Origin of the sequence: Amycolatopsis sp. A133 (assembly GCF_031082405.1) — a bacterium.
GTDB lineage: Bacteria > Actinomycetota > Actinomycetes > Mycobacteriales > Pseudonocardiaceae > Amycolatopsis.
In genome coordinates, this window is record NZ_JAVHJU010000049.1 from 53,103 (window position 1) to 102,097 (window position 48,995).

At 73.0% G+C, this 48,995-nt stretch carries 50 protein-coding genes and 2 pseudogenes (1 of these 52 only partly in view); 24 read left to right on the forward strand and 28 right to left on the reverse strand.

Going from position 1 to position 48,995, the window contains the following annotated elements:
* Window positions 1–288, reverse strand: partial view of an APC family permease gene (locus Q5425_RS29695; protein ID WP_308675640.1) — the 5' portion only. It extends 1,092 nt beyond the left edge of the window; only the first 288 of its 1,380 coding nucleotides appear in the window; it begins with the start codon at window positions 286–288; its stop codon lies off the left edge, out of view.
* Window positions 289–468: 180 nt separating this feature from the next.
* Here Q5425_RS29695 and Q5425_RS29700 point away from each other — a divergent pair, with 180 nt between their 5' ends.
* From Q5425_RS29700 to Q5425_RS29720, 5 genes are all read left to right on the forward strand, one after another.
* The gene (locus Q5425_RS29700; protein ID WP_308675688.1) at window positions 469–951 is read left to right on the forward strand and encodes an Lrp/AsnC family transcriptional regulator; all 483 of its coding nucleotides are present in this window, start codon (window positions 469–471) and stop codon (window positions 949–951) included.
* A gap of 117 nt (window positions 952–1,068) precedes the next feature.
* Window positions 1,069–2,460 carry an aspartate aminotransferase family protein gene (locus Q5425_RS29705; protein ID WP_308675641.1) on the forward strand — a complete coding sequence of 464 codons (1,392 nt, stop codon included), beginning with the start codon at window positions 1,069–1,071 and terminating at the stop codon, window positions 2,458–2,460.
* Between the two features lie 253 nt (window positions 2,461–2,713).
* Window positions 2,714–3,922 (forward strand): cytochrome P450, encoded by a 1,209-nt coding sequence (locus tag Q5425_RS29710; RefSeq protein ID WP_308675642.1) that lies wholly within the window; start codon window positions 2,714–2,716, stop codon window positions 3,920–3,922.
* A gap of 31 nt (window positions 3,923–3,953) precedes the next feature.
* A complete protein-coding gene (locus Q5425_RS29715) occupies window positions 3,954–4,343 on the forward strand; it encodes a hypothetical protein (protein WP_308675643.1) in 390 nt (129 codons plus the stop codon).
* A 3-nt stretch (window positions 4,344–4,346) separates the two neighbouring features.
* Window positions 4,347–4,979 carry a response regulator transcription factor gene (locus tag Q5425_RS29720; RefSeq protein ID WP_308675644.1) on the forward strand — a complete coding sequence of 211 codons (633 nt, stop codon included), beginning with the start codon at window positions 4,347–4,349 and terminating at the stop codon, window positions 4,977–4,979.
* Window positions 4,980–5,028: 49 nt separating this feature from the next.
* Here the strand turns inward: Q5425_RS29720 and Q5425_RS29725 are convergent, their stop codons facing one another.
* The 7 genes from Q5425_RS29725 to Q5425_RS29755 all read right to left on the reverse strand — a co-directional run bounded on the left by Q5425_RS29725 (window position 5,029) and on the right by Q5425_RS29755 (window position 12,795).
* Entirely contained in the window at window positions 5,029–6,198 is a 1,170-nt protein-coding gene (locus Q5425_RS29725) for a S8 family serine peptidase (RefSeq protein WP_308675645.1), read from the reverse strand.
* A gap of 4 nt (window positions 6,199–6,202) precedes the next feature.
* A complete protein-coding gene (locus tag Q5425_RS29730) occupies window positions 6,203–8,344 on the reverse strand; it encodes a hypothetical protein (RefSeq protein ID WP_308675646.1) in 2,142 nt (713 codons plus the stop codon).
* A 112-nt stretch (window positions 8,345–8,456) separates the two neighbouring features.
* Window positions 8,457–9,182: a FadR/GntR family transcriptional regulator gene (locus tag Q5425_RS29735; protein ID WP_308675647.1), complete on the reverse strand. Its 726-nt coding sequence runs from the start codon at window positions 9,180–9,182 to the stop codon at window positions 8,457–8,459.
* 296 nt (window positions 9,183–9,478) lie between these two features.
* Complete coding sequence (locus Q5425_RS29740) at window positions 9,479–9,823, reverse strand: hypothetical protein (protein ID WP_308675648.1); 345 nt, start codon at window positions 9,821–9,823, stop codon at window positions 9,479–9,481.
* 15 nt (window positions 9,824–9,838) lie between these two features.
* Complete coding sequence (locus Q5425_RS29745) at window positions 9,839–11,200, reverse strand: protein kinase domain-containing protein (protein WP_308675649.1); 1,362 nt, start codon at window positions 11,198–11,200, stop codon at window positions 9,839–9,841.
* Between the two features lie 100 nt (window positions 11,201–11,300).
* Window positions 11,301–11,762, reverse strand: coding sequence for an HNH endonuclease (locus tag Q5425_RS29750; RefSeq protein ID WP_308675650.1), 462 nt, complete (start codon window positions 11,760–11,762; stop codon window positions 11,301–11,303).
* Window positions 11,763–11,856: 94 nt separating this feature from the next.
* On the reverse strand, window positions 11,857–12,795 hold the full coding sequence (locus Q5425_RS29755; protein ID WP_308675651.1) for a ferulic acid esterase: 939 nt from the start codon (window positions 12,793–12,795) through the stop codon (window positions 11,857–11,859).
* 157 nt (window positions 12,796–12,952) lie between these two features.
* Here Q5425_RS29755 and htpG point away from each other — a divergent pair, with 157 nt between their 5' ends.
* Entirely contained in the window at window positions 12,953–14,848 is a 1,896-nt protein-coding gene (gene htpG, locus Q5425_RS29760) for a molecular chaperone HtpG (protein ID WP_308675652.1), read from the forward strand.
* A gap of 75 nt (window positions 14,849–14,923) precedes the next feature.
* Here htpG and Q5425_RS29765 read toward each other — a convergent pair whose 3' ends face one another.
* The gene (locus Q5425_RS29765; RefSeq protein WP_308675653.1) at window positions 14,924–16,363 is read right to left on the reverse strand and encodes a glycoside hydrolase family 76 protein; all 1,440 of its coding nucleotides are present in this window, start codon (window positions 16,361–16,363) and stop codon (window positions 14,924–14,926) included.
* Window positions 16,364–16,493: 130 nt separating this feature from the next.
* Here Q5425_RS29765 and Q5425_RS29770 point away from each other — a divergent pair, with 130 nt between their 5' ends.
* From Q5425_RS29770 to Q5425_RS29780, 3 genes are all read left to right on the forward strand, one after another.
* The gene (locus Q5425_RS29770) at window positions 16,494–16,832 is read left to right on the forward strand and encodes a hypothetical protein (RefSeq protein ID WP_308675654.1); all 339 of its coding nucleotides are present in this window, start codon (window positions 16,494–16,496) and stop codon (window positions 16,830–16,832) included.
* A gap of 7 nt (window positions 16,833–16,839) precedes the next feature.
* A complete protein-coding gene (locus Q5425_RS29775; protein ID WP_308675655.1) occupies window positions 16,840–17,490 on the forward strand; it encodes a phosphoribosyltransferase family protein in 651 nt (216 codons plus the stop codon).
* Between the two features lie 120 nt (window positions 17,491–17,610).
* Window positions 17,611–18,033 (forward strand): DUF6292 family protein, encoded by a 423-nt coding sequence (locus Q5425_RS29780; protein WP_308675656.1) that lies wholly within the window; start codon window positions 17,611–17,613, stop codon window positions 18,031–18,033.
* A 13-nt stretch (window positions 18,034–18,046) separates the two neighbouring features.
* Here the strand turns inward: Q5425_RS29780 and Q5425_RS29785 are convergent, their stop codons facing one another.
* The 5 genes from Q5425_RS29785 to Q5425_RS29805 all read right to left on the reverse strand — a co-directional run bounded on the left by Q5425_RS29785 (window position 18,047) and on the right by Q5425_RS29805 (window position 20,474).
* On the reverse strand, window positions 18,047–18,409 hold the full coding sequence (locus Q5425_RS29785; protein WP_308675657.1) for a VOC family protein: 363 nt from the start codon (window positions 18,407–18,409) through the stop codon (window positions 18,047–18,049).
* The gene (locus tag Q5425_RS29790) at window positions 18,406–18,837 is read right to left on the reverse strand and encodes a hypothetical protein (protein WP_308675658.1); all 432 of its coding nucleotides are present in this window, start codon (window positions 18,835–18,837) and stop codon (window positions 18,406–18,408) included. Before Q5425_RS29790 ends, Q5425_RS29785 begins: the two co-directional genes overlap by 4 nt.
* Window positions 18,834–18,989: a hypothetical protein gene (locus Q5425_RS29795; RefSeq protein WP_308675659.1), complete on the reverse strand. Its 156-nt coding sequence runs from the start codon at window positions 18,987–18,989 to the stop codon at window positions 18,834–18,836. The genes Q5425_RS29790 and Q5425_RS29795 overlap by 4 nt, the downstream gene beginning before the upstream one ends.
* Window positions 18,990–19,051: 62 nt before the next feature.
* A complete protein-coding gene (locus Q5425_RS29800; RefSeq protein WP_308675660.1) occupies window positions 19,052–19,495 on the reverse strand; it encodes a DUF4383 domain-containing protein in 444 nt (147 codons plus the stop codon).
* Window positions 19,496–19,649: 154 nt separating this feature from the next.
* The gene (locus Q5425_RS29805; protein WP_308675661.1) at window positions 19,650–20,474 is read right to left on the reverse strand and encodes an SDR family oxidoreductase; all 825 of its coding nucleotides are present in this window, start codon (window positions 20,472–20,474) and stop codon (window positions 19,650–19,652) included.
* Between the two features lie 257 nt (window positions 20,475–20,731).
* Between Q5425_RS29805 and Q5425_RS29810 the strand changes: the two are divergent.
* Together Q5425_RS29810 and Q5425_RS29815 are read left to right on the forward strand one after the other, a co-directional pair.
* Window positions 20,732–20,830: pseudogene (locus tag Q5425_RS29810) on the forward strand (hypothetical protein); the annotation flags it as partial.
* 210 nt (window positions 20,831–21,040) lie between these two features.
* Window positions 21,041–21,229 carry a DUF2795 domain-containing protein gene (locus tag Q5425_RS29815; protein ID WP_308675662.1) on the forward strand — a complete coding sequence of 63 codons (189 nt, stop codon included), beginning with the start codon at window positions 21,041–21,043 and terminating at the stop codon, window positions 21,227–21,229.
* A gap of 38 nt (window positions 21,230–21,267) precedes the next feature.
* Here Q5425_RS29815 and Q5425_RS29820 read toward each other — a convergent pair whose 3' ends face one another.
* Both Q5425_RS29820 and Q5425_RS29825 read right to left on the reverse strand, forming a co-directional pair.
* Window positions 21,268–22,380 (reverse strand): glycosyltransferase family 9 protein, encoded by a 1,113-nt coding sequence (locus Q5425_RS29820; RefSeq protein WP_308675663.1) that lies wholly within the window; start codon window positions 22,378–22,380, stop codon window positions 21,268–21,270.
* Window positions 22,377–23,855: an HAD-IIIA family hydrolase gene (locus Q5425_RS29825; protein ID WP_308675664.1), complete on the reverse strand. Its 1,479-nt coding sequence runs from the start codon at window positions 23,853–23,855 to the stop codon at window positions 22,377–22,379. The genes Q5425_RS29820 and Q5425_RS29825 overlap by 4 nt, the downstream gene beginning before the upstream one ends.
* Window positions 23,856–23,945: 90 nt before the next feature.
* Here Q5425_RS29825 and Q5425_RS29830 point away from each other — a divergent pair, with 90 nt between their 5' ends.
* Together Q5425_RS29830 and Q5425_RS29835 are read left to right on the forward strand one after the other, a co-directional pair.
* Entirely contained in the window at window positions 23,946–25,295 is a 1,350-nt protein-coding gene (locus Q5425_RS29830) for an aldehyde dehydrogenase family protein (protein WP_308675665.1), read from the forward strand.
* A gap of 347 nt (window positions 25,296–25,642) precedes the next feature.
* Window positions 25,643–26,770 (forward strand): FUSC family protein, encoded by a 1,128-nt coding sequence (locus tag Q5425_RS29835; protein WP_308675689.1) that lies wholly within the window; start codon window positions 25,643–25,645, stop codon window positions 26,768–26,770.
* Between the two features lie 30 nt (window positions 26,771–26,800).
* Here Q5425_RS29835 and Q5425_RS29840 read toward each other — a convergent pair whose 3' ends face one another.
* From Q5425_RS29840 to Q5425_RS29880, 9 genes are all read right to left on the reverse strand, one after another.
* A complete protein-coding gene (locus Q5425_RS29840; RefSeq protein ID WP_308675666.1) occupies window positions 26,801–26,980 on the reverse strand; it encodes a hypothetical protein in 180 nt (59 codons plus the stop codon).
* A gap of 94 nt (window positions 26,981–27,074) precedes the next feature.
* A complete protein-coding gene (locus Q5425_RS29845; RefSeq protein ID WP_308675667.1) occupies window positions 27,075–27,680 on the reverse strand; it encodes an NAD(P)H-dependent oxidoreductase in 606 nt (201 codons plus the stop codon).
* Window positions 27,677–28,987 carry a UDP-glucose/GDP-mannose dehydrogenase family protein gene (locus tag Q5425_RS29850; RefSeq protein ID WP_308675668.1) on the reverse strand — a complete coding sequence of 437 codons (1,311 nt, stop codon included), beginning with the start codon at window positions 28,985–28,987 and terminating at the stop codon, window positions 27,677–27,679. Before Q5425_RS29850 ends, Q5425_RS29845 begins: the two co-directional genes overlap by 4 nt.
* Window positions 28,980–29,930, reverse strand: a complete 951-nt coding sequence (locus Q5425_RS29855) for a glycosyltransferase family 9 protein (RefSeq protein WP_308675669.1) — start codon at window positions 29,928–29,930, stop codon at window positions 28,980–28,982. The genes Q5425_RS29850 and Q5425_RS29855 overlap by 8 nt, the downstream gene beginning before the upstream one ends.
* A complete protein-coding gene (locus tag Q5425_RS29860) occupies window positions 29,921–30,607 on the reverse strand; it encodes an SDR family oxidoreductase (RefSeq protein ID WP_308675670.1) in 687 nt (228 codons plus the stop codon). Before Q5425_RS29860 ends, Q5425_RS29855 begins: the two co-directional genes overlap by 10 nt.
* 25 nt (window positions 30,608–30,632) lie before the next feature.
* Window positions 30,633–32,000 (reverse strand): PfkB family carbohydrate kinase, encoded by a 1,368-nt coding sequence (locus Q5425_RS29865; protein WP_308675671.1) that lies wholly within the window; start codon window positions 31,998–32,000, stop codon window positions 30,633–30,635.
* On the reverse strand, window positions 31,997–32,557 hold the full coding sequence (locus Q5425_RS29870; protein WP_308675690.1) for an SIS domain-containing protein: 561 nt from the start codon (window positions 32,555–32,557) through the stop codon (window positions 31,997–31,999). Before Q5425_RS29870 ends, Q5425_RS29865 begins: the two co-directional genes overlap by 4 nt.
* Window positions 32,557–34,230 carry a carbamoyltransferase C-terminal domain-containing protein gene (locus Q5425_RS29875; RefSeq protein ID WP_308675672.1) on the reverse strand — a complete coding sequence of 558 codons (1,674 nt, stop codon included), beginning with the start codon at window positions 34,228–34,230 and terminating at the stop codon, window positions 32,557–32,559. The genes Q5425_RS29870 and Q5425_RS29875 overlap by 1 nt, the downstream gene beginning before the upstream one ends.
* Window positions 34,231–34,342: 112 nt before the next feature.
* Window positions 34,343–35,308 (reverse strand): SDR family oxidoreductase, encoded by a 966-nt coding sequence (locus tag Q5425_RS29880; protein WP_308675673.1) that lies wholly within the window; start codon window positions 35,306–35,308, stop codon window positions 34,343–34,345.
* A gap of 71 nt (window positions 35,309–35,379) precedes the next feature.
* Between Q5425_RS29880 and Q5425_RS29885 the strand changes: the two genes are divergently transcribed.
* From Q5425_RS29885 to Q5425_RS29895, 3 genes are read left to right on the forward strand one after another with little or no spacing between them, the layout of a single operon-like run.
* Entirely contained in the window at window positions 35,380–36,237 is an 858-nt protein-coding gene (locus Q5425_RS29885; RefSeq protein WP_308675674.1) for a polysaccharide pyruvyl transferase family protein, read from the forward strand.
* Entirely contained in the window at window positions 36,234–37,100 is an 867-nt protein-coding gene (locus Q5425_RS29890) for a glycosyltransferase (protein WP_308675675.1), read from the forward strand. The genes Q5425_RS29885 and Q5425_RS29890 overlap by 4 nt, the downstream gene beginning before the upstream one ends.
* A complete protein-coding gene (locus Q5425_RS29895; RefSeq protein ID WP_308675676.1) occupies window positions 37,079–37,969 on the forward strand; it encodes a glycosyltransferase in 891 nt (296 codons plus the stop codon). Before Q5425_RS29890 ends, Q5425_RS29895 begins: the two co-directional genes overlap by 22 nt.
* A 58-nt stretch (window positions 37,970–38,027) precedes the next feature.
* On the opposite strand, the gene Q5425_RS29900 is transcribed toward Q5425_RS29895, so the two are convergent.
* Together Q5425_RS29900 and Q5425_RS29905 are read right to left on the reverse strand one after the other, a co-directional pair.
* Window positions 38,028–39,236 (reverse strand): glycosyltransferase family 1 protein, encoded by a 1,209-nt coding sequence (locus tag Q5425_RS29900; protein ID WP_308675677.1) that lies wholly within the window; start codon window positions 39,234–39,236, stop codon window positions 38,028–38,030.
* 23 nt (window positions 39,237–39,259) lie between these two features.
* Window positions 39,260–40,201: a glycosyltransferase gene (locus Q5425_RS29905; RefSeq protein ID WP_308675678.1), complete on the reverse strand. Its 942-nt coding sequence runs from the start codon at window positions 40,199–40,201 to the stop codon at window positions 39,260–39,262.
* Window positions 40,202–40,292: 91 nt separating this feature from the next.
* Here Q5425_RS29905 and Q5425_RS29910 point away from each other — a divergent pair, with 91 nt between their 5' ends.
* The 6 genes and pseudogenes from Q5425_RS29910 to Q5425_RS29935 all read left to right on the forward strand — a co-directional run bounded on the left by Q5425_RS29910 (window position 40,293) and on the right by Q5425_RS29935 (window position 46,819).
* On the forward strand, window positions 40,293–40,907 hold the full coding sequence (locus tag Q5425_RS29910; RefSeq protein ID WP_308675679.1) for a DUF47 family protein: 615 nt from the start codon (window positions 40,293–40,295) through the stop codon (window positions 40,905–40,907).
* Window positions 40,908–41,903 carry an inorganic phosphate transporter gene (locus tag Q5425_RS29915; protein ID WP_308675680.1) on the forward strand — a complete coding sequence of 332 codons (996 nt, stop codon included), beginning with the start codon at window positions 40,908–40,910 and terminating at the stop codon, window positions 41,901–41,903.
* Between the two features lie 74 nt (window positions 41,904–41,977).
* Window positions 41,978–43,162: a zinc-dependent alcohol dehydrogenase gene (locus Q5425_RS29920; RefSeq protein WP_308675681.1), complete on the forward strand. Its 1,185-nt coding sequence runs from the start codon at window positions 41,978–41,980 to the stop codon at window positions 43,160–43,162.
* A gap of 80 nt (window positions 43,163–43,242) precedes the next feature.
* A pseudogene (locus tag Q5425_RS29925) lies at window positions 43,243–44,101 on the forward strand (CocE/NonD family hydrolase C-terminal non-catalytic domain-containing protein).
* A 34-nt stretch (window positions 44,102–44,135) separates the two neighbouring features.
* On the forward strand, window positions 44,136–45,209 hold the full coding sequence (locus Q5425_RS29930; RefSeq protein ID WP_308675682.1) for an NAD-dependent epimerase/dehydratase family protein: 1,074 nt from the start codon (window positions 44,136–44,138) through the stop codon (window positions 45,207–45,209).
* A 17-nt stretch (window positions 45,210–45,226) separates the two neighbouring features.
* Entirely contained in the window at window positions 45,227–46,819 is a 1,593-nt protein-coding gene (locus tag Q5425_RS29935) for an NAD(P)/FAD-dependent oxidoreductase (RefSeq protein WP_308675683.1), read from the forward strand.
* Window positions 46,820–46,951: 132 nt separating this feature from the next.
* Here the strand turns inward: Q5425_RS29935 and Q5425_RS29940 are convergent, their stop codons facing one another.
* Window positions 46,952–47,419, reverse strand: coding sequence for an SRPBCC family protein (locus Q5425_RS29940; RefSeq protein WP_308675684.1), 468 nt, complete (start codon window positions 47,417–47,419; stop codon window positions 46,952–46,954).
* 53 nt (window positions 47,420–47,472) lie between these two features.
* On the opposite strand from Q5425_RS29940, the gene Q5425_RS29945 reads away from it, so the two are divergent.
* Together Q5425_RS29945 and Q5425_RS29950 are read left to right on the forward strand one after the other, a co-directional pair.
* Window positions 47,473–48,486: a YihY/virulence factor BrkB family protein gene (locus tag Q5425_RS29945; RefSeq protein WP_308675685.1), complete on the forward strand. Its 1,014-nt coding sequence runs from the start codon at window positions 47,473–47,475 to the stop codon at window positions 48,484–48,486.
* Window positions 48,487–48,490: 4 nt separating this feature from the next.
* Window positions 48,491–48,871, forward strand: a complete 381-nt coding sequence (locus tag Q5425_RS29950) for a VOC family protein (protein WP_308675686.1) — start codon at window positions 48,491–48,493, stop codon at window positions 48,869–48,871.
* Window positions 48,872–48,995: the final 124 nt, after the last annotated feature.

Consider the following 48,995-nt stretch of genomic DNA (forward strand, 5'->3'; position numbering starts at 1 on the left):
CACCGTCGTCACCATCGCGTATTCGCCGCCGGAGCTCGGTACCAGCGTGCCGAGTTCGGAGTAGCAGAAGGCGATCCCGACGCAGAGCAGCACCGCCAGCGCGATGGCGAGCGCGGTGCCGGTGCCGAGGTCGGCGAACAGCGGGGGCACGAGGACGAACAGTGACGACGCCGGCGTCACGCAGCTGAGCGTGAGGAGCGTGCCGCCGCCGACGCCGATGGACCGGGTGAGCGTGCGGGTGCGGGCCGGGGCGGCGGTGACGTCGGGCGGGGCGGGAGTGCGGGGCATGGCGTTCCCTCCGGCCGGGAGCAGGGTGCGACGGATGGAACAGCACCGATTTGGTGTTGTCAACGCGGCCAGGACGACTAAATCCGTTGTCTTATGCGGCTGTGGCATTCGGATTTAGTCACTCATCGTCACGGCGTGGCGGGTTTGCCTGCGCTGGCCCGCGTCGGGGATGATCCGGGCGTGAGCAGCCAGGACACGACCGGCCGGCCCGCCCCGCCGGTGCTCGACGACATCTCGCGGCAGATCATCGCGCAGCTGCAGGAGGACGGGCGGCGCGCGTACGCGACGATCGGCAAGGCGGTCGGCCTGTCGGAGGCGGCCGTCCGGCAGCGGGTGCAGCGGCTGTCCGACTCCGGTGTCATCCAGATCGTCGCGGTCTCGGATCCGTTGCAGGTCGGGCTGTTCCGGCAGGCGATGATCGCGATCACCGTCGACGGCCCGCTGGAGCCGGTCGGCGACGCACTGGCCGAAATGGACGAGATCGCCTACGTGATCCTCTGCGCCGGGCGCTACGACCTGCTCTGCGAGGCCGTCTGCGCGGACGACGAGGCGCTCCTCCAGCTGATCTCGACGCGGATCCGGGCCCTGCCCGGCGTCCGCCACGCCGAGGCGATGGTCTACCTCAAGCTGCGGAAACAGACCTACCAGTGGGGCACTCGCTGACCGTGACGACTAAATCCGAAGGTAGCCAGCCGAAGATGACCATGGATTAGTCGTCGAAGTTGGTCTGGACGACTGAAACGCTTGCCTGAGTGGGGCCGGGCGTGCGATAACCGAGGCATGACCACTACCGCCGACCTCGCCTCCGTCGACGCTTCCGGCCTCGCCCAGGCCGCTCGCAGCAACCTCTGGATGCACTTCACCCGGCACTCCGCCTACGACGAGAGCGACGTCCCGGTGATCGTGCGCGGCGAAGGCCCGTACATCTGGGACGCCCGCGGGAAGCGGTACCTGGACGGGCTCGCCGGGCTGTTCGCGGTCCAGGTCGGCCACGGCCGCGAGGAACTCGCCGAAGCCGCCGCGCGGCAGACGAAACAGCTCGCGTACTTCCCGCTGTGGGGGCACGCGCACCCGGCGGCGATCGAACTGGCTTCACGGCTGGCCGAGGCGTCGCCCGGCGACCTGAACCGCGTGTTCTTCACCGTGAGCGGCGGGGAATCGGTCGAGACGGCGTGGAAGCTCGCGAAGCAGTACTTCAAGCTCGTCGGAAAACCGGGCAAGCACAAGGTGATCAGCCGCGCGCTGGCCTACCACGGGACGTCGCAGGGCGCGCTGTCGATCACCGGCATCCCCGGCGCGAAGGCGGACTTCGAGCCGCTGGTGCCGAGCACCCTGCGGGTGCCGAACACGAACTTCTACCGCGCACCCGAGCACGCCGACGACTACGAGGCTTACGGCCGCTGGGCCGCCGACCAGATCGAGCAGGCGATCGAGTTCGAGGGCGCGGACACCGTCGCCGCGGTGTTCCTGGAGCCGGTGCAGAACACCGGTGGCTGCTTCGTGCCGCCGCCCGGCTACTTCGCGCGGGTCCGCGAGATCTGCGACAAGCACGACGTGCTGCTGGTGTCCGACGAGGTGATCTGCGCGTTCGGCCGGGTGGGGTACGACTTCGCGGCCAAGCGGTACGGCTACCAGCCGGACGTCATCACCACCGCGAAGGGGCTGACGTCGGGGTACGCCCCGCTGGGGGCGGTGCTGGCTTCGGAGCGGTTGATGGAGCCGTTCACCCGCGGCGCGACGACGTTCATGCACGGGTCCACCTACGGCGGGCACCCGGTGTCGTGCGCGGTGGCGCTGGCCAACCTCGACCTGATCGCCCGGGAGGACCTCTACGGCCACGTGCTGGACCGCGAGGCGGCCTTCCGGTCCACTTTGGACAAACTGACCGACCTGCCGATCGTCGGCGACGTCCGGGGCGCGGGGTTCTTCTACGGCATCGAGCTGGTGAAGGACAAGACGACCAAGGAGACCTTCACCGCCGGCGAATCCGAGCGCGTGCTGCGCGGGTTCCTTTCCGAGGCGCTGTTCGAGGCCGGGTTGTACTGCCGCGCCGACGACCGCGCCGAGCCCGTCGTGCAGCTGTCGCCGCCGCTGATCTGCGACCAGGCGCAGTTCGACGAGATGGAGCAGATCCTGCGCGACACCCTGACCCGCGCCTGGAAGCTGCTGTAGCCGTTGGCCTCCGGCCCCGGTTTTCCACGATACCGGGGGGGTACCGAAAATTCCGGTTCGCCGGGTCTTTCGGTCCGCCGGTCGCGCGGTTATGCGAGCCGCGGCGCTGGCCCGATCGGGCGGGAACCCGCGTTCCCCGCCCGGCGGCCGGGTCCGGTGGGTACCGTGGGGTGCGGGGGGGACCGGGGGAGCGGCCGGTGACCGGCCCGCCCGTGTCCGCGCCGATCGGCCGCGCACCCGGGGAGGAGACCCGATGACCGCCACCACGGACAGCCCGCGCCTGCCGTTCGAGCGGCCGAACGTCCTGGAGATCGCGCCGCTGTTCGAGGTGCTGCGCCGGCGGGGACCGGTGGTTCCGGTGACCACCCCGGCCGGGGACCCGGCCTGGCTGGTCACCGGGTTCGAGCAGGTCCGGGCGGTGTTCACCGACCCGCGGTTCGGCCGTTCGCACCCGGCGCCGGAAGAGGCGTCGGCGCTGTCGGACGCGGCGATCCTCAGCCGTCCGCAGGGCGACCACGAGACCGAGCACACCGAGCACGCGCGGATGCGGCGGATGCTCGTGCCCGCCTTCTCCGCCAACCGGATCCGCCGGCTCGCCGGTCACGTCCAGGAGTTCGCCGACGGCTGCTTCGACGCGATGGAGCGGGCCCGCCGCGACGGCGATCCGGTCGACCTGCACGAGCACCTTTCGTTCCCGCTGCCGGTGCTGGTGATCTGCGAGCTGCTCGGCGTCCCGTACGAAGACCGGGACACTTTCCGGGTGCTGTCCGACCGGATGGGCCGGATGGACATCGGCGACGGCGCGGACGCGGCGCTCGACGAGTTCACCGCCTACATGAGCCGGCTCGCGGCGGCCAAGCGGCGCGATCCCGGCCAGGACGTCGTCTCCGACATGGTCCGCGCGCAGGCCGGCGATCCGTCGTTCGGCGACGACGACCTCGCCCGGCTCGCCGCCGGCCTGCTGTTCGCCGGCCACGAGACAACCTCCAACCGGATCGACCTCGGCGTGCTCTACCTGCTCACCGACCTCGCCCGCCGCGACGCGCTGGCCGCCGACCCCGAGGGGCGGGTGCACGGCGTGGTGGAGGAGATCCTGCGGCTGTCCGCCCCGAGCGGCCTCGGTGTCCTGCGGTACGCGCACGACGACGTCGAGCTCGGCGGCGTCACGATCGCCCGCGGTGACGCGGTCGTGCTGTCGATCGCGGCCGCGAACCGGGACGCGTCGGTGTTCCCCGCCGCGGAGACGTTCGACCCGGACCGCAAACCGAACTCGCACGTCGCCTTCGCCCACGGCGGCTGGTTCTGCATCGGCGCGAGCCTGGCCCGCACCGAGCTGCGCGTCGTGTTCGGGTCGTTGTTCCGGCGGTTCCCGGGCTTGCGCCTGGCCGTCGGCGTTGATGAACTCCACGTCCGGACCAACCGTGTCACCGGGGGAGTGGACCGCGTGCCGGTCCTCTGGTAGACCATCGGCGGTCGTGAGTGGAGGAAAAGACGTGACCCTGTGGGACAAGCTCGGGATGGACGACAAGCTCGTCAAGGTGCTCCAGGACATCCCGCCGGGGCCCGACGCCTCGGAGTTCGGCCGGGCCTACGTCACGATCCACCAGCTGGCCGTCGAGCTGGACCAGCGGTTCCCCGAGGTGCGCAGCCAGCTCGACGTGCCGCTGGGCGGCGGCGCGACCCGGCACGCGGGGCTGGTCGAGTTGCTCGGCAAGGAGCTGGTGGACAAGATCAAGCGCTACGGCGACGTCTACCCGATCGAAGCCGCGCAGTTGTCGTCGGTGCGGTTCCGCGAACTGCGGCTGCGCGGTCCCGGCGGGCGCGACCTGGTCGGCGCGTCGAAGAAGGACCTGCCGCTGATCCGCCTGCGGCCGAAGGACTGACGGGTGCTCGCCCCGCCGGTCCGGGTTCTGGTGGCCGAGCGCGACCCGGCGGTGCGAGCCCGCCTGAGCACGATCCTCGCCGAGGCGGACGGCATCGAGCTGGTCGGCGCGGTCCCCGATCCGGCGGCGGCCCGGGCCGGCTCGCCGGACGTGCTGCTGCTGGACCTGCGCCTTAGCCGGCCGGACCCGCTGCCCCGCCGCCCGGCGGTGGTGGCGCTGGCGACGTTCGACTCGGACGCGGAAATCCTGCGCGCGCTCCGCGACGGCGCGGCGGGGTTCGTGCTGCGTTCGGCCCCGCGACGGGACCTGATCAAGGTGATCCGCCTGGCGGCGGACGGCCACCTGGTGCTGTCCCCGGACGCCTCCCGCCGCCTGGTGTCGGCGGCCACGCGGTTGTCGGGCCCCCGCGACGAGCGGCTCGCCCTGGTGGACCGGTTGTCGGCCCGGGAGACGGAGGTGCTCGCGGCGATGGGCGCGGCGCTGACGAACCCGGAGATCGCCGTGCGGCTGGGGCTGCCGGAGCCGGTGGTGCGGGATTGTGTGGCCCGGGTGGTGCGCAAACTGGAGTGCCCCCACCGGACGGCGGCGGGGTTGCTGGCTTACGAGCGCGGGCTGTGCCGGCCGGGCCTGAGCTGACCTGAACGGCTCCTTCCTGCCGACGACAACAGGAAAGAGCCGTCCGGGGTCAGAAGCCCGCCAGGCCGTTCGGTACGCCGAGGCCCGTCGGGGCGTCGTAGCCGGGGCCGGCGACGCACAGGTAGTCACCGCCGCACTTCTTGCCGGCGCCCGACGGGTCGTTGTGACCCGTGGTCACGTCGACGAACGCCGTTGCCTTGGCGTACAGGCCGGCCGGTTGGGTCGTTCCGGCTCGGCCGGACCGGCCGATCAGGCCCGCGACGAACGGGGCCGAGGCACTCGTGCCGCTCGCCGTGAGCCAGCCGCCCGCGTCCGCGTAGTGGATGGCGAGGTCCTCGGCCGCCGCCGAGACGTCCGCGACCGTGCGCTTGGCGCAGTGGGAATCCCGCTGCCACCGGGGTTTCGCGATGTACGCCGAACAGCCGCTGCCGCTGCCCGGCCACGCCGACTCCGCCCAGCCGCGCGGCGAGTCCGGGTCGCGGGCCAGCACCGTCCCGCCGACCGCGACCGCCGAGGCCAGCACCGCCGGGTAACTCGCCGCCGTGAAACCGGTGTCGCCCGAGGAGACCACCACCGTCACGCCCGGGTGCCGGTAGTGGCTCGCATACGCCAGCGACGCACCGCTTTCCCGGGCACCGTAGCTGTTCGACACCACCTTCGCGCCCAGCCGCACCGCCGTGTCCTCCGTCTCCGCGAGGTCGGCGAAGCCCGGGGAGTTTCCCTCCACGACGAGGATCCGGCACGACGGGCACGCCGCCGACACCATCGAGACGTCCAATGTGGACTCCAGGGCCCAGCCGAAGTCGGACGGCGGCAGGGGAGCCGCCGCGCCCTGCTGGTTCACCTTGCGGAAGCAGCCGTTCGCCGTGGTGCACGGCGGCAGGCCGTACTGCGCCCGGTACGCGGCCAGGTCGGCCTCCAGGTTCGGGGCGTCGTAGGCGATCGAGATGCCCACGACGGCATCCGGCCGCGCCTCGGCGGGCAGCCGGTAGGCCGACGCCAGATCGCCGGCACCCCAGCCGGCCGGAGCGCCGGCCGAGGTGCGGGCCGCGTCCGGTGTGTAGCTCGTGAGGCAGCGCAGCAGGCCCGGCCCCGGTTCGGGACACGCCGCGCGGGCGACCGGCACGGCGGCCGCGGCGGGGGCGAACGCGCTCACCGCGATCGTCGCCGCGCCCACGGCGATCAGCGCGCGGAACACTCTTCTGTGCACTGTGGACATCCCCTCAGGACGCGTAGACGTGGTAGGCGGCCGTGATCGTCTCGGTGATCGTCGCCCCGGCCGCGTCGGCCGCCGTGACCCGCAGCGAGACGTCCGTGCCGCGGAACGCCTCCGTGGTCGCGGCGAACTCCGCGTGGAAGACGCCGTCGCCGCGCGCGGTGACGGTCGTGTCCTGCCAGGTCGTGCCGTCGGTCGAGTACTGCACCGTCGCGCCCGTCACCGGCGAAGCGGCGCTCTGCTGCAGGTGCCCCACGGTGAGGTCGAGACCCTGCGGACCGGACACCGTCGACCCGTCCGGCCGGAGCCCGCCGACGGCGTAGCCCAGCGTCAGCAGCGGCTCGACCGCGCACGAGCGGTCCGGGCCGTTTTCCCCGCGGGCGCAGTACAACGCGGGCGGCAGCGTCGCACCCTCGACGTGCCGGGACTTCCACGTCCACTCGGTGTGGGTCGCGGTGCTCTGCCGGTACATCGGACCCGTGCGGCCCGCGTCGATCGTCAGCCCGAGCGTCGACGGGCCGGGCGCGACCTCCTGCTGCAGGCTCAGCGCGGTGGCCCCCACCGGGTTGCCTTCGGCCAGGGTCGTGCCGTCCTGGGTGAACCGGTAGTACCCCGTCATGGTGTCCCGGGCCTCGCCGTAGAAGCCGAAACCGGTGTGGCCGGGCTGGTTGTCGCTGAACGGCGTGAGCGCGAACCGCACCAGGTCGCCGGCCCGGGTCGCGCCCGGTTGTGTGAAGATCGCGGCGTCGGTCAGCGGCGGCTGCGCCACCGCGCCCGCCGGGTGCAGCGGGAACCGGTTCCAGTCTTCGGTGACCGGCGAACCGCCCCGGTAGGTGTGGGACGTCTCGCGCTGGCCCCCGGCCCAGCCGGGGAACGGCCCCGGGAGCACGTACTTCGAGAAGCCGCCGAACCACGTCAGGTCCGGCGCGGCCGAGACGTACTCGGTCTGCTTCCGGGGCAGCTGGATCGGGTGCGACGGCCGACCGCTGACGTCCTCGAAGGAGAACATCCCGCTGCGCTGGCGCAGGCCGAGCGAGGAGTACTCGCTGAAGTAGGTGGCGTCCACCGCGGCGACGTCCTTCGCCGTGATGACGTACCGCTGCTGCGGGATCGTGCCGGTGCTCGCCTTCTGCAGCACGTATTCGTACGGGGTGCCCGGCCCGGGCGGGGACACGAGCCTGCTGTACGGGTACGTCTGCAGCGCTCCGGTGCGCACCGGAGCGGCCGTCGGCGACACCGAGATCGGCACGCCCGGCCCGGCGTCGAAGTCGACGAGCAGGGCGGGCCCCGTCTTGGCGGCCCGGCGGAAGAGGAACCCGGTGTCGTCGAGCAGCGCCGGGCGCGGGGTCACCCAGGTCACCTTGCTGGACGCCCGTTTCGCGTCGACGCGGACGGTCGCGTCCGCCTTCACCGCGAACTCCGGCTGCGCGCTGAACCGCAGCTCGGTCGGGTTGCCGTCGGCGTCGGTCGTCCAGAACACCCCCAGCGCGCTGTAGTTGCCGTCCGGCACGCTGAACTTGGCCGAGCCCCCGAAGAAGTAGTTGAAGTTCTCGTCCGGCGCCAGTGTGTCGCCGTCGTCGGTGTTGTAGAGGAACGCGATGCCGGTGTCGGCCGGCTTGCCCGCGATGTCGGTGGCGTCGAGCGACACCGTCCGCATCACCGACCGCGGCCGGGCGGGCTGCCGCTTCGGCACCCCGGAGAGGGCGAAGCTCGCGCCGCCGGCGAACAGGCCTTGCCCGCCGAAGCGGCCCCGTGCACTGTCCTCTTTGAACTGCTCGGCCAGTGCGGCCCCGAACGTCGTGGGGTCGACCGGGGCCGGTGCGCCGGCCAGCAACGCCTTGACGTCGAACAGGTTCAGGTCGAGCCCGCGCCCGAGGTAGGGGAGCGCGGTGCCGGGGACCTCGTAGTCCCGGCCGCCGAGCCGCAGGTGCACCAGTGCCCGCGCCATGCCCGTGGCGGCGGCGGGCTGCACCTCGAACGTCTCCCGGCCGTCCGGCGCGGTCCGGACGGTGACCCGGTCGCCGGTCACGAGCGTGACGGTCGACGCCGGGACCGCGGCCGCGGCGGCGGACGCGGACGGCGGGGCGAGCCCGGCCACCCCCGCCGCACCGGCGAGCAGGACCGCGAACACCGAAAATGTTCTTCGCACTGGCACCTCCGTGTGGTGGTCGATCACCACTACCGACGAGCCGGCCGGCGAAGGGGTTGAGGCCGGGACCTCGATCTCTTCGAATTACCCCGATCGGCTCAACGACGGACGGTCAGTGCTGCGCCGCGGGCACCGGCCGCGCGACGCCGAAACCGCCGTACGGTCCGGCTTTCACGCGCTTGCGGACCTCGTCGAAGTGCCGGTGCACCGCTTCGGCGGCGGCGTCGGCGTCACCCAGCACGAGCGCGTCCACGATGGCCTGGTGCCGTTTCGCGACGGCCGTCGCGGACGTCGCCGGCCCGCCGAGCTCGGCTTCGGCGATCCGGTACACGTCCCAGAACAGCCCGGTGAGCTCGCGGGCGAGGTCGAACCCGGCCTCAGCGCAGATGAGGTCGTGGAACTCGCGATCGGCTTCCGCGGCGTCCGGGCCCTTGCGCCGCATCCGTGTCACGCACGACTGCAGCTGTTCGACCAGTTCGGGCCGGTGGTCGGCGGCGACCCGGCGGGTCAGCTCGGTCTCCAGCATTTCCCGCACCTCCAGCAGATCGCGCAGCCGCCCGACGTCGGTCGCGCCGCGTGCGCGGGTGCGGAACAACAACCACGTCTGCAGCGACGCCGAACCGGCGGACCCGACGAACGTGCCGTAGCCGTGGCGGATCTCGACGATGCCGAGGGCCTGCAGGGCCTTGATAGCCTCGCGGATGGAGTTGCGGCTGACGCCGATGTCCTCCATCAGGCTCAGCTCGGTGGGCATGGGCGCTCCCGGCGGGAGCTCCCGCTCGACGATCAGGTCGATGATGCGTTTGGTGATCTCTTCGCTGCGCTGCGGACGGGCCACTGCTGTCCTCCCCGGTGGGCCATGGGAGGACATCCTACGTCATACCTCCAGTCTTACGCCGCTCATAGGACGTCCCACGTCCTAGTCCTCGGCTCCTCCAGCGAGGGCGCCTTCCTGCCCGACGCCCAGCGCCGCTTCGTCGTCGAAACGACGGTCGACCAGGTCGCCGGCCGCGTCCCGGCGCTCGCGGGCTGTATCGACATGACGACGTTGCGGCGCCGCCGCAGATCCCGTTGAACGACGAGGAGCTGGTGCGGATCAAGGAAGAGCTCGTCGAAGCCGGGCTGCTCTGACGGCTACTTCTTCCGCGCCTTCTTGCAAGCCTCATCGACGGCTTCCAGGAACTCCTTGACCTTCGCGCGCTTCGGGTATTCGTAGCAGAACACGTTGCCGGGCAGCTTGTCGGCGAACAGCGGCACGTTCGTGACGATTTCGGTGGGTGCATCCGAGGATTCGAAGACGACCTCACCGAGGTGCCACGCCGTGGCGTCCTTGTGGCGGACGGTGAGCGTCTCGACCCGGAAGTGGTGGTCGGTGTTGTCGGGAGCGATTCCCCAGACCTTGGTCGCAATGCGGAGCGTCACGGTCCGCCCGTCGAAGCTGATCTTCCGGCGTCTGGCCGTGATGGGCTTGGGGTGCACGGTGTCTCCCGAAACTCAAAGCGTCCGGCAGGTGAGCGCCGGGCGGGCGTCGGCACTTCCGTTCTGCGTCAGGGCGATCAGGCCGAACGTCGTCGTCGCGTCCGCGTCGAGCTTCGCGTTCCAGGCGGCGTTTTCGACCGTCACCGTCGAACCATCGACCGTGAAGGTGCCGTTCCACAAGCCGCTGATGCGGTGACCGGCGGGCAGCGTCCAGCGCACGCTCCAGCCGGAGAGCCCCGCGTCGCGGTCGTTGCGCACCGTCACCTGCACCTGGTAGCCGCCGGGCCAGGAGTTCGTCACCTCGTAGCGGGCGGCGCAGCCCAGCTCGGCCGTCGTCGTGGGCGCCGGGCTCGGCGTCGACGGGGCCGGGGGAGCGGACGAGACCGGGGCGGCGACGCTGGTCGTGCCCTCCGGGACGAGCACCGTGCCGATGACGACGCCGAGAGCCAGCAGCACCGCACCGGCGACGGCCGCCAGGACGAGCCGGCGCCGCGGGCGGCGGACGCGCAGCAGCCGGGTTCCCGCCCGGGGCCGGGGGCGCGGCGGCGGCAGCGGACGGCCGCCGGTGACCGCTTCGAACAGCTCCTGGACCTCCGCCATCGCCGGGCGCGCTCCGGGATCCCGCTGCAGCATGCGGGTCAGCACCTCGGCGAGCGGCCCGCGGTGGCGCGGCGGGATGATCTCCTCCTTCGCGACGCGCAGGAGCAGGGTGATCGCGTTGTCGTCGCTGCCGAACGGCGGCGTGCCCTCCAACGCGCGGTAGAGCGTCGAGCCCAGGGAGAAGACGTCGGCGGGGAAGCCGGCTTCGCGGCCGCCGGCGACTTCGGGCGCCAGGTAGGCCGGTGTGCCCGCGATGAACCCGCCGCCGGTCACGGCGCTTTCGCCGGTGGCGCGCGAAATGCCGAAGTCGGCGATCTTGGCGATCCCGGACTCCCCGAGCAGGACGTTGCCGGGTGTGACGTCGCGGTGCACGACACCCTCGGCGTGCGCGGCGGCGAGCGCGGACGCGATCTGCGCGCCGATGCGCGCCACCTCTTCGGCGGGCAGGCTTTCCCGGTCGAGGAGGATCTCCGCCAGGCTGCGCGACGGCAGGTACTCCATCACCAGGTAGGGCTCGCCGGCCTCCTCGACGACGTCGTGCACCGTGATCGCGTGCGGGTGCCGCAGCCGCGCCGTCAGCCGCGCTTCGCGCAGGGCGCGCAGGGCCGCCTGATCACCGGCGGCCGGCCCGATGGCCGCGTCGTAGTCCAGCTGCTTGACCGCGACGACCCGGTCGAGCCGCTCGTCGCGGGCACGCCAGACGACGCCCATCGCGCCCTGGCCGATCCGTTCGGCCAGCCGGTAGCGCCCGGCGATCAGCTCTCCTGCGTCGGTCACGCGACCTCCCCGGCCTTCCCTCCGAACACACGGATGCGGGTGGCGATCGGTTCGAGCTTAACGACCTGTCCGCCGGTTCGCCGACGGACAGGTCGTGCGCTCACGCGCCGGGCCGGTGCAGCTGGTCCCACGCCGGGACGTACGGCGCGAAGCGCAGCTTCATCCCGGCCTCGGCCGGCAGCTTGTCCGCCTTGCGGGCGTTGCAGCTGCGGGCCGTGCCGCCGCACGCGGCCACCGTGTTGAGCCAGTCGGTCCGGGCGCCGCCGCGGCTCAGCGGCGTCACGTGGTCGATCGTGGTGGCGCGCTGCCCGCAGTAGGCGCAGCGGTACCCGTCCCGGACCAGCACGCCGCGCCGGGACCAGCGCGGCGGCTGCGTATATCGCCACTTCATGACGACGTAGCGCAGCAACCGCACGATCTTCGGGCGCGGGAACAGCCCGTAGGCGAGACCGTCTTCGGCCTCGTGGATCTCGGCGACGTGCCGCACGAGCATGCGGATCGCGTGCGGGACCGAAACGGTCTGCAGCGGCTCGTAACCGGCGTTCAGGACGAGCACCTTCACAGCGCACCTCTTTCGACGATGGGGACGCGGGAAGCACGGCTTCCCGCTTGGGTGAATCATCGTCGCCGAGCGGCTTGACCTGCGTCAATCTGTTTCATCGCAGGGGATGCGCGCGGAAGAACCGCCAGATGACCGGTGTTGCGTCGATGACCGCGGGCGTCGCGGAATCGTTGTTCGGCCGGGTGCTGGGCCAGACGTGCCCGGCCCCTTCGACGCGGTAGTGCTCGAGCGCGCCGCGCCGGTCGCAGCCGAGCCACTTCTGAGCGACCACCCCGGCGACCGGCGTCCACGACACCGGATCGGGCCGGCAACCGTCCCTTGTGGACCAGGCCGCCAGCCAGTCCGGGATCGCGGGCAGGCCCTTCGCCGGATTGCCGGGGTAGGGGATCGTCGTGTCGGCCGTGCCGTGGAAGTCGAGGACCGGCACCGGCCGGCTCGGCCGGCAGGCGCCGCCCTGCGGGTAGAACGCGCCGGACACCGGGGCGAACGCGGCGATCCGCCCCGCCAGCCGGCACGCCAGCACCCCGACGAACCCGCCGCCGTTGGACTTCCCGGCCGCGTAGATCCGCCCGGGGTCGACGCACAGCGAGCGCTGCAGGGCGTTCAGCAGGTCACCGGTGAACAGCACGTCGTCCGCGGCGGCCGAATAGGGCGCCCCGGTCCAGGCGGACTCGCCGTCGGTGCCGATCAGGCCCTGCGGGTAGACCGCGATCGCGTCCAGCGCCGAGAAGCCGGACAGCTCCTCCTGGTACTGCGACGTCCGCTTGTGCCCGTGGAACGACAGGACCACCGGGTACGGCCGCCACGGGCGGTACCCGGCCGGCAGGTGGACGGTGTACTCGCGGTCGAGGCCGCCCGAGGTCACGTGCCGCGTGGTCGTCACCCCGGCCGGGAACCCGGGCGGCCGCCCGCAGCCGGTGGTGGGAACGGGGTGGTCGGCGAGGCCGGCCGCGGCGGCGGGCGCGGCGAAGGCGGTGGTCAGGGCACAGGCCGCGGCGAACACGGCCACCCACCGGGGGAAGCGTCCGGGCACTCGATCCTCCTTGATCGGCAGCGGGGCGTGGCCAGCATCACACCGGGAGCGGCCGGGCGCTGCATTGCGTTCATAAAGTGCACGGTCGGAAACCGCCGGACCCCCTCGGTAGGATCGACCCCGGCCTCGGCCCTTGACCACGCGGAAAGGAATGGAAGTGACTGCCCCGATCGAGACGCTGGAGTTCCAGTCGGAAGCGCGTCAGCTGCTCCAGCTGATGATCCATTCGATCTATTCGAACAAGGACACGTTCCTGCGGGAACTCGTGTCCAACGCCTCTGACGCCCTCGACAAGCTGCGGCTGGAGTCGTACCGCGACAAGGACCTCGAGGCGGACACCGCCGACCTGCACATCGCGATCGAAACCGATCCCGAAGCGCGGACCCTGACGGTCCGGGACAACGGCATCGGGATGACCCGCGAGGAGGTCGTCGCCCTGATCGGGACGATCGCCAAGTCCGGCACCGCCGACTTCCTGACCAAGCTGAAGGAGGCGAAGGACGCCGCGGCGTCGCAGGACCTGATCGGGCAGTTCGGCGTCGGGTTCTACGCGAGCTTCATGGTCGCGGACAAGGTCACCCTCGTGACCCGCCGCGCGGGCACCGCCGAGGGCGTGCGCTGGGAGTCGACCGGCGAAGGCACCTACACGATCCAGCCGGTCGAAGACGCGCCCCAGGGCACCGCGGTCACGCTGCACCTCAAGCCCGAGGACACCGAGGACCACCTCTACGACTACACGTCCCCGGCGAAGATCCGCGAGATCGTCAAGAAGTACTCCGACTTCATCACCTGGCCCATCCGGATGAAGGGTGACGGCGAGGACGCCGAGGCCGAGACCGTCAACTCGATGAAGGCGCTGTGGGCGCGCTCGTCGAGCGAGGTCTCCGAGGACGAGTACCACGAGTTCTACAAGCACGTCAGCCACGACTGGCAGGACCCCCTGGAGACGATCCGGCTGCAGGCCGAGGGGACGTTCGAGTACCAGGCGCTGCTGTTCCTGCCCTCGCACGCGCCGATGGACCTGTTCCTGCGGGAGCGCAAGCGCGGCGTGCAGCTCTACGTCAAGCGCGTCTTCATCATGGACGACTGCGAGTCGCTCGTCCCCGAATACCTGCGGTTCGTCAAAGGTGTCGTCGACGCCCAGGACCTCTCGCTCAACGTCTCGCGGGAGATCCTGCAGCAGGACCGGCAGATCCAGCTGATCCGCCGTCGCCTGGTCAAGAAGGTCCTCTCGACGGTCAAGACGATGATGACCGCCGACGCCGAGAAGTACACGACGTTCTGGCGCGAGTTCGGCCGGGCGGTCAAGGAGGGCCTGCTCGACGACTTCGAGAACCGCGAGGCCATCCTCGAGATCTCGTCGTTCGCCTCGACGCACGACGCCGAGAAGCCGACCTCGCTGCGCGAGTACGTCGAGCGGATGAAGGACGGCCAGCAGCACATCTACTACATGACCGGCGAATCGCGGTCCGCGATCGAGAACTCGCCGCACATGGAGGCCTTCCGCGCCAAGGGCTACGAGGTGCTGGTGCTGACCGACCCGATCGACGAGATGTGGGTCGACGCGGTGCCGGGCTTCGACGGGAAGCAGTTCCAGTCGATCGCCAAGGGCCAGGTGGACCTCGAGTCGGAGGAGGACAAGAAGGCCACCGAGGTCGCCCGCGAACAGCAGAACAAGGACTTCGAGGGCCTGCTGACCTGGATGGGGACGGCCCTGGGCGAGACCGTCAAGGAGGTCCGGCTGTCGTCGCGCCTGACGACGTCGCCCGCCTGCATCGTCGGCGACACCCACGACCTGACCCCGACGCTGGAGAAGATGTACCGCGCGATGGGGCAGGAGCTGCCGCCGATCAAGCGCATCCTCGAGCTGAACCCGGAGCACGCGCTGGTGACGGGGCTGCGCGAGGCCCACACCGCGCGGCCGGACGACGAGGGCCTGGCCGAGACGGCCGAGCTGCTCTACGGCATGGCGCTGCTGGCGGAGGGCGGCGAACTGGCCGACCCCTCGCGGTTCATCAAGCTGCTCGCCGGCCGCCTGGAGAAAACGCTCTGACGTCCCCTCGGCGCTCGTGAGTGGTAAGGCGGCTTCTAACCCGCCTTACCACTCACGACAAGCCGGGGAGATCGGTCAGGGGGCCGCGTTCATCAGGTCCAGGGCGCTCTGCTGGCGTGCGGCGTCGGACTGGTCGAACGGGCCCGCCCACATCAGCCCGTACGCGTCCGCGCTGTTGCGGTCGTTCGTGTACGCCGAATTCGCCTGGCGCTGCAGGTAGCCCGTGTACGGGTGGTCCGCCAAGGCGGTGTTCAGCACCGCCAGGTCGCGGACGTAGACGCCTTTGAACGTCGGGCCGTCGAGGCCGCCGCCCCCGGCCGTTTCACCCGGGTCGCGCAGGATCCCGCCCGGGTTCAGCGCCGTGTTCGCCGTCGACGCGTTCGCCATCGCGCGGGCCTTCGTCAGCAGGCCCGCGTCGCCGGTGGCGCGGTACAGCTCGGTCAGCGCCGCCAGGGGCACCCCCTGGTTGTACGACCAGACCGGCTGGCCGTTGTTCGCGCAGGTCGACGTGGTCAGGCCGTCGTTGACCAGGTTCGAGCCGTTGATCATGCCGCTGCCCGAGAACCACGCCCACCCTGCGCGGGCCCGCGCCAGGTAGGCCGTGTCGCCCGGGATCCGGTTGTGCAGGGCTGCGTTCAGCTGGATGTACAGGGAGTTCGGGATCGCGTTCTTGTAGGTGCGGCTGGTGCTCCACCAGACCCCGCCACCGCAGACGCCGTCCCAGTACGCGTACATGTGGTCGGCGTCCGCGCGAGCGGTGTTCAGGTACTTGCTGTCGCCGGTCAGGTCGTAGGCGTCGACCCACGCGAGGCCCCACCACCCGGTGTCGTCGAGGTAGTCGTTGCGGAAGCTGCCGCCTTGGGCCGAGAGGTTCTTCGTGTACGTCGTGTCGATCGCGTAGCGGTAGCTGCCCATGCCGCTGACCCGGATGTTGTCGATGATCGCGGTGAGGGCGTTGGCCGAGTTCCACCACCCGGTCGTGTCGAAGAGGCCGGTGCCGAGGTTGTAGCGCTCCATCAGCGCGGTGGCGGCCGCGGTGCGCCGGTTCCCGGCGTTCCACGTCGGGCGGGCCCAGCCGGTGCAGGCGACGCTCCCCGAACCCGCGGGCTGCCCGCAGGCGCGAAGCAGGCCGACGCCCTTGTTCGCCCAGTCGTCGGCGTTGTGCATCAGGGTCCGCCAGCCGGTCGCGCCCGACGGTGTCGCGGTGTCGCCGAGTTTGCTGCCCGACGCCCACGTGCGCCCGGCGTCGAACGAGCGGTCCAGCCAGACGTGGTCGCCGGCCGCACCGCCGGTGATCGCCGCCCAGCCCATGTCGTCGCCGTCGTCGAGGTGCAGCGAGATCCTCCGGCCGCCGACGCCGGCCGAAGGGCCTTCGCGGTCGCCGGGGGACAACGCCGGATCTCTGGCGTCGCAGTACTTGTTGCAGATCGTCGCGAGCGGCGCGGCGGCGGGCGCCGGCGCCGGCGTCGGAGTGGCCGCGAGGACCACGGTCAGCAGGGGGACAAGGAAGTTCATCGGCCACCTTCCACGCTGAAGGGCGATGCTTCCATTTTCGGGAACTGATTTTATTGGTCCAGTCCTTTTGGTGGACAGATCTCGGACAGGAATCGTGTGTCGGCCGGGCCCGGGCGGGTATCCCGGACCCATGACGAACCTCGACGACACCACGACCGCGAAGCTCGACGAATTCGTGCTCGCCCGGCTCGCGGAGGACGAAGAGCGCGTCCGGGCGGGTGAGCTGCCGCTGATCGACGAGGCCGAACGGCGCGGGCGGCTGCGGATCATGTACGCCGACGGCGGCGACGGGCTGCTGCTCGCCGGTGGGCCGGTCGAGGCGATGGAAGACCGGCACCCGGTCCCGTTCGCCGAGAAGGCGGAGTTCCTGCGCCGCGAGATCCGCGACGCCCACGACGACGCGTCGGTCAAGCTGATCGCCTCCGTGTACGAGGCCCACCCCGACTGGCGCGACGACTGGCGTCCGTGACCCCGGCATGTCCGAGCGGGAGGACCGTCCGCGGATCTTCGCCGACCGGGAGGACGGCGGCCGCCGGCTCGCGGGCGAACTGGGGCGCCGCTCCTGGACCGACCCGCTCGTGCTCGGCCTCGCCCGCGGCGGGGTGCCGGTGGCCGCCGTCGTCGCGCGGCGGCTCGGCGCCGACCTGGACGTCGCGGTCGCGCGCAAGATCGGCGCGCCGGGCCGCCGCGAGTACGGCGTCGGCGCGGTCACCCCGGACGGCCCGGCGATCTACGACCAGGCCGCCCTGCGCGCGCTGAAGCTGACGGCCGCGCGGATGGCGCGGGCCGAAACCCGGGAGCGGGCGGAGGCGCGCCGCCGGCTCGAGCGCTACCGCGCCGGCCGGGAGCCGGTCGTCCTCACCGGCCGTGACGTCCTCCTCGTCGACGACGGGCTGGCGACCGGCGTCACCGCGACGGCGGCGTTGCGCGACGTCCGCGCGGCGCACCCGCGGACGCTCGTCTTCGCCGCGCCGGTCGCCGCCCCGGGTGCGGCGGCGCGGGTGCGGCTGGAAGCCGACGACGTGGTCTGCGTCTCCGAACCGCCGGGTTTTCGCGCGGTCGGCCAGTGGTACGCCGATTTCCGCCAGATGGGTGACGACGACGTGCTCGACCTGCTCGTCCGGTGACCCTCGTTGTTCCACAGAGGACAGACGGTGACTCGCTGCTCCACCCGGGTGGCCCGGGTTGACCGGCTGGGTGACGGGGTATCACCCGATGGGGGCACCGACCGGAAGGGCGGCAGCGGGATGACCGAACGCGACGGGCTCGGCGCGGCGGCGCGCGGGCTGCGGCAGTACCTGCTGGCCGTCGCGGCCAACCTGGACGTACCCGCCTGGTTCTGCGAAGTGGACGTCCCCGCCGGTGCGTACTTCGCGCTGGACCGGCGGCTCACCCGCTTCCCCGGCCACGAGACCGCACTGCTGTGGGACGAACGCGACGGCTGGTCCGCGGCCGTCGAGCCGGCGGGCGGGGACGAGGTGATCGTGCTCGCCTACCTCGGGGAGGACGTCTTGCCACCGCCCGAAGCCGTCGTGACGTTCGTGGCGGCCTTGTACGGCGAGCAGTACCCGGGACGCCCGGATGCCCCGGACTTCCGGAGACCCGGCGCCGCGGACGGCTTCGACGAACGCCTGGCCGCTTACGCCGGTGACCCCGTCGGCCAAGCCTGAGCCAGCCTCCGGGTCAGCGCGGCGGCAGCACGCAGAACTCGTTGCCCTCCGGGTCGGCGAGCACCACCCACGGGTCGTCGTCCGGATCGTCGAGGACCTTGGCCCCGAGCATCACCAGGCGCTCCACCTCCGCGCGCTGGTCCCGGCCCACCGGGGCCAGGTCGAGGTGCAGCCGGTTCTTGACGGCCTTTTCCTCGGGCACCGGCTGGAACAGCAGCGCGGGCCCGTCGTCGAAGTCGACTTGGCGGTAAGTCAGGCCGTGCGAGTCCGTCCAGGTGCGGGTTTTCGCGTTGCCGAGCGCCTTCGCCCAGAACTCGGCGAGCAGGTCCGGCTGACGGCAGTCGACCGCGACGGCCAGGATGCGGGCCGTGGTCATGCCCCCGCCACGATCCGGTTGACGGCTTCGGCGACCAGTTCCGGCTCGGAGACGGTCACCGTCAGGCCCGGGTGCCGCAGCCGCCCCCACGGGTCGAGGCCCGCGACGGGCTCCCGGAACCGCAGGCACACACCCCCGCGGGTGGTGGTGCCGAACGTCAGGCCGCGGTCGGCGAGGGAAAGCCGGACGCCGAACACGCGCAAAGCGTGGTACGGGCCGGTGGCTTCGGCGCCGGCGAGGTTGCTCAGCGGCGTTTCCACCCGCCACGGCCCGAACCGGACGCGCAGACCGGCGGCGTCCAGTTCCAGGCCGCTGCGTGGACCGAGGAGCCGCCGCAGCCACGGGAACCCGACGGCGAAGTCCGCGTGGAGCCGGTGGTGCACGACGACGGTGGGCTCGCCCACCGCCGCCGCTCCGCTCGTGGTCATGCGCCGCCACCCAGCGGCGGGACGTCGGCCGGGAGCTCGGGATCTTGCTGCTCTTCGGCGGGGGACGGGTCGTTGCCCTGCGGGGTCCCGCGCGGCTCGGCCTCCAGCGCGTCGTCTTCCCGGCGCGGATGCCGGTCGCTTTCGCGGTGCATCGGAACCTCCTTCAGGCGGTGTCCTCCGGCTACCCGGTGGTCTCCGGCCGAAACGACCGGGATCACCGCGAGCGCGCGGCGGCCCGGTTGACCGCCCGCGCGGCGACGATGCCGAGCACCAGCCCGGCGACCGCGGTGAGCCCGTGCAGCCAGTTGTCCGCCCAGTTCAGGTTGATCGGGTCTTCGGGGTTGACGATCGCGGTGGCGAGGATGCCGTACGCGGTCATCCCGGTGAAGCCCACGAACAGCACCCAGCAGTAGATGATCGCCCCGGTGCGCCGGGTCGCGGCGAGCAGCCCGAGCACGCCGACCGCCGTGTGGACGAGGTTCAGCAGCGGGCTCGCGCTGAAGATCCACACCGCGCGGCTGGTCTCGTGGCCGACCGCGGCGGTTTCCGGGGTCAGGAACCCGGCGATCCCCAGTGCGAGGTAGAGCAGCCCGAGGACGGCGACGACCGGGCGGAGCCAGGACGCTCCCGTCCGGGAGCGGATTTCGGCGGACGACATAGGTGCCTCCTTTGTCCTTCGCGTCCGGATACCCGCGGTAGCGAAGGGGAAACGGGGGAGTGGAAGGGGCCGGACGGCGGGCTGGGGGGTCCGCCGTCCGGCCCACGGCCGGGACCCGCGCCGGTCCCTGCAGCCAGGACGCGGGCCCCTGGTCTCAGGGGGAGCGCCAGTCGTGACCGCGGTACGCGGTTCCGTGCTGGGCGCCCATCAGCAGCAGCCCGCCGTCGACGACGAGCGACGTGCCGGTGATGTAGCCGGCCGCCGGGGTCGCCAGGAACGCGACCGCGGCCGCCACCTCGGCGGCGTGGCCGGGGCGGCCGAGCGGGATGCCGGGCCGGTCCTGCTCGCGCGGATCGGCGTCGGCCTGTCCCGTCATCGGCGTCGAGATTTCGCCGGGGGCCACCGAGTTCACGGTGATGCCGTGCTCGGCCAGCTCCAGGGCGAGCACCTGGGTCAGCGCGCCCGCGCCCGCTTTCGCGGCGCAGTAAGGGGCGGCGCCGACCCGGGGCACGTGCTCGTGCACGCTGGTGATGGTGATGATCCGGCCACCGCGGCCCGCGTCGATCATGTGCCGGGCGGCCCGCTGCGACAGGAGGAAGACCCCGTCGAGGTCGACGTCCAGGACCTGACGCCACTTCTCGAAGCTCAGGTCCGTCACGCGCTCGCTGCTGCCCGTGCCGGAGCAGTTGACGAGGACGTCGATGCCGCCGAGGTCTCCGGCGAACGCGTCGACGACGTCGGCGGCGCCGGGCAGCTCGGTCAGGTCGAGCCGCCGGACGTGCGCGGTCACCCCGTGCGAGCGGGCCTCGGCGGCGGTTTCCTCCGCGCCGTCGGCGTCCGAGTGGTAGGTGATGCCGACGTCCAGGCCGCCGCCGGCGAGGGCGGCCACGACCGCGCGGCCGATGCCGGAATCGGCGCCGGTGACGACGGCGCGCCGCGGCGAAGCGGCTTCGGCGGGCAGGGGCGCCGGGAGCGACACGGGCAGGTCCTTTCGTCACCGGTCGGCTACCACCGCCACCGGCGGCTAAACGCCACGGCCGGGGGTATCCCGTCCCGATGAGACCGGCCGTGCTGGACATCGGGTCGAATTCCGCGCAGCTGCAGGTGGTGGACGAACCGACGCTGCTCGCCGAAGAGCTCCTGCCGCGGACGGGATGCTGAGCGAGACCGGGATCGAGCGGGTGACGGCCGCGGTGCGCCGGGCCGTGGACGCGGCGGTGCGGCTGGTCGGCCGAGCGGCTGCTGCTGATCGACATCGGCGGCGGCTCGATGGAGCTGGTGCCCGGCCGGGACGCCGAGCCGGAGCCGGCCGTCTCGCTCCCGCTCGGTGCCGGCCGGCTCACCCGCGTTGCGGGAAGGAATCCTGTTGCGGCACCTGGAACAGCTCGCCGGCCAGACGGCGTTGCCGCTGCAACCGCTGACGCGGCACCCGGACGCGACGGTGCGCCCGCTTCACCCGGCGGGGGAGCAGCCCGTGCCGTCCTGAGCGTGTGTCGGGCACCGGGCGGGGTAACCGCGCCGTTCCCCGACGGAAGGAGTGCTCCCGTGAGCAAGCCGAACCCGATCGAACTGCAGAAGTACCTGTCCGGCGTCGACTACCCGGCGCAGCGCGACGACCTGGTGCGCGCGGCCGAGAAGAACGGCGCGGACTCCGCCACCCTGGACGTCGTGCGCGGGCTGCCGGACCGGACCTACGAAGGGCCGAGCGGCGTGAGCAAGGAGATCGGCGGCTGACGTGCCCGCGGCCCGGGCGCGCCGCCCGGGCCGCGCGATCACCGGGACTGCGCCTGCTTTTCGGGGGTCCGGGTGGCGAAGCCCCCGGCCCGGGACGAAGTCCCGGATGTCACCGTCATCTCGGCGCTCTCCGGGACGACGGCGCCGGGCAGGGCGAGGGCCGTCACCGCGCGGCAGACGTCGGCGGGGTCGATCGTGTCGAGGCAGGGGTGGCCCGGAACCGGGCAGACCCGGGCGCGGCTGGCGCGGCAGGGGGCGTGCTGGTCGCCCAGCACCACCGTGGGAACGCCGTAGGGCGCCCACCGCTCCTGCGGCACCACCGGGGCGAACAACGACACCACCGGCGTGCCCGCCGCCGCGGCGAGGTGGGCGGGGCCCGTGTTGGGCGCCACCACGACCCGGGCGCCGGAGAGCACCGCCGCCAGTTCCGCCAGTGACGTCCGGCCGCCGAGGTTCACCGCCGACGTCCCGGCCACCTCCTGGGTCAGCGCCCGCTCCGAGGGCGCGCCCGTCACGAGCACCCGGTGCCCGTCGGCGGCCAGCGCCCGCACCGTCTCGCGGCTCCACGCCGCCGACGGCTGGCGAGCGGGCACCGACGCGGCCGGGTGCACCACGATGTACGCCCCGCCGCCGGTGAGCCTGCTGGTGTTCGGCAACGGGCGCCGCAGCGCCAGGGCGCCGTGGTCGTCCGGTGGCAGCGAAAACCCGGCCGCTTCGGCGAGCGACAGCATGCGGACCGGCTCCGGCGGGTCGCCGTCGACGTGGTGCCGGAGGTCGAGCAGGCTGCCCGGGTAGTCCTCGGAGATCGCGCCGATCCACGGCACCCCGGCCTGGCGCAGCAGCAGGGCCAGCGGCAACGGGGACTGGTGGAACGACGTGAGGATCAGCGCCCGGTCGAACGACTTCGAGCGGATCAGCGAGACGAACGCGCCGGTGTCCTCGGCGGTGACCGGCGGTGGGTCGGGGTCGATCCAGGGCGCGGTCCAGGTGAGCAGGTCGGCCACCCCCGGCAGCAGCTCGCCGGCGGGGCGGCCGTGCGGGCCGGTCAGCAGCGTCACTTCGGCGCCGGACGCGGCGACCGCGCGGACGCAGGGCCCGGCGAGCAGGACGTCCCCGAGGTTGTCCTGGCGGGCGACGAGCACCCGGGTCATCCGGCGACCCCGGCCACGCGCAGCGCCTCGGACAGGTCACGGGCGACGGCGGCGTGCCGGCGGGCCCGGGCGATCTCGGGTTCGAGGGTGCGGGCGGTCGGCACCAGCACCGCACGGGCCCCGGCGGCGAGCGCCGCGTCGACGTCGGCGCCGGTGTCGCCGATGACCACGCAGGACGCGGGATCGACGCCGAGCTCGCCGGCGGCCCGCAGCACCATGCCGGGTGCCGGTTTGCGGCACGCGCAGCCGTCGCCGTCGTCGTGCACGCAGACCTGCCAGGTGCCGAACGGGCCGAAGAGCTCCTTGACGCGGGCGTTGACCGCGTCGAGCTGCTCTCGCGTGATCAGTCCTTTTGCGACACCGGACTGGTTGCTCACCACGCCGACCGGGATGCCGCGCGCACGCAGGCCCCGCACCAGTTCGACGGCGCCCGGCACCGGCCGGACGCCGTCCGGGTCGTTGAGGTAGGGGACGTCGACGATCAGCGTGTCGTCCCGGTCGAACAGCACCGCGACCGGGGGCCGGGGACGGCGGGCCGCGATCTCCCCGCGCAACCGGTGGTAACACGCGGCGGGCGGGATCAGGGCACTGGTGACGACCATGCGGGCCACTTCGCCCGGGGTCCGCGGGCCGGGCGCGATCCGGCGGCCGGCGAACTCCGCCGTCAGCCCGGCCCACACGCCCGCGGCGAGCAACGCCTTTCCGCGCTGCCGCAGCAACGGCAGCGTGAGCGCGGCCAGACCGGCCATTGTGGACAGTGCGTGCAGCCCGAGCCGGCCGGGCCCGGCGCCGGTGCGCTGGCGCCAGAGCACGCCGTGCTTGGCCCGCATCAGCGCGTTGTCGGCGTTGCCCCGCTGGGCTTTCAGGCTGTAGAAGAACCCGGCGCGGCGGGCCGGGTGCGTGGTCAGCCGCTCGCCCTGGTCGATCCGGTGCCCGGCTTCGGCGACGCGCAGCGCGAGGTCGGAATCCTCGCGGAAGGCGCGCGGGAACCGCTCGTCGAAGCCGCCCGCTTCGACGAGCGCGCTGCGGCGGTAGGCCATGTCCGCGGTGATCCACCGCGCGTGCTCGAGGCCCGCGGTGGAGCGTTCGTCGTCGGCGGGCCGCCGGTCCGCGGGCAGCGGGACGGTGATCCGGCCTTGCGAGGCGGCCACTTCCGGCGGCAGCGCGGAGAGGTCCGCCTCGAGCTGCCGCGGCCAGTCGGGGGCGAGCACGACGTCGTCGTCGACGAACGCGATCCACTCGCTCTTCGCGGTGCGCCAGCCGAGGTTGCGCGCCGCGGCGGGACCGCGCCCGCCGGAGCGGAGCACGCGCACGCCGTCGGGGACGTCCAGATCGGACCCGCCGGGGCGGTCGTCGACGACGAGGATCTCCGCCGGTTGCGGGCCGGGCCCGCCGAGGAGGGTGTCCAGCAGTGGCCGAAGCGTCTCCCGGCCCGTCGTGGGGATCACCACGGTGTAGTCGAGCGAAGCAGTCACCGGAGCGGGATACCCGGGGCAGGGGTGGTCAAACGGCGTGTCGAAGTCCCCGCACCCGGGTAACCGGCGGGCGACGAGAAGGAGGTGCGGATGACCGCGGGGACGATCGAAATCCGGAACCCGGCCGACGGCAGCGTGGTGGGCACTGTGCCGGCCGCGGGCGAAGACGAAATCGACGCGGCGCTCGCGCTGGCCCGCCGCACCCGGGCGCGGTGGGCCCGGACCCCGGCCGCCGAACGCGGGGCGCTGCTGCACACCGCCGCCGAGCGGCTGCGCGCCCACGCCGACGAGCTGGCGAAGACGAACGAAGCGGAGACCGGGAAGCCGCACGGCGAAGCTCGCGAAGGCGTGCTCGCCGGTGCGGGCACTTTGGACCAGTACGCCGAGCTCGGCCCGGTCCACCGCGGCCGCAGCCTCCTCGGCGACGTGGGCGCGACGGACCTGATGGTGCCCGAACCGCACGGCGTCGTTGTGGCGCTCACGCCGTGGAACGACCCGGTCGCGGTCGCCTGCGGGCTCCTCGGCGCGGCCCTGGCCACCGGCAACACCGTGGTGCACAAGCCGAGCGAGCGCGCACCGCACACCGGGCAGCTGCTCGGCGAGGTGCTCGGCGAAGTCTTCCCGGGCGGCGTCCTGCAGACCCTCCACGGTGACGGCGGGGTCGGCGCGATCCTCGCGATGCGCGACGACGTCGACGTCATCGCCCACGTCGGCAGCACCGCGACCGGCCGGTCGATCGCCGCGAGCGCGGCCGCCACGGGCGCGAAGACGCTGCTGGAGAACGGCGGCAACGACCCGCTGGTGATCGACGAGGACGTCGACCCGGCGTGGGCGGCCGGCCAGGCGGCGCTGGGCGCGTTCGCCAACTCGGGCCAGATCTGCGTGGCGGTCGAACGGATCTACGTGTGCGCCTCGATCGCCGAGCCGTTCCTGGCGGCGCTGGTGAAGGAGGCGGAAAGCCGGACCCTGGCCCCGCTGGTGGACCGGCGCCACCGCGACCACGTGCACTCGCACGTGTCCGACGCGATTTCGCGGGGCGCGCGCCTGTTGACGGGTGGCGCGGTGCCGGACGGTCCCGGCGCCCACTACCCGGCGACGGTGCTGACCGGTTGTGCGGCCGACCTGCGGGTGATGACCGAGGAGACGTTCGGCCCGGTGGCCCCGGTCCAGGTCGTGCCGGACTTCGACGCGGGCCTGGCCGAAGCGGCGAAGGGCGAATACGGCCTGGCGGCGACGGTGCTGACGGCCTCGATGGCCCGCGCCCAGCGAGCGTGGCGCGAGCTGCCCGCGGGCACGGTGAAGGTGAACAACGTGTTCGGCGGGGCACCCGGAGGGGCCGCGCACCCGCGGGGGCGCAGCGGGAACGGGTACGGGTACGGGCCCGAGCTGCTGGACGAGCTGACCCAGACGAAGCTCGTGCACATCGCCCCGCCCGCATGACCGGACGGCAGGGGAGACCCGGGGTGTCGCGGCCGGAGACGGGTGGCGAGGACGGCGCCGGTTCTCCGGCGGACACGGATCAGGGCGACCTGCCAGGCGGTGGTGCGCCGGTGCGGCCGGGATCGCGGGGCGAAGGCGAGCCCGGTGCCCGGCCGGGCGGCGGCGGGCCGGTGCGGCCGGGATCGCCGGAGGAAGGCGAGCAGGGAAACCGGCCGGGCGGTGGTGGGCAGGCTCGCGCGGGCTCGCGGGGCGAAGGCGAGCCCGGCGACCGGCCGAGCCGTGAGCAGGCCCGGCCGGACTCGGCCGACCAAGGCGGCCGAACCCCGGTCGCCCGTTTCACGCGCCTCATCCGGCCGACCGGCGGCGGCCGACCCGCCCCGGGCTCCTCAGCGGACGAGGAACAGCACGACCGGACCCCGTTCGGCTGGTTCGCCCGCGCCCTCCGGGTCCCCGGCCGGGAACGGCGCATCCTCGTCCAAACCGCCAAAGCCACCCTCGCGGCGACCGCCGCCTGGTTGCTGGCCACCCTGGTGCTCCACCTGCCGCAACCCTTCCTCGCTCCCTACGCCGCCGTCTTCCTCGTGGAAGCGACCGTCTACCGGTCGCTGCGCGGCTGGATCCAGCAGGTCGGCTCGGTGGCCACCGGCGTCCTCCTCGCCGCCGTCGCGGGTCAGCTCATCCCCTGGCAGGCCGTTGCGCTGGCGACCGTCGTGTTCGTGGGCCTGCTCGCCGGCAGCTGGCGGCGCTTCGGCGACTCGGGGGTCTGGGTCGGTGTCACCGGCATGCTGGTGATCTCCTACGGCACCGCCCGCGAGCCCGTCCTGCTCGGCGACCGCCTGCTGGAAACGGCGCTGGGCGCCGCGATCGGCGTTGCGGTCAACACGCTGATCTTCCCGCCGCTGTACGGGGAACGGCTCGCCGCCGCGGCCGGGCGGCTCGCACGGGCGCTCGCTGGCCTGCTGGAGTCGCTCTCCGACCTGGTCCGCCGCGACGAACCGCCCGAGGACCTCGACGGCCTGCCGTCCCAGGCCCAGGACGCGCACAGCCAGGTGCTGGCGGCCGAAGAAGCCGTCGGCCTGACGCAGGAAGGGCGGATGCTGAACCTCCGCCGGGGCCGGCCCGCCGCCGGGACGCACCACGAACGTCCGCTTCGGACGCTGATCGGGCTGTGGCCCGCCGTGTCGCAGCTGATCGCCGCCGTGCAAACGACCGCGGGCCGGCGGGAACACCCCTTCGAATACCCCTGGCCGGATGCGCGGGAAGCGCTGGCGGACCTCATGCACCACCTGGCCGGTGCCGTGCAGGCGGTGGCGATGGTGGGGGAGCCGGTCGAACTGGACGAATGCCGGGCTCTGCTCGCGAAGCTCGAGAAGCGGCTCGTGACCGCCGAGGAAGACGGTGTGCCGGCCCGGCTGGGCCTGGGCACGATGATCCTGCCCGCGCGGCTGCTGCTGGAACAGCTGGAAAAGCGGTGAAGGCCGCCTCCCACGAGCGGCCTGCACCGGCTATTGGATCGCGATCGCGTCGGCCTCCGACCGGTGCCGCCGGCAGGCGGTGCACACCATCGTCTGGCCCAGCAAGGTGCCGTCACCGGACACGAGCCGCGCGACGTGCAACGTGGGCAGGCCGCACTCCTCGCACGGGATGGGCTTGCTGTCGCGGCTGATCATGACTCGGTTCGGCACGGGGCCCCCTGCTGAGGTTCGAAGGTGCCGAACGGTTACCCACGTGGTCTGCGCCACACTCGTCCGGCGCAGTGATGTCACTCGAACGGACTAGTCACTTCGCCGGGTACTGCTGCTCACGCAACAAACCGGCGAGGTGGACGGCGTTGCGGACCAGCGTCGCGTTCGTCGAGGCCACGGCCTCCGGCGTCTCGTCGAGGTCCTGGTAGTCGCCGCCCTGCATCGCTTCGCCGTTCCAGTAGGTGGCGCCCTGCGCCGGCACGGTGAAACCGACGTCGTTCAGCGCCTGGAACAGGTCCGCGATGATCTTGTGGGCGCCGTCCTCGTTGCCGACGACCGCGGCCACCGCGACCTTGCCGAACATCGCCGGACGGCCTTCGTCGTCCGTTTCGGACAATTCGGCGTCCAGGCGTTCGAGGACCCGCTGCGCGACGCTCGACATGTGGCCGACCCACGTCGGGGTGGCGATCAGCAGGACGTCGGTGTCGGCGATCTTCCGCCGGATGCCCGGCCACGCGTCGCCGTCGCCCATGTCGGCTTCGACGCCCGGGCGGACGTCGTGGTCGACCACGCGGACCAGCTCGCCCGTGGCGCCGCGTTCGGCGAAGAGGTCGAGCAGCTGACGCGCGATGAGGTCGCTGCTCGACTTCGCCGGGGACGGCTTGAGCGTGCAGGTCAGCGCAAGGACGCGCAGGGTCATGAGTGCCTCCTGGGATGGGTGCCGACGCCGATGTGGGTGAACCCCGCCTCGGCGAGGGCGTCCGGGTCGAGCAGGTTGCGGGTGTCGACCACGACCGCCCGGTCGGCCGAGGCGGCCAGCCGCGCCCAGTCGAGGTCCCGGAACTCGGGCCACTCGGTGAGCACGACGAGCGCCGCCGCGTCCTTGGCCACCAGGTACGGGTCGTCGACGACCTGGACCGCGCCGGCACCGGGCACGCACCCGACGGCCGGGTCGTGCGCGGTGAGCTCGGCGCCCGCGCGGGCGAGCTCCGCCGCCACCGCCAGCGCCGGCGAATCGCGCAGGTCGCCGGTGCCGGCCTTGAAGGCCAGGCCCAGCAGGCCGATCCGGGTGCCCGCGAGGGACCCGGCCGCCGAGCCGGTCACCGCCTGCCGCACGGCCCGCACCACCCGGGCGCGCTGCCGGGCGTTGACGCGGACGGCGTCGCGCAGGATGGCGAAGTCGACGCCCGCCGATTCGGCCGCGTGCAGCAGGGCCGAGGTGTCCTTCGGCAGGCACGAACCGCCCCAGCCGGGCCCGGGGGCGAGGAATCCGGGGCCGATCCGCGCGTCGAGGCCCATGGTGCGCGAGACCTCGCGGACGTCGGCGCCGAACCGCTCGCACAGTTCGGCGAGGACGTTCACGTAGGACAGTTTCACCGCGAGGAACGCGTTGCTCGCGTACTTCGCGAGTTCGGCGCTGGCCGAGTCGGTCGCGACGACGGGGGCGCCGGACGGCTCGTAGAGCCGCGCGACCCGTTGGGCTGCGGGCGAATCCGCCGGGTCGGCGCCGACCACCACCCGGTCCGGGTGCAGGAAGTCTTCGACGGCGTGCCCTTCGCGCAGGAACTCCGGGTTCGCGACCACCGGCAGGTCGTCGCGGCCCAGCAAGTGGGGCAGCCGGGCCGCGGTGCCGACCGGCACCGTCGACTTGGTCACGAGCACGCAGCCGGGCCGCAGCAGCCGGCCGAGCTGCGGCACGACCCGTTCGAGGACGCCGAGGTCGGGGCGCCCGTCTTCGGCCGGCGGCGTGGGCAGGCACAGGAAGACGAGGTCCGCGCCGTACAGCTCGGCCTGGGCGGTGGTGAAGCTCAGCGTCCGGTCGGCGAGGCCCTGGCCGACCAGCTCGGCCAGGCCCGGTTCGGCGATGGCCACCACGCCCCGGCCCAGTTCGTCCACTTTGGACTCGTCGGTGTCCACGCAGGTGACCCGGTGCCCGAGGCGGGCGAAGCAGGCAGCACTGGTCAAGCCGACGTAGCCCGCGCCGACGATCCCGATGTGCTCACCCATGGGGCACCCGCATTTCCAGGGCCGAGCGCGTCGCCGCCAGCACGCGCTCCTCGCCCAGCAGGAGCAACCCGCCGTCGGGCTCTTCGCCGTGCGGGTCGCCGACGTTGCCCGCCCACAGAACCACATGCTGCCGCGCCGACGGCGGCGGGCCCCACAGCCGGGGCGGGGTCGGGCCGAACAGCAACACGGACGGCGTGCCGAACGCGGTGGCGAGGTGCCCGACGCCGGTGTCCCCGCAGACGACGAGCGCCGCCCCGGCCACCAGCGCGGCCAGTTCGGCCAGGCCGGTGCGTCCGGCCAGCACGGCGTCATCGCCGAGCCCGGCCGCTTCGGCGATAGAGAGCGCCAGGTTGCGTTCGCCGGCGTTGCCGGTGAGCACGACGCGGTGCCCGGCCGCGGCGAGGTCGCGGACGACGGTGGCGAACCGCCCGGGCGGCCAGCGCCGCGCCGGGGAGGCCGCACCGGGGTGCACCACGACGGCGTCCGGGGCCGGGCTCGGGCCCGGCGGCACCGGCAGGTGCAGCGCCGAGCGGTCCGCCTCGAGGTGGGCGTACTCGACGAGCCGGCACCAGCGGTCCACTTCGTGCACGTCGTCGCGCCACTCGAGGCCGGGCACGTCCGGGAAGTCGGGGTGGCGGTGGGTCAGCAGCTCGGCGGGATCGGCGGCCAGCAGGTCGTGGAGGCTCTCCGGGCCGCTGCCGTGCAGGTTCACCGCCAGCCGCGGCGGCGGCCCCGGCCAGGCGAGCTCCCCGAGCGCGGGCGTCGGCAGCAGCTCGTCGACCGCGTCGATCAGCTCCACGAGGTCCCGCAGGCCTTCCGGCGCGGCCAGCACCAGCCGGTCGCCGGGGTGGGCCGCGCGCAGGGCGCGCAACGCGGGCACCGCCGTCAGCAGGTCGCCGACGCCGAGCGCGCGCAGCACGAGGACCGCGGCGCTCACGGCCACGATCCCTCCTCCGAAGCGCACACGACCAGTTCGCGGACTTCGGCGCCCGGCGGCTGCTGGAGCGCGAAGACCACTGTGTTCGCCACGTGCTCGGGCTGGTTGAGCTTCGCGTCCGGCGGCGGCTTGTACTGGTCGGTGCGGTCGTCGAAGAAGTGCGTCCACATCCCGCCCGGGATCAGCAGCGTGACCCCGACGCGCCCGGCCAGCTCGGCGGCGAGTGCCCGGGTGAAGCCGACGACGCCGAACTTCGAGGCGCAGTAGGCGGTCGCGTCGCTCACCGCCTTGATGCCCAGGGTGGACGCGACGGTGACGACGGTGCCGTGGGAGCGTTCCAGGTAGGGGAGCGCGGCGCGGATCACCGCGGCCGTGCCGAACAGGTTCACCTTCACCACCCGCTCCCAGGCCTCGGTGGGCACTTCACCGAGCGGCCCGCAGGCGTCGGTGCCGGCGGCGGTGAAGACGCCGTCCAGGCCGCCCGCGCGCTCGGCGAGCTCACGCACCGCGGCCTCGGTGGCGGCGGTGTCGGTCAGGTCGGCTTCGACGTATTCGGCCGGGTCTTCGGGGCGGACGCGGTCGAGGACGTACGGGGTGCCGCCCGCTTTGCGGACGGCGTCGACGGTGGCGGCGCCGAGTCCGGACGCGCCACCGGTGATCAGGACGTTGCCGAGGGGTCGCATCGCTCTCCTTCGCGGGCGAGGGGGATCAGGCAGTGGCCGCCGCGGCGACCAGCCGGGAGGTCGAGTAACCGGGCACGGTCGGGACGAGCACGACTTCACCGCCGTGCCGTTCGACCACTTCGCGTTCGGGCAGGTCCGCTTCGGCGTAGTCGCCGCCCTTCACCCAGACGTCCGGGCGCAGCTTGTCCAGGACGGCGGCGGGGGAGGTTTCGTCGAAGACCGCGACGGCGTCCACAAAGGACAAAGCCGTCAGGAGGCGCGCCCGGTCGCGGTCGCGCACCAGCGGGCGGCCCGGGCCCTTGAGGGACCGCACCGACGCGTCGGAGTTGAGGCAGACGACGAGCGCGTCGCCGAGGGCACGGGCCTGCCGCAGGAGGCTCACGTGCCCGGGGTGCAGCAGGTCGAAGCAGCCGCCGGTGGCGATCAGGCGGCCCCCGCCGGCGCGGACCCGCTCGGCGAGGCCGAACGCGTCGGTCGCCGGCTGGGGGTCGGGGACCGGGCCGTCGTTCGTGGACAACGCGGTCGCGCCACCGTCGGCGACGAACCGGGCCGCCGCCTCGACCGCCGTCACCACGGCTTCGGTCGTGTCCGCGCCGCCGAGCAGGGCCGCGGTGGCCGCGGCGGCGAACCGGTCGCCCGCGCCGCAGGTGTCGGGGGCGGCGTGGCCGGGAGTCCGGGCCGCCGCGGGAACCGGGACGTTCGTTTCGCCGAGGCCGTCGGCCAGCGCGGCACCGCGCGCACCGACGGTGACCGCGACCGCGTCGGCGTGCCAGTGGCCGCGCAGCAGCTTGGCCAGCTCGGCCGGTTCCTCGTGCCCGGCGAGCACCGCGCGCGCTTCGGCCAGGTTGGGGGTGACCAGCCGCGTGCCGGGCACGGGCTGGGCGCCGCGGGGGTGCGGGTCCCAGACCACCGGGATCCGCTCGGCCAGCTCGCGCAGGAGCCGCCGGACGTCCGCGTTGCGCGTCAGGCCGCGGCCGTAATCGGCCACGAGGATCGCGCCGGCCGCTTCCAGCGCCTCGCGCGCCGGGGCCGGCAGCGGGTCGGCGGTCGCCGTGCCGTCGCCGGAATCCAGGCGCAGCAACGACTGCCCGCCCGCGCGGATCCGGGTCTTGCACACCGTCGTGCCGCGCAGGGGCAGCGGCAGCACGGTGACGTCCGGTTCCAGCAGCCCGGTCAGCGCGTGGCCGCCTTCGTCGTCGCCGAGCGGCGTCACCAGGACGACCTCGGCCGCGGACCGCGCGGCCAGCAGCGCGGCCAGGCCGGCACCACCGGGGCGGCGGCGCCGGGCCGTCAGGTCGACCACCGGCACCGGTGCCTCCGGGCACAGCCGCTCGGCGGTGCCTTCGGCGTCGACGTCCAGCAGCGTGTCGCCCAGGACGACCAACGGCCTCACGCGGTCACCCCGAGCGCGTCGTCGAGGGCCGCGCACAGGCCGTGCACCAGTGCCAGGTGCATTTCCTGCACGGTCGCGACGGTCGGCGCCTCGACCGTCACGGCGTCGTCGCACAGGGCGGCGAGGGGATTGGGGGCGGGACCGGTCAGCGCCCACGTCGTCACCCCGAGTTCGTGCGCGGCCTTCGCGGCGGCGACGACGTTCGGGCTGGTGCCGCTGGTGGACAGGCAGACCAGCACGTCACCCGCGCGGCCGTGGGCGCGCACCTGACGGGCGAAGACCTCGTGGTCGCCGTAGTCGTTGACGATGGCCGTGGTCGCGGAGGTGTCCGCGTGCAGCGCGATCGCCGACAGCGGCCGGCGCTCGTGGCGGAACCGGCCGACCAGCTCGCCGGTGAGGTGCTGGGCCTCGGCGGCGCTGCCCCCGTTGCCGCAGGCGAGCAGCCGTCCGCCGGCCTCGAACACGCCGGCGAGGTGCCGTCCCCACGCGGTGATCCGGTGGGCGGATTCGCGGGTCCGCTCGGCGGCTTCGGCCAACGCGGCGAGATGGGCTTCCATCACGGCACCTCCTTCTCCTCCGGCGACGCCGCGCCGGTTCGAGTGGATCGGGGACGCCGGAGGACGAACGGCCCCAGCGCGAGCAGGTCGATCGGGGCCGAGCCGAAGCACTCCAGCGCGTCGCGGGGCGAGTCCACCATCGGGCGGCCCGCGGTGTTGAGGCTGGTGTTGATCACGACCGGCAGGCCGGTCCGGCGTTCGAAGCCGGCCAGCATCCGGGCCAGTACCGGGTTTTCGCGTTCTTCGACGGTCTGCACGCGGGCGGTCCCGTCGACGTGGGTGACGGCCGGGATGCGGTCCCGCCAGTCCTCGGCGACGTCGTGCACGAACAGCATGTAGGGACTGGGCAGCGGGCCGCGGGTGAAGATCCCGGCCGCCCGCTCGGCCCGCACCATCGGCGCCACCGGGCGGAACTGCTCGCGGCCCTTGACGTCGTTGAGCCGTTCCAGGTTCGCCTTGCGGCCCGGGTGGGCCAGCAGCGACCGGTGGCCCAGCGCTCGCGGGCCGAACTCGGCCCGGCCCTGGAACCAGGCGATCACTTCGTCGTTCGCCAGCGCTTCGGCGACGGTCTCGGCGATGTCGTCGGGACGCTCGTACGGCAGCTTCGCCTTGATGAGGATTTCTTCGAGCTCTTCGTCGGTCCACCCGCGACCCAAGCCGGCGTCTCCCATGGGTGTCCCGCGTTCCCCGGCTTCGGCGGCCAGCTGCAGCGCGGCGCCGAGCGCGGTCCCCGCGTCCCCCGCGGCGGGCTGTACCCAGATCCGGTCGAACGGGCCCTCGGCGTGCAGCCGGGTGTTGGCGACGCAGTTGAGCGCGATCCCGCCCGCCAGCGCGAGGTCCCGGTGACCGGTGCGTTCGTGCAGCCAGCCCGTCAGTTCGAGGAGGATGTCCTCGAGGACTTTCTGGACACTGGCGGCGAGATCGGCGTGCCGGCTGCTCAGTTCTTCGCCCGCTTCGCGGCGCGGGGCCAGCGAAGCCAGGTCGACGCCGGAGGCGTGGAAGCCGCCGTCCCCGGTGACGTGGACGTGCTCGCACAGTTCGTCGAGGAACGCCGGCTTGCCGTAGGAAGCGAGCGCCATGACCTTGTACTCGTCGCTCGAGCGCGCGAAGCCGAGGTGCTCGGTGAGGTCTTCGTAGAGCAGGCCGAGCGAGTGCGGGAGCCGCTGGGCCGCCAGTTCCTTGAACCGCCCGTCGCGGTACTCACCGGCCAGGGAGGACGTGCTTTCGCCGCGGCCGTCGGCGACGAGCACGGCACAGTCGCCGAACGGCGCGGCCAGCGCGGCCGACGCGGCGTGCGCGACGTGGTGCCGGACGAACTTGACGATGCCCGGGTCGAGGCCGGGCAGAGCGGACTTCAGGAACCGGGGCGCCCGCTGGGCGAACTCCGTCCGCAGTTCCTCACCGCTCGGGTCGTGGCCGGCCAGGCCCGGCTCGACCAGCGCGGGGTCGTAGGAGTACCCGACGGCGTCGAGGTCCTTCGCGGACAACCCCGCCTGCGCCAAGCACCAGGCGGCGGCCTGGGCCGGCTGCTCCCAGGTGGAAAACGGCACCGCCTGCTTGCCGTGCTTGCGGCGGCTGAACCGTTCCTCTTCCGCCGCGGCGACGATCTCCCCGTCGACCACCAGCGCTGCGGCCGGGTCGTGGAAGACGGCATTGATCCCGAGTATGCGCATCGACCTGCCTCTGGCGTTTCGGCGCGGACTCGTGAGGCCCGCTTTCGCCTATAGCGCTACCCGGCGAAGTCGTTGATAAACGATGGCGCGCAAAAGCCCTGGGCGTCGCTACTCAGCGCGACGGCGCCCGGCGGAACCACGCCGCTGTGCGACGGAGGCCGTCGTCGGCGTCGACCTTCGGTTCCCAGCCGAGGACGTCGCGGGCGAGGGAGATGTCAGGACAGCGCCGCTGGGGGTCGTCGACCACCGCGTCGACGTACTCGATCGGCGAACCGGACCCGGTGATGTCCTTGATCCGCTGCGCCACTTGGCGGACCGTCAGCTCGTGCGGATTGCCGATGTTCACCGGCCCCGGGTGACCGGATCGCGCCAGGGCGAGCAGGCCGCGGACGGTGTCCTCGACGTAACAGATGGACCGGGTCTGCTCGCCCGTTCCGGTGACCGTGATCGGCTCGTTCTTGAGCGCCTGGCCGAGGAACGCCGGGATCATCCGGCCGTCGTGGGCGCGCATGCCGGGGCCGTAGGTGTTGAAGATCCGCGCGATCGCCGTGTCGACGCCGAATTCGCGGCGGTAGGCCGACGTCAGCGCTTCGGCGTAGCGCTTGGCTTCGTCGTAGACGCTCCGCGGCCCGATCGGGTTGACGTTGCCCCAATACCCTTCGCGCTGCGGGTGTTCCAGGGGATCGCCGTAGACCTCGCTGGTCGAGGCCAGCACGAACCGGGCACCGTCGCGGCGGGCCAGCTCGAGCGCGTTCTCGGTGCCGTGCGAGCCCGCGCGCAGCGTTTCCAGCGGCAGGGCCAGGTAGTCGCGGGGCGAGGCGGCCGAAGCCAGGTGGAACACGACGCCGGCTTCGCAGTTCAGCGGCATCGGCCGGGTGACGTCGTGGCGCACGAACCGGAACCGCTCGTGGCGGCGCAGGTGGTCGAGGCTGTCCGCCGAGGACGTCGCGAGGTTGTCGACGGCGATGACTTCGATGTCCTCTTCGAGCAGCAGCTCGCACAGGTGCGCGCCGACGAAGCCGGCACCCCCGGTCACCACCGCGCGCTCGAACCGCCTGGTCACTCCCGGATCCGTCATGCCGTTGCGGCTACCCGGCCCCGGTCGGCGCAAACCCGTGTAAGGGGATGAGGATCGGGTACGCCCCGGCCATGCGAGTTCTGCTCACCGGTTGGGCCAGTTTCCTGCACGGCGAAGCCACGGCGGGTGACGTCCTCAGCCTGCGCGCGGCCGGAACTGCGCTGGCGCAGGCGGGGATCGACCACGACGTCGTGTGGAGTCCCGGCTTCCGGCCCGGCACCCTGCACCTGCCCGACGCGCCGCCCGGCGACTACACGCACGTGGTGTTCGCCTGCGGCCCGGTACACGGGCCGCAGGTGCGTTCGCTGCACGAGCGCTACGCCGGCTGCCGCCGGATCGCGGTCGGCGTGTCCGTGCCCGACGCCGGAGACCCGGCGGTGACGGGGTTCCACCGGGTCCTCCCGCGCGACGACGGCGTCACCGCCGAACTCGACCTTTCGCTGGGGGCACAGGTGTCGCCCACCCCGGTGCTCGGCGTGATCCTCGCTCCCCACCAGCCGGAATACGGCAGCGCGGGGCGCCACGGCGACGTCCACGAGGCACTGACCGGCTGGCTCGCCGGCCTGGACTGCGCCCGGATCCCCCTGGACACCCGGCTCGCGCACGAGGACTGGGAGCGGTGCGCGACCCCGGACCAGTTCGCCGCCGCGGTGTCCAAAATGGACGCGGTGGTGACGACCCGGCTGCACGGGCTGGTGCTCGGGCTCAAGGCCGGGGTGCCGGTGCTCGCCGTCGACCCGGTGGCCGGGGGCGGAAAGGTGACCGCGCAAGGGAAAGCGCTGGACTGGCCGGTGGTGGCCGCCGAGGACGCCGACGATCCGGCGTTGCTCGATTCCCGCCTGAAGTGGTGCCTGTCCGCGGCGGTGGCGCCGCCCGCGCACCCGGCTTCCCTGGCCGCACTGGTGGACGAGCTGGTGGGGCGGCGGTGAGCGCGCGCACGACCGTCGTCATCGCCACCCGCAACCGCGCCGCCGAACTCGGCCGCACCCTCGGCTGGCTGTCCTCTTTGGACCCACAGCCGCCGGTCGTGGTGCTGGACAACGCTTCCGAGGACGAGACACCCGAGGTCGCCGTCCGGTACGCGAACGTGCGCCTGATCCGGCTGCCGCAGAACCTGGGTGCCGCCGCGCGCACCCTCGGCGTCATCGCGGCCGACACGCCTTACGTCGCCTTCAGCGACGACGATTCGTGGTGGGCGCCGGACGCGCTGGCCGAGGCGGAGCGGATCTTCGACGAGCACCCGCGGACCGGCCTGCTGGCCGCGCGCACCCTCGTCGGCCCGGAATGCCGGGACGACCCGGTGACGCCCGAAATGGAGCGCAGCCCGCTGGGCCGGCCGCACGGCGCGCCGGGGCCGCTGGTGCTGGGCTTCCTCGCCTGCTCGGCGATCGTGCGCCGCACGGCGTACCTGCAGGTGGGCGGGTTCAGCCCGCTGCTGCACTTCGGCGCGGAGGAACAGCTGCTCGCCTACGACCTGGCCGCCCGCGGCTGGGAGGTCTGCTACGTCGGGCACCTGCGTGCCCACCACCACCCGTCCCGGTCGCGGCCGCCGTCGTCGTGGCGCCGCCGGGCCGAACTGCGCAACCGGCTGCTCATCGCCGTGCTGCGCCGCCCGCCCCGCGTCTGCCGGCGCGAGGTGGCGCGGACGCTGGTGACGGCGCCGGGCGCCGTCCTCGGCGCGGTGCCGCGGCTGCCGCGCGCGCTGAGTTCCCGGCGCGTCCTGCCCGCCCACGTCGAACACCAGGCCCGGACTCTGGAAAGGACCGCCGAATGGCGCGAATCTCGGTCGTGATCATCACCCGCAACCGGTGCGCGCAGTTGCGGGAGACGCTGGCGCACATGACGTCCTTAACGGACGCCGCGCCGATCTTCGTCGCGGACAACGGGTCTGCGGACGGCACGGCCGACATGGTCGCCCGGGAATTCCCCGGCGTTCGCCTGTTCCGCCTGGCGGAGAACCTCGGCGCGGTGGCGCGCAACGTCGCGGTCGAGGAGGTGACGACGCCGTACGTCGCCTTCTGCGACGACGACACGACGTGGCAGCCCGGCGCGCTCACCCGCGCCGCCGACATCCTGGACGCGTACCCGGGCCTCGGCTCGGTGACCGGGCGCTGCCTGGTCGAGCCCGGGCTGGCCGAGGACCCGATCACGCCGGAGCTGCGCGAGTCGCCGGTGCCCGGCCCGGACTGGCTCCCGGGCCCGGCCCTGCTCGGCATCATGGCCGGGTTGACGGCGGTGCGCGTCAGCGTGTTCCGCGAGGTGGGCGGCTTTTCGCCGCGGATGTGGCTCGGGGGCGAGGAGGAGCTGTTCGCGCTGGACGTCGCCGCCCGCGGGTGGTGGATGTGCTGGGCGGAGGACGTCGTGATCCACCACGCGCCGTCGAAGCTGCGCGACCCGCGCCACCGCCGCCGCCTCGGCATCCGCAACACGCTGTGGACGCTCCTGCTGCGCCGCCCCTGGCCCGCGGTCTTCCGCCGCGGCCGTGACGTGCTGCGGTCGGCACCACTCGACGGCGCGACGGCGGCGGCCCTGCTGGACGTGGCCCGCGGCTTGCCTTCGGTGCTGCGCGACCGGCAGGTGGTCCCGGAGCACGTCGAGCGCGGCCTGCGGCTGCTGGAGGCTCCGCAACGCGAGTCGAAGGCCCGGCGTTACGTGGGCTGACGCGCTCGTGAGTGGTAAGGCGGGTTCTAACCCGCCTTACCACTCACGACCGGTCCGGTCAGCGAGCCTCGGCCGTAGCCGTCTGCTGGGGGACCAGCTTGGCGTACGCGCGCAGCGTGTCGGCGGCGACGCGGTCCCACGAGTAGCGGGCCACCGCGCGGTCGCGGCCCGCGGTGCCGTAAGCGTGGCACAGCGCCGGGTCGTCGATCAGCCGCCGCGCCCGGGACGCGAGCTCCTTCGGCTGGTGGGGACGGACCAGCAGGCCCGTGACGCCGTCGACGACCGTGTCCGTCAGCCCGCCGACCGCGGCCGCGACCACCGGGACCCCGCAGGCCATCGCCTCCAGCGGCACGATGCCGAACGGCTCGTACCACGGCGTGCACACCACGGCGTCGGCCGAGCGCAGCAGCGCCGGCATGTCGTCGCGGGACACCTGGCCGGGCCAGCGGACGCGGTCGCCGACACCGAGGCGTGCGGCGAGCTCCCGCAGCCGCCCCGCCTCAGGGTCCTGGGACAGCCGGCCCCGCTCCGGGCCGCCCGCGATGACGAGTTCGGTGTCCGGCAGCTGGGTGAGCGCGGTGATCGCGATGTCGAACCCCTTGCGCGGGACCAGCCGGCCGACGGCGACCAGCCGGTGCGGCAGCCGGCGGCGGGCCGTCGGCCCGTCGGGGCCGAACCGGTCGAGGTCGACGCCGCAGGGGACGATGGAAATCCGCGACCGCGGCACGCCGAGGCGGGACAGCTCGAAGACCTCGTCGGAGCAGGTGGCGATCACGCGCCCGGCCTGGCGGCCGATGATCCGCTCCAGCCGGATGCGGTCGGCCGGGCTGGTGTCCTGGTCGCCCTGGTAGCGCTTCTTGACGACGCCGAGTGCGTGGAAGGTCTGCGTGACCGGGGTGCCGGTGGCGCTCGCCGCGAGCGAGGTCGCCAGGCCCGACATCCAGAAGTGCGCGTGCGCCACGTCGGGCCGCTCGAGGGCCCAGTGGTCCCGCAGGAAGCTGCCGAACTCGCCCATGTAGGGCAGGAGGTGGTCCTTCGGCTCCTTGCGGGCCGGCCCGGCCGGCACGTGCACGACGCGGTAGCCCTGCGGCGTCCGGACCTCCGGCGGCTCGTCGCGGCTCTCCCGGCGCGTGTAGACGGTCACGTCGTGCCCGGCGCGCACCATCGCGGCCGACAGCTCCGCGACGTGCACGTTCTGGCCACCGGCGTCGGCTTCGCCCAGTGCGGCGAGGGGGTTGGCGTGCTCGGACACCATCGCGATCTTCATCGGTGAGGCGTTCCCTTCACGGTTCAACGGGCCGTCTCGGCGAGGAGGTGGTCCCAAGCGGTCAGGAAGGCGTCCAGCCCGTAGTGCTTCAGGGCGTGTTCGCGGGCGTTCTTGCCGGCGAGTGCGGCGAAGTCGGGTTCGTGCAGCAGCTCCCGGAAACCCCGGGTCAGCACGGAGACGTCCGTGGAGAGCACGCCGGCGTCGTCGGGCACCGCCTCGACCGCCTCGGTGGCGGCGAAGACGACGACCGGCATCGCCAGGTGCATCGCCTCCAAAAGGGACAGTCCCAGCGACGTCCACCGGGCGGTGTGCAGGTACACGCGGCGGCGGGCGATCTCGTCGTGCAGCCGGGGCGCCGGGACGTCGCCCCGGCCCCGCAGCGGCTCGGCGAGTTCTCCGGTGCCCATGCCGAACACGTCGACGGGGCCGGCCCCGGCGAGCGTGCCGAGCAGGTCGGCGCCGGTGACGCGCCGCCGCCGCACCGGTTCGTTGATCATCGAGACCCCGGCGGCGAGCTCGCCGGTGTAGCGCGGTCCCGGATCCGGGATCCCGTGCGGCACGACGGCCACCGGCGCGCGGCCGCAGTCCCACATCGCCGCGTTGAAGTGGGTCACGTGCGCGACGGTGATGTCGGACCGGCCGGCCAGGGGGTGCTCGCTGGCCGCGGCGTACGGCCGGGGCGCGTTGTGTTCCACGTAGACGGCCGGGACGCCCAGGCGCGCGGCGAAGTCGAGCTCCTCCGGGCGCTGCAGGACGACGACGTCGGGCTCGGCCTCGGCGAGCCGGTCGAGCGGCACTTCGGTCACCGACGGCCAGTCGCGTCCCGCCTTGCCCAGACCCCAGGGGGCGCCGTCGCGGGACACCGGCAGGAAGTAGTCGTGACCGCCGCGGACGAACGCGTCGGTCCACGAGCCGTGCACGTGCCAGAGCAGTACTCTCAGGCGCCGGGATCCGGGAACGGTCATGCCTCCTGGTTTCCCGGAGATCGAACGTTAAACGTGCGGCCGCACGGGGTACCCGGCACCCCGAGGCCCGTGCGCCGACGAAGGGACATCCATGCGGTTCACCCCACGGGGCACCCGGTTCTTCGACCTGCTCACCGACGCCGCGAAGAACCTGGTGGCCGCGGCCGCGCTGCTGCGCGACCTCGTGGCCGCCGAGCCGGCCGGGCGGGAACCGATCGCGAAGCGCCTGCACGAGGTCGAGCACCAGGGCGACGAGCTGATGCACACCATCATGGTGGAGCTGAACAGCTCGTTCGTGACGCCGTTCGACCGCGAGGACATCCAGGCTCTGGCCGCCAAGATCGACGACGTGCTGGACTTCATGGACACCGCGGCCGACCTGGCCGTGCTCTACCGCATCGACGCGTTCCCGCCGGGGACCGACGACCTGGTCCGGGTGCTCTGCCGGGCGTCGGAGCTGACGGCGTCGTCGATGCCGGGCCTGGCCAAGGTGGGGGAGCTCGAGCCGTTCTGGATCGAGATCAACGAGCTGGAGAACGAGGCCGACCGGCTCTACCGCCGGATGCTGGCCCACCTGTTCGAGCCGGGCGGGGACGCCCTCGAGGTGCTGAAGACCAAGGAGGTCGTCGAGCAGTTCGAGCTGGCCGCCGACGCGTTCGAGCACCTGGCCGATGTGGTGCAGACCATCGCGGTCAAGGAGTCCTGAGTGACGGGGACCGCCGCCCTGGTCACCGTGATCGTGCTGACGCTCGTCTTCGACTACACCAACGGGTTCCACGACGCGGCCAACGCCATCGCCAGCGCGGTCTCGACCCGAGCGCTGACCCTGCGCGCGGCGCTCGTGCTGGCGGCGGTGATGAACCTGGCGGGCGCGCTGCTGTCCACCGGCATCGCCGCGACGGTGGCCAAGGGCATCATCGACGTCCCGGTCGGGCCGGACGCGCTCACCGTGGTCTTCGCCGCGCTGGCCGGGGCCATCACCTGGAACCTGATCACCTGGTACTTCGGGCTCCCGTCGTCGTCTTCGCACTCGCTGATCGGCGGGATGGTCGGCGCGGCGCTGGCCGCCGCGAGCACGGTGCACTGGGCGGGGATCGCCGAGAAGGTGCTGATCCCGATGGTGGCGTCCCCGCTGATCGGGCTGGCGCTCGGCTACCTCGCGATGGTCGGTGCGCTGTGGCTGCTGCGCCGGGCGAACCCGCACCGCAGCGGCCGCGTGTTCCGCCGGTTCCAGATCGTCTCGGCGTCGGCGCTCGCGCTCGGCCACGGCCTGCAGGACGCCCAGAAGGGCATGGGCGTGATCGTGCTGGCGCTGGTGGCGGCCGGGCAGCAGCAGACGTTCTCGGTCCCGATGTGGGTGACACTGGCGTGCGCCGCGGCCTTGTCGCTGGGCACCTATTCGGGTGGTCTGCGGATCATGCGGACGCTCGGCAGGCGCGTCTTCCCGCTCGACCCGCCGCACGGGTTCGTCGCGGAATCGGTGGCGTCGTCGGTGTTGTACGTGACGGCGTTCGCGGTGAAGGCGCCGATCTCGACGACGCACGTGATCACCGCGGCGATCATGGGCGTCGGCGCGACCCGCCGGCTGTCGGCGGTGCGGTGGGGGATCGCGCGCGACATCGTGCTCGGCTGGGTGCTGACCTTCCCGGCCGCCGCCGCGGTGGCCGCGGCCGTGTACCTGGTGGCCGACCTGCTCACCTGACCGGCGCGGGGTTTGTCCGGCGCCGCCCGCGGGAAGCCGGGGCGGATACAGCCCGCACGCGGAAAGGGAGAGCCATGAAGGCAGTGACCTGGCACGGCAAACGCGACGTCCGCGTCGACGAGGTGCCGGACCCGAAGATCGAAGAGGGGACCGACGCGGTCATCCGCGTCACCTCGACCGGGATCTGCGGCTCCGACCTGCACCTGTACGAGGTGCTGGGCGCGTTCATGACCGAGGGCGACATCCTCGGCCACGAGCCGATGGGGATCGTCGAGGAAGTCGGTCCGGCGGTGCAGAACCTCAAGCCCGGCGACCGCGTGGTCGTCCCGTTCAACATCTCCTGCGGCCACTGCTGGATGTGCGAGCGCGGCCTGCAGTCGCAGTGCGAAACGACGCAGGTCAAGGAGCACGGCAAGGGCGCATCGCTGCTCGGCTACACCAAGCTGTACGGCCAGGTCCCCGGCGGCCAGGCCGAATACCTGCGCGTGCCGCAGGCGCACTACGGCCCGATCAAGGTCCCGGACGGCCCGCCGGACGAGCGGTTCGTCTACCTCTCCGACGTCGTCCCGACTGCCTGGCAGGCCGTCGAGTACGCGGACGTCCCGAAGGACGGCACCGTCGTGGTCTTCGGCCTCGGGCCGATCGGGCAGATGTGCTGCCGCATCGCGCGGCACCGCGGCGCCGGCCAGGTGATCGGTGTCGACCTGGTGCCCGAGCGCCTCGCCCGGGCCCGCGAGCACGGCGCCACCGCGCTCGACACCCGGGACCACAAGGAGATCGGCGACGCCATCCGGCAGCTGACGAACGGCCGCGGCGCGGACTCGGTGATCGACGCCGTCGGCATGGAGGCGCACGGCGCCCCGGTCGGCAAGCTGGCGCACACCCTCGTCGGGCTGCTGCCGCAGCCGCTCGGCGAGAAGATCACCGAGAAGGCCGGGATCGACCGGCTCAGCGTGCTCTACGCCGCCATCGACAGCGTCCGCCGCGGCGGCACGATCTCGCTGTCGGGCGTCTACGGCGGGATGGTCGACCCGATGCCGATGATGGAACTGTTCGACAAGCAGATCCAGCTGCGGATGGGCCAGGCCAACGTCCGGCACTGGCTCGACGCCATCATGCCGGTGCTGACCGGCGATGGCGACCCGCTCGGCGTCGAAGGCTTCGCCACGCACAAGCTGCCGCTGGCCGAGGCGCCCCGCGCGTACGAGATCTTCCAGAAGAAGCTCGACGGCGCCCAGAAGATCCTGCTGCAGCCGTAACCTTCGGGAGGAAATCGCTTTTGTGAGCCGTCACCTCGCTGCCGTACGAAATCACCGAGGAAGGCCACGTCCGGATCACGATGTCCGACGGACCGTCCTGTCCGCCCGCATCCGGCGGCCGGTCTCGTCGGACACCGATCCGGTGCCGGCGATCCTCGAATGCATCCCGTACCGCAAGCGGGACCTCACCGCGCCCCGCGACTCGATCCACCACCCCTACCTCGCCGGGCACGGGTACGCCTGCGTGCGATCGTGATCTCGTCGTTCACCGACGACCGCTTCGCCGACGACATGCACTACATGGGCGGCTGCCTGCTGCCGGACAACGTCGCCGAGTCCGGCACGATGTTCGCCTACGCCACGCTGCCGCCCGCCCGGCCGTCGTGGGGCAGCGGTGGCGGGACATGTGGCGGGAGCGGCTGGAGAACTGCAGCCTACGGGCTGCTCAACCTGACCCACCGCGACGGCCACGACGAGCCGTCGCCGATGGAACCCGGGGAACGCTGCGCGGTCGAGCTCGAGCTGAACGCCGTCGCGCAGGCTTTCCCGGCCGGGCACCGGGTCCGGCTCTCGCTGTCGACGTCGCACTGGCCGCCGACGCCGGGGCTGCTGTCCGTCCACACCGGACACAGTGTCGTGGAGCTGCCGGTCCGCCCGGTCGGCGAACCGGACGAGCTGCCGGCCCGGCCGTTCGGCGAACCCGCTGGACATCGTGAAGAACGCGGGGACGGTCCGGTACGACGACCTCGACCTGGAGGTCACCCGGGACTTCCGCGAGCGCTACAGCTGGGTGGCCGACGACTTCTGCTCCCCGGTGGCACGCGGGTGTCCTGCACCGGCACCGAGTTCGTCATCGACGCGCAGCTCGACGGCTACGACGGGGCGCGGCGGATCGTCTCCCGGAACTGGCACCGGCGGATTCCGCGTGACCTGGTCTGAGTTTCGCCAGGACGACACCGGGTAAGCCTTTCGGGTGCGCATCGTGATCACCGGGGCGACCGGGAACGTCGGAACGGCACTGCTGGCCGCGCTCGAACCCGGCCACGACGTGGTCGGGCTGGCGCGGCGGCTGCCCGACACGACGGCCGAACCGTACCGCCGGGCGGGCTGGCGCGCCGTCGACGTCGGCCTCCCCGGCGCGGAGGAGGAGCTGGCCGGGGTGTTCGCGGGCGCGGACGCCGTCGTGCACCTGGCGTGGGCGATCTCGCCGGTGCGCGGCGACCCGCCGATGTGGCGCACCAACGACCACGGCACCCGGCACGTGCTCGCCGCGGTTGCGGCCGCCGAAGTGCCGCACGTGGTCGTCGCCTCGTCGGTGGCCGCCTACGGGCCGGCGCCGCGGTGGGAGAAGGTAGCCGAGGACTGGCCGTCCGACGGCATCGCGGGCAGTGCGTACAGCCGCGGCAAGGCCGCGCTGGAGACCCTGCTCGACCGGTTCGAGGAAAAGTACCCGCAGGTCCGGGTGGCCCGGATCCGGCCGTGCGCGATCCTGCACCGGCGCGCCGCCGGGGAGTTCGCGCGCTGGCTGCTCGGCCCGGCGGTGCCCGCCCACCTCGTCGGCGGGAAGCGGCTGCCGGTTCCGCTGTGGACGGATCTGCGCGCGCAGGTGGTGCACACCTCCGACGTCGCCGACGCGATCCGCCTGATTCTCGAGGCCGGCTTCACCGGCCCGGTCAACCTCGCCGCCCCGGAAGTGCTCGACGCGGACGCGCTGGCCGGTGTCCTCGGCGGAACCCGGCTCCCGGTGCCGAAGCCGGTGGTGCAGGTCGCGGCCCGGGCGGCCTGGCTCGGCGGCATCCTGCCGGCGCACCCCGGCTGGCTCGAACTGGCCGACCGCGCGGCGCTCGCGGACACCACGCTGGCGGAGACCGCGCTGGGCTGGCAACCTCGTTATGGCGCCGCGGCCGCGCTCGCCGACTTGGTCGCCGGGCTCCGGGCCGGCGCGGGGGCGGCGAGCCCGCCCCTGGCCCCGCCGCGCCGCGACGGGGTACTGGCCCGGCTCCGCTCGCTCACCCGGGTCGGACCGAGCCACCAGTCGCAAGCCTGACCAGCCGGGAGGCCGGAGTGAGTACGGAAGCCTTCGACGCGGTGGTGATCGGCGCCGGCCACAACGGCCTGGTCGCGGCGAACCTCCTGGCCGACGCGGGCTGGTCGGTGCTGGTCCTGGAGGCCACCGAGCACGCGGGGGGTGCGATCCGGACCGCCGAGGTGACCGAGCCGGGCTTCCGCAACGACCTCTTCAGCGCGTTCTACCCGATGAGCGCGGTGTCGCCGGTGATCCGGGGCCTGCGGCTGGAGGAGCACGGCCTGCGCTGGCGGCACGCCCCCGACGTCCTGGCGCACGTGCTGCCGGACGACCGGTGCGCGGTGCTGTCCCGGGACGTCGACCGCACGGCGGCGTCGGCCGACGAGTTCGCCCCGGGCGACGGCGACGCGTGGCGGCAGCTGTTCGAGCAGTGGCGGGAGATCCGCGAGCCGTTGCTCGGCGCGTTGTTCACGCCGTTCCCGCCGGTCCGTCCGGCGGTGAAGCTGCTGCGCCGCACGGGGACCGGCGACGCGCTGCGCCTGGCGCGCATGCTGACGCTGCCGGCGCGCCGGTTCGGCGACGAGCTGTTCGCCGGCGAGGGCGCGAAGCTGCTCGTGGCGGGGAACGCCGCCCACGCCGACCTTTCCGTGGACAACGCGGCCAGCGCGGTCTTCGGCTGGCTGCTGGCGATGATCGGCCAGGACGAGGGTTTCCCGGTGCCCGAAGGCGGCGCGGGCGAGCTGGCCGCGGCGCTGGTCCGCCGGCTGGAGTCCCGCGGCGGCGTCGTCCACTGTGGACGACCGGTTCGCGAGATCCTCATCGGTGGCGGGCGCGCGCTGGGCGTCCGGGACGCCGCCGGCGACCCGGTCCGCGCGCGCAAGGCCGTGCTCGCCGACGTCCCGGCGCCGATCCTGTACCGCGAACTGGTGGGGGAGGAGCGGCTGCCGCCGCGGCTGGTCGAGGACCTCGGCCGGTTCGAGTGGGACAGCGCGACGGTCAAGGTGGACTGGGCCCTGTCCGGCCCGATCCCGTGGACGGCCGAAGCCGCGCGCGGCGCGGGCACGATCCACCTGGGGGCGGACCTGGACGGCCTCTCGGCGTTCGGCGGCGAGCTCGCCCGGGGGCGCGTTCCGCGCCGTCCGTTCGTGCTGCTGGGTCAGATGACGACGAGCGATCCCACCCGCTCCCCGGCGGGCACGGAGTCGGCGTGGGCGTACACGCACGTCCCTCGCGGCACGACGGAGAACCGGGCCGCGCTGGAGCGGCGGGGGAAGCGCATCGAGGAGACGGTCGAGGCGCACGCGCCCGGGTTCACGGGCCTGATCAAGGCCCGCTACCTGCAGGGACCGACGGAGCTGCAGGGCCACAACCCGGGCCTGGTGGGCGGCGCGGTCAACGGCGGCACGACGGCGATCCACCAGCAGTTGTTCTTCCGCCCGGTCCCGAGCACGGGCCGCGCGGACACCCCGGTGGACCGGCTGTACCTGGCGGGATCATCGGCCCACCCGGGCGGCGCGGTCCACGGCGGCCCGGGAGCGAACGCGGCCCGCGCGGCGCTGGCCCGCGCGGGCACGTTCGGCGGCGGCTACGCGGCGGTGATCCGGGCGGCGCACCGCGCGATCTACGGCTGAGCCCGCACGCCGCCCGGCTTCCCCTCGCCCCGCAAGCGTCGCGAATGACTCATTCGGGACCTCCGAGGTCGCGAATGAGTCATTCGCGACCTTCGGGGAGCCCGCGCCGGGAGAGTAGGCCGGCGCGCGGGTCTACGGGTTCGGGTGGCCGTGCTGGGCGCGGGCGTGCTTGCCGGTCGCCAGGTCGGCCAGCCGGGCCAGAGACTCCGTGTTGCGCGGCTTGGCGATGAGCGCCTGCACCGCCTCGGGGAGCACCTTGCCGGGGCCGCGGATGATGTGCTCGGTCATCCGGACCAGCGTCTGCCCGTCGCCGTGGGGGACCAGGGTCAGGCCGACCGCGGCGGCGCCCAACGGCCAGCCGCGGGCCTCCAGGGACAGCGACAGGCCCGGCTCGACCGCGCGGACCACCGTCACGTCCTGGATGTGCACGGGCCACGGGCCCACGCTGTGGTGGATCCGCGAGCCCACGGCGGGCCAGTCCTCGTCGACGCCGCGGATGTGCGAGCTGCCGACCACCCAGCCCGCGTAGAGCCAGCCGTCGGCCAGCACGTCGAACACGGCCTGGGGCGGTACGTCGATCACGCGGCTGACTTCCGGCACGGCTTCCTCCTGCTTCCGGTGACGAAACAGGCATACCCACTCCCGGACGGGGTATGCCCGCCGGGAGCGAGCAGGAGGTGGCGATGGTGGCCAGAAGACAAAAAGCACCCGAAGGACCGGGAGAGCTGTCGAAGCAGTCGTGGGGCGCGGTGCTCAAACGGACGTTCAAGCAGTTCAACCGGGACAACCTGACCGACTGGGCCGCGGCCCTCACCTACTACGCCGTGCTGTCGCTGTTCCCGGGCATCATCGTGCTGACCGCGATCCTCGGGCTGCTCGGCCCGGACAAGATCCAGACCGTGATCGACAACATCAACCAGGTGGTGCCGGGTCAGGGCAAGGACATCCTCGTCGGCGCGATCAAGGAACTGACGGGCTCGCGCAGCCTGGCCGGCCCGCTGGCGATCATCGGCCTGCTCGGCGCGCTGTGGACGGCGTCGGGCTACATCGGCGCGTTCATGCGGGCGTCGAACTCGATCTACGGGATGCCGGAGGGCCGCCCGATCTACAAGGTCATCCCACTGCGGGTGGCGCTGACGATCGGCATCGTCGTGCTGCTGGCGCTGTGCGCGCTGGGCGTGGTCGCGACGGGCTCGGTCGCGCGCCGGCTCGGCGACCTGATCGGGCTCGGCTCGACCGGGGTGCTGGTGTGGGAAATCGCGAAGTGGCCGGTGATCGCGGTGCTGGTCAGCGTGGCGTTCGCGCTGCTGTACTGGGTGGGGCCGAACGTCCGGCAGCCGGGCTTCAAGTGGCTGACGCCGGGTGGGCTGCTGGCCGTGGTGCTGTGGGTGCTGGCATCGGGCGGATTCGCGTTGTACGTCGCGAATTTCGGTTCGTACAACAAGACCTACGGTTCGCTGGCCGGGGTGATCGTGTTCCTTGTATGGTTGTGGATCTCCAACCTCGCGATCCTGCTAGGGGCGGAGCTGGACGCGGAGCTGGCCCGCGGCCGCACGATCGAGGCGGGCCACGCGGACGACCAGGAGGAGCCGTTCCTGCCGCCGCGGGACACGAAGGCGATGGACGACGACGAGGCCGCGGCGGTGGCGGAGTCGGAACGGAAGTGAGCGGATGGCCTGCCGGATCACCGAACTGGTGCTGGACTGCCACGACCCCGACCGGCTGGCGGAGTTCTGGTGCGCGGTCCTCGGCTACGAGGTGATCGGCCACGAGCCCGACGGCTTGGCCTTGGGTCCGGCGGGCGCTCGCTCCGGCGAGGGCCCGCCGACGCTGATACTGGCCCAGACGGACCACCCCCGCGGCGGCAAGCTCCCCCTGCACATCGACGTGAGCCCGGCGGGCGCCGACCAGGAGACGGAACTGGCCAGGCTGAAGGCCCTGGGCGCCCGCCCGGCGGACGTGGGCCAGACGGGCGAGGAGTCGTGGGTGGTGCTGCAGGACCCGGAGGGCAACGAGTTCTGCCTGCTGCGCGAGGACGTTGGCCCGGCCTGAGCAGGGTCGGCGAGATGCGCCCCAATGTGGCGTTGGTTGCGTTGGATGCACCGAACGCCACTTGGGTTCTTGGGGTGGTTGCAACATCGTGTGGTTGGAGGGTGTTGTGGCTGGTCGGGTGGGT

What these genes read in the sequence shown, in the direction of transcription:
- Q5425_RS29705 (WP_308675641.1), top strand. Translation starts at nt 1,069, where the DNA reads ATGACCACTACCGCCGACCTCGCCTCCGTCGACGCTTCCGGCCTCGCC.
- Q5425_RS29710 (WP_308675642.1), top strand. Translation starts at nt 2,714, where the DNA reads ATGACCGCCACCACGGACAGCCCGCGCCTGCCGTTCGAGCGGCCGAAC.
- Q5425_RS29725 (WP_308675645.1), bottom strand. Translation starts at nt 6,198, where the DNA reads ATGTCCACAGTGCACAGAAGAGTGTTCCGCGCGCTGATCGCCGTGGGC.
- Q5425_RS29765 (WP_308675653.1), bottom strand. Translation starts at nt 16,363, where the DNA reads ATGAACTTCCTTGTCCCCCTGCTGACCGTGGTCCTCGCGGCCACTCCG.
- Q5425_RS29770 (WP_308675654.1), top strand. Translation starts at nt 16,494, where the DNA reads ATGACGAACCTCGACGACACCACGACCGCGAAGCTCGACGAATTCGTG.
- Q5425_RS29775 (WP_308675655.1), top strand. Translation starts at nt 16,840, where the DNA reads ATGTCCGAGCGGGAGGACCGTCCGCGGATCTTCGCCGACCGGGAGGAC.
- Q5425_RS29780 (WP_308675656.1), top strand. Translation starts at nt 17,611, where the DNA reads ATGACCGAACGCGACGGGCTCGGCGCGGCGGCGCGCGGGCTGCGGCAG.
- Q5425_RS29785 (WP_308675657.1), bottom strand. Translation starts at nt 18,409, where the DNA reads ATGACCACGGCCCGCATCCTGGCCGTCGCGGTCGACTGCCGTCAGCCG.
- Q5425_RS29790 (WP_308675658.1), bottom strand. Translation starts at nt 18,837, where the DNA reads ATGACCACGAGCGGAGCGGCGGCGGTGGGCGAGCCCACCGTCGTCGTG.
- Q5425_RS29795 (WP_308675659.1), bottom strand. Translation starts at nt 18,989, where the DNA reads ATGCACCGCGAAAGCGACCGGCATCCGCGCCGGGAAGACGACGCGCTG.
- Q5425_RS29800 (WP_308675660.1), bottom strand. Translation starts at nt 19,495, where the DNA reads ATGTCGTCCGCCGAAATCCGCTCCCGGACGGGAGCGTCCTGGCTCCGC.
- Q5425_RS29820 (WP_308675663.1), bottom strand. Translation starts at nt 22,380, where the DNA reads ATGACCCGGGTGCTCGTCGCCCGCCAGGACAACCTCGGGGACGTCCTG.
- Q5425_RS29830 (WP_308675665.1), top strand. Translation starts at nt 23,946, where the DNA reads ATGACCGCGGGGACGATCGAAATCCGGAACCCGGCCGACGGCAGCGTG.
- Q5425_RS29845 (WP_308675667.1), bottom strand. Translation starts at nt 27,680, where the DNA reads ATGACCCTGCGCGTCCTTGCGCTGACCTGCACGCTCAAGCCGTCCCCG.
- Q5425_RS29850 (WP_308675668.1), bottom strand. Translation starts at nt 28,987, where the DNA reads ATGGGTGAGCACATCGGGATCGTCGGCGCGGGCTACGTCGGCTTGACC.
- Q5425_RS29860 (WP_308675670.1), bottom strand. Translation starts at nt 30,607, where the DNA reads ATGCGACCCCTCGGCAACGTCCTGATCACCGGTGGCGCGTCCGGACTC.
- Q5425_RS29870 (WP_308675690.1), bottom strand. Translation starts at nt 32,557, where the DNA reads ATGGAAGCCCATCTCGCCGCGTTGGCCGAAGCCGCCGAGCGGACCCGC.
- Q5425_RS29875 (WP_308675672.1), bottom strand. Translation starts at nt 34,230, where the DNA reads ATGCGCATACTCGGGATCAATGCCGTCTTCCACGACCCGGCCGCAGCG.
- Q5425_RS29880 (WP_308675673.1), bottom strand. Translation starts at nt 35,308, where the DNA reads ATGACGGATCCGGGAGTGACCAGGCGGTTCGAGCGCGCGGTGGTGACC.
- Q5425_RS29885 (WP_308675674.1), top strand. Translation starts at nt 35,380, where the DNA reads ATGCGAGTTCTGCTCACCGGTTGGGCCAGTTTCCTGCACGGCGAAGCC.
- Q5425_RS29895 (WP_308675676.1), top strand. Translation starts at nt 37,079, where the DNA reads ATGGCGCGAATCTCGGTCGTGATCATCACCCGCAACCGGTGCGCGCAG.
- Q5425_RS29900 (WP_308675677.1), bottom strand. Translation starts at nt 39,236, where the DNA reads ATGAAGATCGCGATGGTGTCCGAGCACGCCAACCCCCTCGCCGCACTG.
- Q5425_RS29905 (WP_308675678.1), bottom strand. Translation starts at nt 40,201, where the DNA reads ATGACCGTTCCCGGATCCCGGCGCCTGAGAGTACTGCTCTGGCACGTG.
- Q5425_RS29910 (WP_308675679.1), top strand. Translation starts at nt 40,293, where the DNA reads ATGCGGTTCACCCCACGGGGCACCCGGTTCTTCGACCTGCTCACCGAC.
- Q5425_RS29920 (WP_308675681.1), top strand. Translation starts at nt 41,978, where the DNA reads ATGAAGGCAGTGACCTGGCACGGCAAACGCGACGTCCGCGTCGACGAG.
- Q5425_RS29945 (WP_308675685.1), top strand. Translation starts at nt 47,473, where the DNA reads ATGCCCGCCGGGAGCGAGCAGGAGGTGGCGATGGTGGCCAGAAGACAA.
- Q5425_RS29950 (WP_308675686.1), top strand. Translation starts at nt 48,491, where the DNA reads ATGGCCTGCCGGATCACCGAACTGGTGCTGGACTGCCACGACCCCGAC.